55 protein-coding genes, 1 rRNA gene, 3 pseudogenes and 1 riboswitch (1 of these 60 only partly in view) are annotated in these 55,590 nt (G+C 72.9%); of the genes and pseudogenes, 33 read left to right on the top strand and 26 right to left on the bottom strand.

What is annotated here, in order from left to right; all coding sequences use genetic code 11:
• The 11 genes from rrf to AB0M97_RS15230 form a co-directional block, all read left to right on the top strand.
• Nucleotides 1–105 (top strand): 5S ribosomal RNA (gene rrf / locus AB0M97_RS15180); the annotation flags it as partial.
• 109 nt (nt 106–214) lie between these two features.
• Entirely contained in the window at nt 215–823 is a 609-nt protein-coding gene (locus AB0M97_RS15185; RefSeq protein WP_365961311.1) for a CDP-alcohol phosphatidyltransferase family protein, read from the top strand.
• 115 nt (nt 824–938) lie between these two features.
• Nucleotides 939–3,434: a mannose-1-phosphate guanyltransferase gene (locus AB0M97_RS15190; protein WP_365961312.1), complete on the top strand. Its 2,496-nt coding sequence runs from the start codon at nt 939–941 to the stop codon at nt 3,432–3,434.
• Between the two features lie 98 nt (nt 3,435–3,532).
• A complete protein-coding gene (locus tag AB0M97_RS15195) occupies nt 3,533–4,435 on the top strand; it encodes a DUF881 domain-containing protein (protein WP_365961313.1) in 903 nt (300 codons plus the stop codon).
• Nucleotides 4,432–4,764, top strand: coding sequence for a small basic family protein (locus tag AB0M97_RS15200; RefSeq protein WP_009343209.1), 333 nt, complete (start codon nt 4,432–4,434; stop codon nt 4,762–4,764). Before AB0M97_RS15195 ends, AB0M97_RS15200 begins: the two co-directional genes overlap by 4 nt.
• A 5-nt stretch (nt 4,765–4,769) precedes the next feature.
• Nucleotides 4,770–5,603, top strand: coding sequence for a DUF881 domain-containing protein (locus AB0M97_RS15205; protein ID WP_365961314.1), 834 nt, complete (start codon nt 4,770–4,772; stop codon nt 5,601–5,603).
• A gap of 190 nt (nt 5,604–5,793) precedes the next feature.
• The gene (locus AB0M97_RS15210; protein WP_365961315.1) at nt 5,794–6,624 is read left to right on the top strand and encodes an FHA domain-containing protein; all 831 of its coding nucleotides are present in this window, start codon (nt 5,794–5,796) and stop codon (nt 6,622–6,624) included.
• Between the two features lie 42 nt (nt 6,625–6,666).
• Nucleotides 6,667–7,410, top strand: a complete 744-nt coding sequence (locus AB0M97_RS15215; RefSeq protein ID WP_365961316.1) for a MerR family transcriptional regulator — start codon at nt 6,667–6,669, stop codon at nt 7,408–7,410.
• A 79-nt stretch (nt 7,411–7,489) separates the two neighbouring features.
• Entirely contained in the window at nt 7,490–7,963 is a 474-nt protein-coding gene (locus AB0M97_RS15220) for a bifunctional nuclease family protein (RefSeq protein ID WP_004934251.1), read from the top strand.
• Between the two features lie 199 nt (nt 7,964–8,162).
• Entirely contained in the window at nt 8,163–8,846 is a 684-nt protein-coding gene (locus tag AB0M97_RS15225; protein WP_365961317.1) for a MerR family transcriptional regulator, read from the top strand.
• Between the two features lie 54 nt (nt 8,847–8,900).
• Nucleotides 8,901–10,292, top strand: coding sequence for a DNA polymerase IV (locus AB0M97_RS15230; protein WP_365961318.1), 1,392 nt, complete (start codon nt 8,901–8,903; stop codon nt 10,290–10,292).
• A 30-nt stretch (nt 10,293–10,322) separates the two neighbouring features.
• Here the strand turns inward: AB0M97_RS15230 and AB0M97_RS15235 are convergent, their stop codons facing one another.
• Entirely contained in the window at nt 10,323–10,691 is a 369-nt protein-coding gene (locus AB0M97_RS15235) for a PRC-barrel domain-containing protein (RefSeq protein WP_365961319.1), read from the bottom strand.
• 113 nt (nt 10,692–10,804) lie between these two features.
• Nucleotides 10,805–10,900, top strand: a riboswitch (glycine riboswitch).
• A gap of 176 nt (nt 10,901–11,076) precedes the next feature.
• Here AB0M97_RS15235 and gcvP point away from each other — a divergent pair.
• Nucleotides 11,077–13,962 carry an aminomethyl-transferring glycine dehydrogenase gene (gcvP, locus tag AB0M97_RS15240; RefSeq protein WP_365961320.1) on the top strand — a complete coding sequence of 962 codons (2,886 nt, stop codon included), beginning with the start codon at nt 11,077–11,079 and terminating at the stop codon, nt 13,960–13,962.
• A 55-nt stretch (nt 13,963–14,017) separates the two neighbouring features.
• On the opposite strand, the gene AB0M97_RS15245 is transcribed toward gcvP, so the two are convergent.
• From AB0M97_RS15245 to AB0M97_RS15275, 7 genes are all read right to left on the bottom strand, one after another.
• Complete coding sequence (locus AB0M97_RS15245; protein ID WP_365961321.1) at nt 14,018–15,082, bottom strand: ABC transporter ATP-binding protein; 1,065 nt, start codon at nt 15,080–15,082, stop codon at nt 14,018–14,020.
• A complete protein-coding gene (locus AB0M97_RS15250) occupies nt 15,079–15,861 on the bottom strand; it encodes an ABC transporter permease (protein ID WP_365961464.1) in 783 nt (260 codons plus the stop codon). Before AB0M97_RS15250 ends, AB0M97_RS15245 begins: the two co-directional genes overlap by 4 nt.
• 71 nt (nt 15,862–15,932) lie before the next feature.
• Nucleotides 15,933–16,697 carry a molybdate ABC transporter substrate-binding protein gene (gene modA / locus AB0M97_RS15255; protein WP_365961465.1) on the bottom strand — a complete coding sequence of 255 codons (765 nt, stop codon included), beginning with the start codon at nt 16,695–16,697 and terminating at the stop codon, nt 15,933–15,935.
• A gap of 275 nt (nt 16,698–16,972) precedes the next feature.
• The gene (locus AB0M97_RS15260) at nt 16,973–17,368 is read right to left on the bottom strand and encodes a helix-turn-helix transcriptional regulator (RefSeq protein WP_365961322.1); all 396 of its coding nucleotides are present in this window, start codon (nt 17,366–17,368) and stop codon (nt 16,973–16,975) included.
• A 4-nt stretch (nt 17,369–17,372) separates the two neighbouring features.
• Nucleotides 17,373–18,449 carry a substrate-binding domain-containing protein gene (locus tag AB0M97_RS15265; RefSeq protein WP_365961323.1) on the bottom strand — a complete coding sequence of 359 codons (1,077 nt, stop codon included), beginning with the start codon at nt 18,447–18,449 and terminating at the stop codon, nt 17,373–17,375.
• Nucleotides 18,450–18,759: 310 nt separating this feature from the next.
• Nucleotides 18,760–18,963 carry a DUF5999 family protein gene (locus AB0M97_RS15270; RefSeq protein ID WP_365961324.1) on the bottom strand — a complete coding sequence of 68 codons (204 nt, stop codon included), beginning with the start codon at nt 18,961–18,963 and terminating at the stop codon, nt 18,760–18,762.
• A gap of 483 nt (nt 18,964–19,446) precedes the next feature.
• Nucleotides 19,447–20,031, bottom strand: a complete 585-nt coding sequence (locus AB0M97_RS15275) for a hypothetical protein (protein WP_365961325.1) — start codon at nt 20,029–20,031, stop codon at nt 19,447–19,449.
• A 548-nt stretch (nt 20,032–20,579) separates the two neighbouring features.
• On the opposite strand from AB0M97_RS15275, the gene AB0M97_RS15280 reads away from it, so the two are divergent.
• Together AB0M97_RS15280 and AB0M97_RS15285 are read left to right on the top strand one after the other, a co-directional pair.
• Entirely contained in the window at nt 20,580–22,097 is a 1,518-nt protein-coding gene (locus AB0M97_RS15280; RefSeq protein WP_365961326.1) for a glutamate--cysteine ligase, read from the top strand.
• Between the two features lie 153 nt (nt 22,098–22,250).
• The gene (locus tag AB0M97_RS15285) at nt 22,251–23,051 is read left to right on the top strand and encodes a type II CAAX endopeptidase family protein (protein WP_365961327.1); all 801 of its coding nucleotides are present in this window, start codon (nt 22,251–22,253) and stop codon (nt 23,049–23,051) included.
• 50 nt (nt 23,052–23,101) lie between these two features.
• On the opposite strand, the gene AB0M97_RS15290 is transcribed toward AB0M97_RS15285, so the two are convergent.
• The gene (locus AB0M97_RS15290) at nt 23,102–23,911 is read right to left on the bottom strand and encodes a PhzF family phenazine biosynthesis protein (protein ID WP_365961328.1); all 810 of its coding nucleotides are present in this window, start codon (nt 23,909–23,911) and stop codon (nt 23,102–23,104) included.
• Nucleotides 23,912–24,159: 248 nt separating this feature from the next.
• Here AB0M97_RS15290 and AB0M97_RS15295 point away from each other — a divergent pair, with 248 nt between their 5' ends.
• The 3 genes from AB0M97_RS15295 to AB0M97_RS15305 all read left to right on the top strand — a co-directional run bounded on the left by AB0M97_RS15295 (nt 24,160) and on the right by AB0M97_RS15305 (nt 27,098).
• Nucleotides 24,160–24,804: a Clp protease N-terminal domain-containing protein gene (locus AB0M97_RS15295; RefSeq protein WP_365961329.1), complete on the top strand. Its 645-nt coding sequence runs from the start codon at nt 24,160–24,162 to the stop codon at nt 24,802–24,804.
• Nucleotides 24,805–24,937: 133 nt separating this feature from the next.
• Complete coding sequence (locus AB0M97_RS15300; RefSeq protein WP_365961330.1) at nt 24,938–25,942, top strand: EamA family transporter; 1,005 nt, start codon at nt 24,938–24,940, stop codon at nt 25,940–25,942.
• Between the two features lie 205 nt (nt 25,943–26,147).
• Nucleotides 26,148–27,098 carry an EamA family transporter gene (locus AB0M97_RS15305; RefSeq protein ID WP_365961331.1) on the top strand — a complete coding sequence of 317 codons (951 nt, stop codon included), beginning with the start codon at nt 26,148–26,150 and terminating at the stop codon, nt 27,096–27,098.
• Between the two features lie 51 nt (nt 27,099–27,149).
• On the opposite strand, the gene AB0M97_RS15310 is transcribed toward AB0M97_RS15305, so the two are convergent.
• Nucleotides 27,150–27,833 carry a pyridoxamine 5'-phosphate oxidase family protein gene (locus tag AB0M97_RS15310; protein ID WP_365961332.1) on the bottom strand — a complete coding sequence of 228 codons (684 nt, stop codon included), beginning with the start codon at nt 27,831–27,833 and terminating at the stop codon, nt 27,150–27,152.
• A 36-nt stretch (nt 27,834–27,869) separates the two neighbouring features.
• On the opposite strand from AB0M97_RS15310, the gene AB0M97_RS15315 reads away from it, so the two are divergent.
• Nucleotides 27,870–29,201 (top strand): aminotransferase class I/II-fold pyridoxal phosphate-dependent enzyme, encoded by a 1,332-nt coding sequence (locus AB0M97_RS15315; RefSeq protein ID WP_365961333.1) that lies wholly within the window; start codon nt 27,870–27,872, stop codon nt 29,199–29,201.
• Nucleotides 29,202–29,327: 126 nt separating this feature from the next.
• Here the strand turns inward: AB0M97_RS15315 and AB0M97_RS15320 are convergent, their stop codons facing one another.
• Nucleotides 29,328–30,395, bottom strand: a complete 1,068-nt coding sequence (locus AB0M97_RS15320; RefSeq protein ID WP_365961334.1) for a DMT family transporter — start codon at nt 30,393–30,395, stop codon at nt 29,328–29,330.
• A 75-nt stretch (nt 30,396–30,470) separates the two neighbouring features.
• On the opposite strand from AB0M97_RS15320, the gene AB0M97_RS15325 reads away from it, so the two are divergent.
• Nucleotides 30,471–31,373: a LysR family transcriptional regulator gene (locus AB0M97_RS15325; protein ID WP_365961335.1), complete on the top strand. Its 903-nt coding sequence runs from the start codon at nt 30,471–30,473 to the stop codon at nt 31,371–31,373.
• A gap of 99 nt (nt 31,374–31,472) precedes the next feature.
• Here AB0M97_RS15325 and AB0M97_RS15330 read toward each other — a convergent pair whose 3' ends face one another.
• The 4 genes from AB0M97_RS15330 to AB0M97_RS15345 form a co-directional block, all read right to left on the bottom strand.
• Nucleotides 31,473–31,964, bottom strand: a complete 492-nt coding sequence (locus AB0M97_RS15330) for a Rieske (2Fe-2S) protein (RefSeq protein WP_365961336.1) — start codon at nt 31,962–31,964, stop codon at nt 31,473–31,475.
• A gap of 154 nt (nt 31,965–32,118) precedes the next feature.
• Nucleotides 32,119–32,820 (bottom strand): GAF and ANTAR domain-containing protein, encoded by a 702-nt coding sequence (locus tag AB0M97_RS15335; RefSeq protein WP_365961337.1) that lies wholly within the window; start codon nt 32,818–32,820, stop codon nt 32,119–32,121.
• Between the two features lie 411 nt (nt 32,821–33,231).
• Complete coding sequence (locus AB0M97_RS15340; protein WP_365961338.1) at nt 33,232–33,492, bottom strand: GlsB/YeaQ/YmgE family stress response membrane protein; 261 nt, start codon at nt 33,490–33,492, stop codon at nt 33,232–33,234.
• Between the two features lie 140 nt (nt 33,493–33,632).
• On the bottom strand, nt 33,633–34,808 hold the full coding sequence (locus AB0M97_RS15345; protein ID WP_365961339.1) for a PP2C family protein-serine/threonine phosphatase: 1,176 nt from the start codon (nt 34,806–34,808) through the stop codon (nt 33,633–33,635).
• A 226-nt stretch (nt 34,809–35,034) separates the two neighbouring features.
• On the opposite strand from AB0M97_RS15345, the gene AB0M97_RS15350 reads away from it, so the two are divergent.
• Both AB0M97_RS15350 and AB0M97_RS15355 read left to right on the top strand, forming a co-directional pair.
• A complete protein-coding gene (locus AB0M97_RS15350) occupies nt 35,035–35,790 on the top strand; it encodes a HipA family kinase (RefSeq protein WP_365961340.1) in 756 nt (251 codons plus the stop codon).
• Entirely contained in the window at nt 35,787–36,203 is a 417-nt protein-coding gene (locus AB0M97_RS15355) for a DUF3037 domain-containing protein (RefSeq protein ID WP_365961341.1), read from the top strand. The genes AB0M97_RS15350 and AB0M97_RS15355 overlap by 4 nt, the downstream gene beginning before the upstream one ends.
• A gap of 25 nt (nt 36,204–36,228) precedes the next feature.
• Here the strand turns inward: AB0M97_RS15355 and AB0M97_RS15360 are convergent, their stop codons facing one another.
• Nucleotides 36,229–36,795, bottom strand: coding sequence for an excalibur calcium-binding protein (locus AB0M97_RS15360; RefSeq protein WP_365961342.1), 567 nt, complete (start codon nt 36,793–36,795; stop codon nt 36,229–36,231).
• 302 nt (nt 36,796–37,097) lie between these two features.
• On the opposite strand from AB0M97_RS15360, the gene fabG reads away from it, so the two are divergent.
• The 5 genes from fabG to AB0M97_RS15385 all read left to right on the top strand — a co-directional run bounded on the left by fabG (nt 37,098) and on the right by AB0M97_RS15385 (nt 41,830).
• Nucleotides 37,098–37,859, top strand: coding sequence for a 3-oxoacyl-ACP reductase FabG (fabG, locus tag AB0M97_RS15365; RefSeq protein WP_365961343.1), 762 nt, complete (start codon nt 37,098–37,100; stop codon nt 37,857–37,859).
• A gap of 12 nt (nt 37,860–37,871) precedes the next feature.
• A complete protein-coding gene (locus AB0M97_RS15370; protein WP_365961344.1) occupies nt 37,872–38,630 on the top strand; it encodes an SDR family oxidoreductase in 759 nt (252 codons plus the stop codon).
• Nucleotides 38,631–38,826: 196 nt separating this feature from the next.
• Nucleotides 38,827–40,410 carry an ABC transporter substrate-binding protein gene (locus AB0M97_RS15375; protein WP_365961345.1) on the top strand — a complete coding sequence of 528 codons (1,584 nt, stop codon included), beginning with the start codon at nt 38,827–38,829 and terminating at the stop codon, nt 40,408–40,410.
• A gap of 90 nt (nt 40,411–40,500) precedes the next feature.
• On the top strand, nt 40,501–41,184 hold the full coding sequence (ung, locus tag AB0M97_RS15380) for a uracil-DNA glycosylase (RefSeq protein WP_365961346.1): 684 nt from the start codon (nt 40,501–40,503) through the stop codon (nt 41,182–41,184).
• Nucleotides 41,185–41,308: 124 nt separating this feature from the next.
• A complete protein-coding gene (locus AB0M97_RS15385; protein ID WP_365961347.1) occupies nt 41,309–41,830 on the top strand; it encodes a hypothetical protein in 522 nt (173 codons plus the stop codon).
• Nucleotides 41,831–41,929: 99 nt separating this feature from the next.
• Here AB0M97_RS15385 and AB0M97_RS15390 read toward each other — a convergent pair whose 3' ends face one another.
• The 3 genes from AB0M97_RS15390 to AB0M97_RS15400 all read right to left on the bottom strand — a co-directional run bounded on the left by AB0M97_RS15390 (nt 41,930) and on the right by AB0M97_RS15400 (nt 43,679).
• Entirely contained in the window at nt 41,930–42,406 is a 477-nt protein-coding gene (locus tag AB0M97_RS15390) for a hypothetical protein (RefSeq protein ID WP_365961348.1), read from the bottom strand.
• A 125-nt stretch (nt 42,407–42,531) separates the two neighbouring features.
• The gene (locus AB0M97_RS15395; protein WP_365961349.1) at nt 42,532–43,044 is read right to left on the bottom strand and encodes a DinB family protein; all 513 of its coding nucleotides are present in this window, start codon (nt 43,042–43,044) and stop codon (nt 42,532–42,534) included.
• 14 nt (nt 43,045–43,058) lie between these two features.
• Nucleotides 43,059–43,679 carry a TetR/AcrR family transcriptional regulator gene (locus AB0M97_RS15400; protein WP_365961350.1) on the bottom strand — a complete coding sequence of 207 codons (621 nt, stop codon included), beginning with the start codon at nt 43,677–43,679 and terminating at the stop codon, nt 43,059–43,061.
• Nucleotides 43,680–43,781: 102 nt separating this feature from the next.
• Here AB0M97_RS15400 and AB0M97_RS15405 point away from each other — a divergent pair, with 102 nt between their 5' ends.
• Nucleotides 43,782–44,999, top strand: coding sequence for an FAD-dependent monooxygenase (locus AB0M97_RS15405; protein ID WP_365961351.1), 1,218 nt, complete (start codon nt 43,782–43,784; stop codon nt 44,997–44,999).
• Nucleotides 45,000–45,013: 14 nt separating this feature from the next.
• Nucleotides 45,014–45,919: a Gfo/Idh/MocA family oxidoreductase gene (locus AB0M97_RS15410; RefSeq protein ID WP_365961352.1), complete on the top strand. Its 906-nt coding sequence runs from the start codon at nt 45,014–45,016 to the stop codon at nt 45,917–45,919.
• Here AB0M97_RS15410 and lnt read toward each other — a convergent pair.
• Nucleotides 45,843–47,417 carry an apolipoprotein N-acyltransferase gene (lnt, locus tag AB0M97_RS15415; protein ID WP_365961353.1) on the bottom strand — a complete coding sequence of 525 codons (1,575 nt, stop codon included), beginning with the start codon at nt 47,415–47,417 and terminating at the stop codon, nt 45,843–45,845. The genes AB0M97_RS15410 and lnt overlap by 77 nt on opposite strands.
• 190 nt (nt 47,418–47,607) lie before the next feature.
• Here lnt and AB0M97_RS15420 point away from each other — a divergent pair.
• A pseudogene (locus tag AB0M97_RS15420) lies at nt 47,608–47,781 on the top strand (DUF4291 family protein); the annotation flags it as partial.
• Here the strand turns inward: AB0M97_RS15420 and AB0M97_RS15425 are convergent.
• Nucleotides 47,782–47,963, bottom strand: a pseudogene (locus AB0M97_RS15425) (DUF4291 family protein); the annotation flags it as partial.
• Nucleotides 47,964–48,098: 135 nt separating this feature from the next.
• On the opposite strand from AB0M97_RS15425, the gene AB0M97_RS15430 reads away from it, so the two are divergent.
• Nucleotides 48,099–48,839 carry a glucose 1-dehydrogenase gene (locus AB0M97_RS15430; protein WP_365961354.1) on the top strand — a complete coding sequence of 247 codons (741 nt, stop codon included), beginning with the start codon at nt 48,099–48,101 and terminating at the stop codon, nt 48,837–48,839.
• 49 nt (nt 48,840–48,888) lie between these two features.
• On the opposite strand, the gene AB0M97_RS15435 is transcribed toward AB0M97_RS15430, so the two are convergent.
• From AB0M97_RS15435 to AB0M97_RS15450, 4 genes are all read right to left on the bottom strand, one after another.
• On the bottom strand, nt 48,889–49,068 hold the full coding sequence (locus AB0M97_RS15435) for a hypothetical protein (protein ID WP_365961466.1): 180 nt from the start codon (nt 49,066–49,068) through the stop codon (nt 48,889–48,891).
• Nucleotides 49,069–49,146: 78 nt separating this feature from the next.
• Nucleotides 49,147–50,022: an undecaprenyl-diphosphate phosphatase gene (locus AB0M97_RS15440; protein ID WP_365961355.1), complete on the bottom strand. Its 876-nt coding sequence runs from the start codon at nt 50,020–50,022 to the stop codon at nt 49,147–49,149.
• 152 nt (nt 50,023–50,174) lie between these two features.
• Entirely contained in the window at nt 50,175–50,306 is a 132-nt protein-coding gene (locus AB0M97_RS15445; protein WP_365961356.1) for a hypothetical protein, read from the bottom strand.
• 63 nt (nt 50,307–50,369) lie between these two features.
• On the bottom strand, nt 50,370–51,164 hold the full coding sequence (locus tag AB0M97_RS15450; protein WP_365961357.1) for a TVP38/TMEM64 family protein: 795 nt from the start codon (nt 51,162–51,164) through the stop codon (nt 50,370–50,372).
• 49 nt (nt 51,165–51,213) lie between these two features.
• Here AB0M97_RS15450 and AB0M97_RS15455 point away from each other — a divergent pair, with 49 nt between their 5' ends.
• The 3 genes from AB0M97_RS15455 (at nt 51,214) to AB0M97_RS15465 (ending at nt 54,529) form a co-directional block, all read left to right on the top strand.
• Nucleotides 51,214–51,966 carry a DNA alkylation repair protein gene (locus AB0M97_RS15455; protein ID WP_365961358.1) on the top strand — a complete coding sequence of 251 codons (753 nt, stop codon included), beginning with the start codon at nt 51,214–51,216 and terminating at the stop codon, nt 51,964–51,966.
• A 295-nt stretch (nt 51,967–52,261) separates the two neighbouring features.
• Nucleotides 52,262–53,440: an elongation factor Tu gene (gene tuf / locus AB0M97_RS15460; protein WP_365961359.1), complete on the top strand. Its 1,179-nt coding sequence runs from the start codon at nt 52,262–52,264 to the stop codon at nt 53,438–53,440.
• 243 nt (nt 53,441–53,683) lie between these two features.
• Nucleotides 53,684–54,529, top strand: a complete 846-nt coding sequence (locus tag AB0M97_RS15465) for a fused MFS/spermidine synthase (protein ID WP_365961360.1) — start codon at nt 53,684–53,686, stop codon at nt 54,527–54,529.
• Here the strand turns inward: AB0M97_RS15465 and AB0M97_RS15470 are convergent.
• A pseudogene (locus AB0M97_RS15470) lies at nt 54,437–55,590 on the bottom strand (MFS transporter); it runs 198 nt beyond the window's last position. The gene AB0M97_RS15465 and the pseudogene AB0M97_RS15470 sit on opposite strands and share 93 nt — an antisense overlap.

The following is a 55,590-nucleotide window of genomic DNA, read 5'->3' on the forward strand; positions in this document are numbered from 1 at the left end:
AGCGTAGGGGAAACGCCCGGTTACATTCCGAACCCGGAAGCTAAGCCTTACAGCGCCGATGGTACTGCAGGGGGGACCCTGTGGGAGAGTAGGACACCGCCGAACAATCATTGGAGCTCTGGCTCTTGGGCATCTGGCCCGAGAGCCAGAGCTTTTTTGCGTTGAGGTAGGGTCAGGGAGCATCGTTGGCACGTTTCCCACAGGAGGCCCCCGGGTGGAGGTCCAGGAGACCCGCGTCCAGACAGACCGGGTGCTCACCATCCCGAACATCCTCAGCATGGCGAGGCTTGTCGGCGTACCGCTCTTCCTGTGGCTGATCCTCAGGCCCGAGTTCGGTGGGCCGAAGAGCGACGGCTGGGCACTCCTGGTGCTCATGCTGAGCGGGATCACCGACTACCTGGACGGCAAACTCGCACGGCGCTGGAACCAGATCAGCAGCCTCGGCCGGCTCCTGGATCCGGCCGCCGACCGCCTGTACATTCTCTCGACTCTGGTCGGTCTCACCTGGCGCGAGATTCTGCCGCTGTGGGTGACCGCCGTACTACTGGCGCGGGAGCTGGTTCTGCTGGTGATGGTGGGCATCCTCCGGCGGCACGGCTATCCGCCGCCGCAGGTGAACTTCCTGGGCAAGGCCGCCACCTTCAACCTGATGTACGCCTTCCCGCTGCTGCTGCTCAGTGACGGAAGTGGATGGATCGCGTCACTCGCTGCTATTTTCGGATGGGCGTTCGCCGGATGGGGTACAACACTGTACTGGTGGGCAGGAGTTCTCTACGTGGTACAAGTCCGCCGGCTGGTCCGGGCGGACGCCGTGGCCGATTGACCCCGTTCATTGGTGAGGCCGTTACGGCCGGATGGACCGTGCTGGAAAAGTGCGGGACAATTTGGGTGGGTGAAATCGGCTAGACCGTCGTCTCTTCTAGGAGGACGCTTCCGACATGAAGGCCGTCGTGATGGCCGGAGGCGAAGGCACGCGCCTTCGCCCCATGACCTCAAGCATGCCCAAGCCGCTCCTGCCGGTGGCAAACCGGCCGATCATGGAGCACGTGCTGAGGCTGCTAAAAAGGCATGGTCTCAATGAAACCGTCGTCACCGTCCAGTTCCTGGCCTCACTGGTCAAGAACTACTTCGGTGACGGTGAAGAGCTCGGTATGGAGCTCAGCTATGCCAACGAGGAGAAGCCACTCGGTACCGCAGGAAGCGTCAAGAACGCCGAAGAGGCGCTGAAGGACGATGCTTTCCTTGTCATCTCCGGTGATGCCCTGACCGACTTCGACCTCACCGACCTCATCAATTTCCACAAGGAAAAGGGCGCGCTCGTCACGGTCTGCCTGACGCGTGTGCCCAATCCGCTGGAATTCGGCATCACCATCGTGGACGAGGAAGGAAAGGTCGAGCGCTTCCTCGAGAAGCCGACCTGGGGCCAGGTCTTCTCCGACACGGTGAACACCGGCATCTACGTCATGGAGCCCGAGGTCTTCGACTACGTCGACCCCGATGTGCCCGTCGACTGGTCCGGTGACGTCTTCCCGCAGCTGATGAAGGAAGGCAAGCCGATCTACGGCTATGTCGCCGAGGGCTACTGGGAGGACGTCGGCACCCACGAGAGCTACGTCAAGGCGCAGGCCGACGTCCTCGAGGGCAAGGTCGACGTCGACATCGACGGCTTCGAGATCTCCCCCGGCGTCTGGGTGGCGGAGGGGGCCGAGGTGCATCCCGATGCCGTGCTCCGCGGCCCGCTCTACATCGGCGACTACGCCAAGGTGGAAGCCGGCGCCGAGATCCGCGAGCACACCGTCGTCGGCTCCAACGTCGTCGTCAAGAGCGGCGCCTTCCTGCACAAGGCCGTCGTGCACGACAACGTCTACGTCGGGCCGCACAGCAACCTGCGGGGCTGCGTCGTCGGCAAGAACACCGACATCATGCGCGCGGCCCGGATCGAGGACGGCGCGGTCATCGGTGACGAGTGCCTGATCGGTGAAGAATCGATCGTGCAGGGCAATGTGCGGGTCTACCCGTTCAAGACCATCGAGGCCGGTGCGTTCGTCAACACGTCCGTGATCTGGGAGTCCAGAGGCCAGGCGCACCTCTTCGGCGCCCGGGGCGTCTCCGGCATCCTGAACGTGGAGATCACGCCGGAGCTGGCCGTCCGCCTGGCCGGTGCCTACGCGACCACGCTGAAGAAGGGCTCCACGGTCACCACCGCGCGGGACCACTCCCGTGGTGCCCGTGCGCTGAAGCGGGCGGTGATCTCCGCGCTGCAGGCCAGCGCCATCGACGTACGCGACCTGGAGAACGTACCGCTGCCCGTGGCGCGGCAGCAGACCGCGCGGGGCAGCGCCGGCGGGATCATGATCCGGACCACGCCCGGGGTGCCGGACTCCGTGGACATCATGTTCTTCGACGGGCAGGGCGCGGATCTGTCGCAGGGCAGTCAGCGCAAGCTGGACCGGGTGTTCGCGCGTCAGGAGTACCGGCGTGCGTTCCCGGGTGAGATCGGTGACCTGCACTTCCCGGCGAGCGTCTTCGACTCGTACACCGGGTCGCTGCTGCGGAATGTCGACATCACCGGGATCGCGGAGTCCGGGCTGAAGGTCGTCGTGGACGCGTCCAACGGCAGTGCCGGGCTCGTGCTGCCCAGCCTGCTGGGCAAGCTGGGCGTCGACTCGCTGACGATCAACCCGGGTCTCGACGAGGCCAGGCCCACCGAGTCGGCCGACATGCGCCGGTCGGGGCTCATGCGGCTCGGTGAGATCGTGGCGTCGTCCCGGGCGGCCTTCGGCGTGCGGTTCGACCCGGTCGGTGAGCGGCTGTCCCTCGTGGACGAGAAGGGCCGGATCATCGAGGACGACCGGGCCCTGCTGGTGATGCTGGACCTCGTGGCCGCCGAGCGGCGCAGCGGCCGGGTGGCCCTGCCCGTGACCACGACCCGGATCGCCGAGCAGGTGGCCGCGTACCACGGCACCCAGGTGGAGTGGACCACGACCTCGCCCGACGACCTGACGCGCGTCGGACGCGAGGAAGGGACCATCTTCGGCGGTGACGGCAAGGGCGGCTTCATCGTCCCCGAGTTCAGTGGCGTCTACGACGGCACGGCGGCCTTCGTGCGGCTCATCGGGCTGGTGGCCAGGACGCAGCTCACGCTCAGCCAGATCGACGCGCGCATCCCGCGGGCGCACGTGCTGAAGCGGGACCTGGCGACTCCGTGGGCCGTGAAGGGCCTGGTGATGCGCCGGGTCGTGGAGGCGGCCGGGGAGCGGTTCGTGGACACCACGGACGGCGTGCGCGTCGTGGAGACCGACGGGCGCTGGATCATGGTGCTGCCGGACCCGGCGGAGGCGGTCACGCACCTGTGGGCCGAGGGGCCCGACGACGCCTCGGCGCAGGCGCTCCTGGACGAGTGGTCGGCCATCGTGGACAGCGCGGGCCGGTAGAGCGACCTGCACGTGTGCGTGCCGGACAAGCGTCCCCAAGGGGGCCTGTCCGGCACGCCGGTGGGGTCGTTCGGAGGTAGTGGCCGCCACGTGCGACGATGTGCGGCATGCCGCAGCAACCGCCCGTTCGGAGCACCCCCACGCGGCCCCCGCGCCCGGACGCGTCCATGTCGTTGCTCACCAACGTCATGGACCACAGCCTCGACGACGGATACGCCGAGGCCGCGGAGCGGAAGAAGGCCGCCGGCGACGCAGGCATGCCGAAGACCCTCAGGGCGAAGCTCGGTCTCGCGGCCGGTCTGGTGCTCGCGGCGCTCGTCGTGACCGTGGGAGCCGCCCAGGCGCGCGTGGCGGCGCCGGTGGTGGCCAAGGAGCGCGAGGAGCTGATCGACCGCATCGACCGGGAGACCGAGACGGCCGACGAGCTCGAGGACGCCATCGACGAGCTTCGTGACGAGGTCGGTGCCCGCCAGCGCGAGGCGCTGCGGCACAGCGGCGGTGACCAGTCCGAGCTGGTGGGCATCCTGTCGGGCGCGGTGGCGGTGCACGGCCCCGGCGTGAAGCTCGTCGTGAACGACGCGAAGGACACCTCGGCGGGCGGTGACGGCGACCCGCGCGGCACGTCCGGTTTCTCCGACACCGGCCGGGTGCGCGACCGGGACATGCAGCGCGTGGTCAACGGGCTGTGGGAGTCGGGCGCGGAGGCCGTCTCCATCAACGGGCAGCGGCTGACGGCACTGTCGGCGATCAGGGCGGCGGGCGACGCCATACTGGTCGACAACCGGCCGCTGGTGCCGCCGTACACGGTGCTCGCGGTGGGGGACGGCAAGCGGCTCAGCACAAGGTTCCAGGACAGCGCCGACGGGCTGTACCTGCACGCCCTGCAGGAGAACTACGGCATCAGGACCGCCATCTCCGTGGAGGACGACCTGCGGCTGCCCGCCGCGCCGAGAGTGATCGTACGAACAGCACAGCCGATAACCGAGAAGGGCACATCGTGATCGCCGTACTGGGCCTCGTCCTGGGAGTCGTGGCCGGCCTGTTGGTCCGGCCCGAGGTTCCGGCGGTCGTCGAGCCTTATCTGCCGATCGCTGTCGTCGCGGCGCTGGACGCCGTCTTCGGCGGTCTGCGGGCCATGCTCGACGGCATCTTCGACGACAAGGTCTTCGTGGTGTCGTTCCTGTCGAACGTGGTCGTGGCCGCGCTGATCGTGTTCCTGGGCGACAAGCTCGGCGTGGGCGCCCAGCTGTCCACCGGTGTCGTGGTCGTCCTCGGCATCCGGATCTTCTCCAACGCCGCGGCGATCCGACGGCACGTGTTCCGGGCGTGAGAGCGATGACCGACAAGGACGGGACGAACGAGAACAGGCTCCGCAAGGAGCTGCCGCAGGAGGTGCCCGCGGACGCCGGGCCCGAGGCCGCCGACACGCCCGGGGAGCAGCCCGCGCTGACCGGTCGGCAGCGGCTGGTCGCAGGCCTGTGGCCGCCGCGCGTGTCGCGGGCGCAACTCATCGTCGCCCTGCTGCTCTTCGGCCTGGGCTTCGGCCTGGCGGTGCAGGTGGCCTCGAACAGCGAGGGCGACGGCGCGCTGCGCGGCGCGCGCCAGGCGGATCTCGTGCGCATCCTCGATGAACTCGACGACCGCACACAGCGTCTTGAGGACGAGAAGCAGGGGCTCGAGCAGCAGCGCGACGAGCTGGAGAACAGCTCCGACCAGGCCGAGGAGGCCCGTCGGCAGACGATCGAGAAGGAACGGCAACTCGGCGTGCTGGCGGGCACGGTGGCCGCGCAGGGTCCCGGCATCACCATGACCATCGAGGACACGAAGGGGACGGTCGAGGCGAACATGCTGCTCGACGCGGTCCAGGAGCTGCGCGCGGCCGGTGCCGAGGCGATCCAGGTGAACGGTGTGCGCGTGGTGGCCGGAACGTATCTGACGGATTCCGGGAACGGAGTGAGCGTCGACGGGAACAAGATCAACGCGCCCTATCGTTTCAAGGTCATCGGCAAGCCGCAGGACCTCGAACCGGCGCTCAACATCCCTGGAGGCGTGGTGCAGACACTGGAGAAGGAACAGGCCACCGTTACGGTTGAGCGATCGGCCAAGATCGTCGTGGATGCCTTGCGAGCGGCGAAGCGGCCTGACTACGCTCGGTCGTCCTCCCAGTGAACCGGGGGTGCATGGCGGCCGTCCGCCGGGGGCATGAGGTTGCGGGGGGTCGGCGCACCGAACGGGTGGTGCGTGGTGGAAACTGTCTGGTGGGCACGGACGTTGTCAAGATGTCCGGGTCGGCCGGTGTAGGCAATCAGGGTTCGTCCTGCCCCACGGGCGGGTCTGTTTCGGTCAAGGGGAATCGCCCGTGAAGTTGTTTGCGAAGTTGTTCGGCAAGAGCGCGCGAGAGGGTGGCGACAACTCCACCGCTCGTCATCGCGCACAGCCCGACGCGGAAGGACAGCGCCCGCTGTTCCGGGACCAGGTGGCTGGGCCGGGCGGTGACCCTTCCGGTGGTCAGGGCGCGGCGTCTGTTGACCCTGCACAGTCCGGCGGCATAGGTTTCGGGCAACCGTCGACCTCACGTACGGGTGGAGGGTTTTCCGGAGACCCGTACGCGTCCCATGCCCCCGAGGGGCAGCCGCGGCAGGAGGATCCGTCCATGTCGGCGCTGGTGTGTACGAGGTGCGGTAACCGCAACGCGGAGAACAGCCGCTTCTGCTCCAACTGCGGCGCTCCGCTGCGGCCCGGGGCGGTCCCGGAGCGTTCGTCGGAGACGACGTCCACGATCTCCATCTCCGGTCTCGAGGCCTACGACTCCGAGACCACCGGCCAGACGGCCATGCCGGCGCTCTCCCCCGAGGCGCAGGCGGCCGTCGACGCGCTGCCGCTGGGCTCCGCGCTGCTGGTGGTGCGCCGCGGTCCGAACTCGGGCAGCCGCTTCCTCCTGGACAGTGACCTGACCACGGCCGGCCGTCACCCGCACAGCGACATCTTCCTGGACGACGTCACGGTCTCCCGCCGCCACGTGGAGTTCCGGCGCGGTCCGGACGGCTCGTTCACGGTCGCGGACGTCGGCAGTCTGAACGGCACGTACGTCAACCGGGAGCGGATCGACCAGGTCGCTCTGTCGAACGGTGACGAGGTGCAGATCGGCAAGTACCGGCTGGTGTTCTACGCGAGCCAGCGGGGCTACTGACCTCCGGACGCCGGTCCGGGGGACCACCCCCAGGGAAGGTCCATGCGTCAAACACGGAGCGGTGGCGCCGGGCACGGCGCCACCGTCACGGACAGTGGGCTGATGAGCATCGGCACGGTGCTGAACGTGCTGCGTGACGAGTTCCCCGAAGTGACCATCTCCAAGATCCGCTTCCTGGAGTCGGAGGGGCTCGTCGAACCGCAGCGGACCCCTTCGGGGTACCGAAAGTTCAGCGTCGCCGACGTCGAGCGCCTCGGTCACGTCCTGAGGATGCAGCGGGACCACTATCTGCCGCTCAAGGTGATCCGCGAGCACCTGGACGCCATGGAGCGCGGCGAGGCCGTGGAGCTGCCGGCCCTGGGGCGTCAGCGGGAGGGCGAGAGCGAGCCGGAGTTCCTGGCGGGGCACGCGCCCACCACGGTCCGTATCGGGCGGGAGGAGCTGCTCGCCGCAGCCGGGATCGGCGAGGAGGAGCTGGCGGAGTGGGAGTCGTACGGGCTCGTGACGGCGCTGCCGGACGGGGCGTACGACGCGGAGTCGGTGACCGTCGCCTCGCTGGTCGTCGAGCTGGGGCGGTTCGGGATCGAGCCGCGTCATCTGCGGGCGATGAAGGCCGCCGCCGACCGCGAGGCCGGGCTCGTGGACCAGGTGGTCGCGCCGCTCAGACGGCACCGCAATCCGCAGACCAGAGCGCATGCCGAGGCCCGAGCGAAGGAGCTGGCGGGGCTGACGGTGCGGCTGCACGCCGCGCTGGTGCAGACGGCCCTCGGAGTGCGGCTTCCCTGAGCGGCCGACGGGCCCCGGATCGGCCAACCCTTCCCGACCCGACTATCCAAACGTCCCGGGCACGGCCTAGGGTTGCTGTGTGAACGAGCTCGATGTCGTAGGTGTCCGGGTCGAAATGCCCTCCAACCAACCGATCGTGCTGCTGCGTGAAGTGGGAGGCGACCGCTACCTCCCCATCTGGATCGGTCCGGGAGAGGCGACGGCGATCGCCTTCGCCCAGCAGGGTATGGCTCCCGCCCGGCCGCTGACCCACGACCTGTTCAAGGATGTGCTGGAAGCCGTCGGCCAGGAGCTCACCGAAGTACGCATCACCGATTTGCGGGAGGGCGTCTTCTACGCGGAGCTGGTGTTCGCCAGCGGAGTCGAGGTCAGCGCCCGTCCGTCCGACGCCATAGCGCTGGCGCTGCGCACCGGGACGCCGATCTACGGCAGTGACACGGTGCTCGACGACGCGGGCATCGCGATCCCGGACGAGCAGGAGGACGAGGTGGAGAAGTTCCGCGAGTTCCTCGACCAGATCTCCCCGGAGGACTTCGGCACCAGCAACCAGTGAGGCGGCGTGGCATGTGCCGGTGGCTCGTGAGAGCGTCCTGCGCCCCGTGCTGAGCGCATTCGGCTAGCCTTTCCCCGCGGTGGGACACGGGAAACCACTCTTAGGGTGATTATCACTCGGCGTGCCGAGTGTGGCGATCGTTGACGCACCCCTGGTGACTGCCTACCGTCGAGAAGGCAGGTCAAGGACGGAGGTCGGCGTGAGCAGCAGCGGCGACGGTACGGTTGGGGGTGCCCCCGGACGCAGTCTCGGGGCCGGCGGTCCGTGCCCTTCCCCGAGCTCTCGGCCTCTCTCGAGCAGGGGGTATCCCCATCACAGCAACGCCGCCGATCAGGCTCCGCAGCGACCGACGGCCGTGCCGAGCAGCGGGGGGGCGACGTCCATGACGTCCGAGCAGATCGGCTATCGCGGCCCGACGGCGTGCGCGGCCGCCGGCATCACGTACCGGCAGCTCGACTACTGGGCCCGTACCGGGCTGGTCGAGCCGAGTGTCCGGCCCGCGCACGGGTCGGGGACGCAGCGGCTGTACAGCTTCCGGGACGTGGTCGTCCTGAAGATCGTCAAGCGGTTCCTGGACACCGGGGTGTCCCTGCAGAACATCCGCACCACCGTCCACCACCTGCGGGAGCGCGGCTTTCGTGACCTGGAGCGCATGACGCTGATGAGCGACGGCGCCACCGTGTACGAGTGCACCTCGCCCGACGAGGTGCACGCCCTGCTCCAGAGCGGTCAGGGCGTCTTCGGCATCGCCGTCGGCGTGGTGTGGCGGGACGTCGAGAACGCGCTGTCGCAGCTGCACGGGGAGCGCGTCGACACCGGCGAGACCCTCGTCGGGCACAACCCGGCGGACGAGCTGGCCCGGCGGCGCAACCGGGCCGTGTGACAGCGCGCCCCGCGCGGGTGGGCGTTGTCAGTGGCGTAGGGCAGCATCGGAACGGTGAGAGCCGCGCCCACGATCCTGCATCTCGACATGGATGCCTTCTTCGCCTCGGTGGAGCAGGCGTCCAAGCCGAGCCTGCGCGGTAAGGCCGTGATCGTCGGCGGGCTGGGCCCACGCGGGGTGGTCGCCACCTGCTCCTACGAGGCGCGGATCTTCGGGGTCCACTCGGCGATGCCCATGGCGCAGGCCCGGCGGCTCGCGCCGAACGCCGCGTATCTGGTGCCGCGCTTCGAGTTCTACCGCAGGATCAGCGAGCAGGTCATGGGGCTGCTGCGGGCCCTGTCGCCGCTGGTGGAGCCGCTCAGCCTGGACGAGGCGTTCGTGGACCTGGAGGCCGGGGGAGCGGCCTGGGACGAGCAGTCGGCGCGCCTGGCGGGTACGCGGCTGCGGGCGGACATCCGGGCCGTCACCGGTCTCACCGGGTCGGTGGGGCTGGCCGCCTCCAAGATGCTGGCGAAGATCGCCTCCGAGCAGGCCAAACCCGACGGGCTGGTGCTGATCGAGCCGGGGACGGAGCGGGCCCTGCTCGCCCCGATGCCGGTGCGGACGCTGCCCGGCGTCGGACCGGCGACCGGCGACCATCTGCGGCGGGCCGGCATCCACACGGTCGACGAGCTCGCCGAGGCGGGCGAGGACGAGCTGGTACGGCTGCTGGGCAAGGCCCACGGGCACGCGCTGTACGCGATGGCGCTGGCGCGGGACGAGCGGCCGGTGGTGGCCGAGCGGGAGACCAAGTCGGTGTCGGTGGAGGACACCTACGACGTCGACATCCACGACCGGACGCGGGTCGGCCTGGAGGTGCAGCGGCTGGCCGACCGGTGTGTGCGGCGGCTGCGCGGGGCCGGTCTGTCGGGGCGGACGATCGTGCTGAAGGTGCGCCGGTACGACTTCTCCACGCTGACCCGGTCCGAGACGCTGCGCGGGCCCACCGACGATCCGGCGGTGGTGCGGGAGGCGGCGGCCCGGCTGCTGGACTCGGTGGACACCACGGGCGGCGTCAGGCTGCTCGGGGTCGGCGTCAGCGGCCTCGCCGACTACACGCAGGAGGACCTGTTCGCGCAGGCGGCCGGGGAGCATGCCGAGGAGGTGGAGGAGGAGCGCGAGGACGACGGGCCCGGCGAGGAGCGGCGGGCGCCCGCCGAGCGGCGCTGGCCTGCCGGGCACGACGTGCGGCATGCCGAGTACGGGCACGGCTGGGTGCAGGGCAGCGGTCTCGGGCGGGTCACCGTGCGGTTCGAGACACCGGACTCGGAGCCCGGGCGGGTGCGGACCTTCAGGACCGACGATCCCGACCTGGAGCCGGCCGAGCCGCTGCCGCTGGTGGCGCGAAGACCTGGGGGCGTGGGGGGTGCCGCCACGTCCGGTGGGTACGCCGGTGCGCCGGGCTGACGCGAGCGCCGGGCAAGGCGGTGGGCGGGTTCAGTCCTCGGTGCCGGCCAGGTTGCCGAAGTCGTGGTCGGGGACCGGTGGAGGGGCAGTCGCGTCGAGGCCGTAGTGGTGGTAGAGCTGGAGTTCCTGCTCGGGCGAGAGGTGGCGGCCGACGCCGAAGTCCGGGGCGTCCTTGATCAGGGCGCGGTCGAAGGGGACGCGCAGGGTGCCGTCGACCAGTTCGCTGGGCTCCAGGGGGACGAAGGCGTCCCTGCCGAACAGGCTGGTGCGTATGGCGGCCCACTCGGGCTCACCAGTGGCGTCGTCCAGATAGATCTCGTCGATGGTGCCGATCTTGGTGCCGTTGCGGTCGAACGCCTTGCGGCCGATCAGGTCGCGCGGATCGATGTCGGTCTGCACAGGCCCTCCACGTGGTCACAACTCCTCCGTAAGAACCACAAAAGAGCACAATCCGGGCAGCGGCCACTCGAAAGCCCGACCGTTGACCTCGCTGGTACGCTGACAACGGCTGCTGACCCCGTGCGGGAGAGTCCTCCGAGCTCCACCGGAGGCGCCGAAGGAGCAAATCCTCCCCGGAATCTCTCAGGCCCACGTACCGCACGGACGAGGTCACTCTGGAAAGCAGAGCGGGTGTCGACGGCTTCCGCTCTCACCGACGGTGAAAGCCGGGCGCCCCCGGGCGTCCCGGTGAAGCTCTCAGGTTGAGATGACAGAGGGGGAGGCCGTCCGGGTACCCGCGCCGTGGTGCCCCTCGAAGGTCGTGTCAGACCAGGAGGCCTCCGCAATGACCGCCCATCGCATTCCGCTCTCCGAGCTCGAACAGGCAATGCCCTTCGAGCAGCGTCACATCGGCCCCGACCAGGAGGCACGGGCCAAGATGCTCGCGCAGGTCGGCTACGGCTCGCTCGACGAGCTGACGGCCGCCGCGGTCCCGGACGTGATCAGGAACGCCGACGCGCTGGACCTGCCGGGCGCCCGCTCCGAGGCCGAGGTGCTGGCCGAGCTGCGCTCCCTCGCCGACCGCAACCAGGTCCTCGGCTCCATGATCGGGATCGGCTACTACGGCACGTTCACGCCGCCCGTCATCCTGCGGAACGTGATGGAGAACCCGGCCTGGTACACGGCCTACACGCCCTACCAGCCAGAGATCTCGCAGGGCCGCCTCGAAGCCCTGCTGAACTTCCAGACCATGGTCGCCGACCTCACCGGACTGCCGACCTCCGGCGCCTCGCTGCTGGACGAGGGCACCGCCGCCGCCGAGGCGATGGCGCTGTCCCGGCGCATGGGCAAGAACAAGAAGGGCCTGTTCCTGGTCGACGCGGACGCCCTGCCGCAGACCATCGCCGTCATCCGGACCCGCGCCGAGCCGACCGGCCTCGAGGTCGTCGTCGCCGACCTGAGCGACGGCATCCCGGCCGAGGTCGCCGAGCGCGAGATCAACGGCGTACTGATCCAGTACCCGGGCGCGTCCGGCGCCGTACGCGACATCAAGCCCGTCATCGACCAGGCGCACGAGCTCGGCGCGCTCGTCACCGTCGCCGCCGACCTGCTGGCGCTGACCCTGCTGAAGTCGCCGGGCGAGCTCGGCGCGGACATCGCGGTCGGCACCACGCAGCGCTTCGGCGTGCCCATGGGCTTCGGCGGACCGCACGCCGGCTACATGGCGGTGCAGGAGAAGATGGCGCGCAGCCTGCCCGGCCGCCTCGTGGGCGTGTCCGTCGACGCCGACGGCAACAAGGCCTACCGCCTCGCGCTGCAGACCCGCGAGCAGCACATCCGCCGCGAGAAGGCCACCAGCAACATCTGCACCGCGCAGGTGCTGCTCGCCGTCATGGCCGGCATGTACGCCGTCTACCACGGCCCCGAGGGCCTGAAGGCCATCGCCCGGCGCACCCACCGGTACGCCACGATCCTCGCCGCGGGGCTCGCGGCGGGCGGCGCCGAGGTCGTGCACGGCGCCTACTTCGACACGGTGACCGTGCGCGTCCAGGGCCGGGCCGCCCAGGTCGTCGCCGCCGCGCGCGACAACGGCGTGAACCTGCGCCTCGTGGACGCCGACCACGTCTCCCTGGCCTGTGACGAGACCACCACGCGCGCGCAGGTCGCCGCCGTATGGGCCGCCTTCGGTGTCGACGGCGACATCGAGGCGCTGGACGCGACCGCCGAGGACACCCTGCCCGAGGCGCTGCTGCGCACCGACGACTACCTCACGCACCCGGTGTTCCACCAGCACCGCTCCGAGACCGCGATGCTGCGCTACCTGCGCCGGCTCGCCGACCGCGACTACGCGCTCGACCGCGGCATGATCCCGCTGGGCTCCTGCACCATGAAGCTCAACGCGACCACGGAGATGGAGCCGGTCACCTGGCCCGAGTTCGGTCAGCTGCACCCGTTCGCGCCCATCGAGCAGGCGCAGGGCTACCTCACGCTCATCCGGGACCTGGAGGAACGTCTCGCCGAGGTCACCGGCTACGACAAGGTCTCCCTCCAGCCGAACGCCGGCTCCCAGGGCGAGCTGGCCGGTCTCCTCGCCGTCCGCGGCTATCACCGCGCCAACGGCGACGAGCAGCGCACCGTCTGCCTCATCCCGTCCTCGGCGCACGGCACCAACGCCGCGAGCGCCGTCATGGCCGGCATGAAGGTCGTCGTCGTCAAGACCGCCGACGACGGCGAGATCGACGCCGAGGACCTGCGCGCCAAGATCGAGCAGTACCGCGACGAGCTCGCCGTGCTGATGATCACGTATCCCTCGACGCACGGCGTGTTCGAGGAGCACGTCGCCGACATCTGCGCGCAGGTGCACGAGGCGGGCGGCCAGGTGTACGTGGACGGCGCCAACCTCAACGCCCTGGTGGGTGTGGCCAAGCCCGGCCACTTCGGCGGCGATGTCTCGCACCTGAACCTGCACAAGACGTTCTGCATCCCGCACGGCGGCGGCGGTCCCGGCGTCGGCCCGGTCGCCGTACGCTCGCACCTCGCGCCGTACCTGCCGAACCACCCGCTGCAGCCCGAGGCGGGTCCCGGGACGGGCGTCGGCCCGATCTCGGCGGCGCCGTGGGGTTCGGCGGGCATCCTGCCGATCTCGTGGGCGTACGTCCGTCTCATGGGCGGCGAGGGCCTCAAGCGGGCCACGCAGGTGGCCGTGCTGTCCGCCAACTACATCGCCAAGCGCCTGGAGCCGCACTACCCGGTGCTCTACACGGGCCCGGCCGGGCTGGTCGCGCACGAGTGCATCATCGACCTGCGCCCGCTGACCAAGGCGACCGGCGTGACGGTGGACGACGTGGCCAAGCGGCTCATCGACTACGGCTTCCACGCGCCGACGATGTCCTTCCCGGTCGCCGGGACGCTCATGATCGAGCCGACCGAGTCCGAGGACCTGACCGAACTCGACCGGTTCTGCGAGGCGATGATCGCCATCCGTGCGGAGATCGAGAAGGTCGGCTCCGGCGAGTGGCCCGCCGAGGACAACCCGCTGCGGGGCGCCCCGCACACCGCCGCCGCGCTCGGCGGGGAGTGGGACCACGCCTACAGCCGCGAGGAGGCCGTCTTCCCGGGCGACGTGACGGCCGCGGACAAGTACTGGCCGCCGGTGCGCCGCATCGACCAGGCCTTCGGCGACCGCAACCTGGTCTGCTCCTGCCCGCCGCTGGACGCGTACGAGGACTGACATCCCCAGCGACGAAGGGGCGCCGCCCGGCCGGGCGGCGCCCCTTCGCCGTGTCTCACGCCGGGTAGGCGTGCGTCTGCGTGGCCTTCACCGCGGCCCACACCGGTGCGCCGGGGCGCAGGTCCAGCTCGGCCGCCGCGACCGTCGTGAGGTCGGCGGCGAGGGACAGCTCACCGGTCAGGCCCGCCCGGATCTGGTCGCCGTGGGAGTCCAGGCCCGCGACCTCGCAGCGCCACAGGTTGCGGGCGCTGGACCCGGTCGGCCGCTCCCGGTACAGGGTCACGGCGCCCGGCGGGAACGCCACGAACACCGGGCCCGACAGGTCCTCCGTGGTGGTGATGGCCGGGCCCGCGTCGAGCCGGACGGTGTGGCCGTCCGCCTGCCCGCGGTACAGGTTCAGGCCGACCAGCCGGGCGATGTAGTCGGTACGGGGGTGCCGTGCGATGTCGGCCGGAGTGCCCTCCTGGACGACGCGGCCGTCCTCCACGACGACGAGCCGGTCGGCCAGCACCATGGCGTCCAGCGGGTCGTGCGTGACGAGGAGCGCGACCGCCTCGAACCCGGTCAGATGACGGCGCAACTGGGCCCGCACCTCCAGACGGGTCCGCGCGTCCAGCGCCGCCAGCGGTTCGTCGAGCAGCAGCAGCCGGGGCCGGGTGGCCAGGGCGCGGGCGAGTGCGACGCGCTGCGCCTGGCCGCCGGACAGCCGGCGGGGCCTGGTGCCCGCGTGCTCGGCGAGGCCCATGCGGTCCAGCCACCGGGCGGCCTGCGCGCGGGCCTCCGCCCTGGTCGCGCCCCGGCAGCGCGGGCCGAAGGCCACGTTGTCCAGGGCGGTGAGGTGTGGGAAGAGCAGGTAGTCCTGGAAGACGACGCCGACCGGGCGGGATTCCGGAGGCGTACGGCCCAGGTCGGTGCCGTCCAGGCGCAGGTGACCGCCGCTGAGCGGGGTGAGACCGGCGAGTGCGCGCAGGGCGGTGGTCTTGCCGGCGCCGTTCGGGCCGAGCAGGGCGACGACCTCACCGGGGGCCGCGGTCAGCGTCACGTCGAGCCGGAAGGCGCCGCGGTCCACGACGAGACGGGCGTCGAGCCCTCTTCCGGGGGCGGCTTCGGCAGTGGTCATGAGGGTGTCATCCATCGGTCGCGCAGGCCCGCCAGGACCGCGATCGACACCGCCAGCAGGACCAGGCTGAGAGCGATGGCCGCGGCCGGGTCGTTCTGCAGGGCCAGGTACACCGCGAGCGGCATGGTCTGGGTGCGGCCGGGGAAGTTGCCCGCGAAGGTGATCGTCGCCCCGAACTCGCCCAGCGCCCTCGCCCACGCCAGGACGGCGCCCGCGGCGACACCGGGGGCGATCAGCGGCAGCGTGACCCGGCGGAACGCGGTGAACCGGGACGCGCCGAGCGTGGTGGCCGCCTCCTCGTAGCGCGGGTCCGCCGCCCGCAGGCTGCCCTCCACGCTGATGACGAGGAACGGCAGCGCCACGAACGTCTCCGCGACGACGACACCGGCCGTGGTGAACGGCAGCGTGACGCCGAACCACGCGTCCAGCCACTGCCCGACGACACCGTTGCGGCCCAACGCGAGCAGCAGGGCCACGCCGCCCACCACCGGGGGCAGCACCAGGGGCAGCGTCACCAGGGCCCGCACGAGCCCCCGGCCGGGGAAGTCGGTGCGGGCCAGCAGCCACGCCAGCGGCACCCCGACGATCAGACTCAGCGCGGTCGCCGCCGTGGCGCACACCAGCGACAGCCGCAGCGCCTCCCAGACCTCCGCGCTGGTCAGCTGGTCCGGAAGACTGCGCCAGGGGGTGCGTACGAGGAGGGCGACCAGCGGCAGCAGCAGGAACGCCAGGCCCGCGAGCGCCGGTACCAGGAGGGGGAGCGGCACGCCGCGCCGCACCGGCCGGTGTCCGCCGCCGCGCCGCGTGCCGGTGCCCGGGGCGTGGTCCGGCGGGGACTTGGAGGCGCGGGTCACGGCCGGCGGAACCCGGCGCCGGTCAGCACCTTCTGTCCCTCGGCGGACCTGACGAGGGCGATGAAGGCCTTCGCCGCCTCGGGGTTGGGCGCGTTCTTCAGCCGGGCGATGGGGCAGTCGTTGACGGCCTTGGCGGATTCCGGGAATGCCACGCCGTCCACCTTGTCACCCGCGGCCCGCACGTCCGTCTTGTACACGACGGCGGCGTCCGCCTCTCTCAGCTCGACCTTCGTCAGGGCGCTCTTGACGTCCTGCTCGTACGACACCGGCGTGAGCTTCAGGCCGCCGGCGTCCAGGGCGGTCCGCGCGGCGGCGCCACACGGCACCGACGTGTCGCACAGGACGACCTTGAGGCCGGGCCGGGTGAGGTCTTTGAGGGAGGAGATCCGGTCGGGGTTGCCGGGCAGGGTGGCGATCTCCAGCTGGTTGCGGGCGAAGGTGACGGGGGTGCCCGCCACGTCGCCGTGGTCCGCGACGATCTCCATCGTCTTGGTGCCGGCGGCGGCGAAGACGTCCGCGGGTGCCCCGCCCGTGATGCTCGCGGCCAGGGAGTCGCTGCCGCCGAAGCTGAACGTGACCTCCGTGCCCGGGTGGTCCTTCTCGAACCGCTCGCCCAGCGTCGTGAAGCTCTCCCGCAGCGAGGCGGCGGCGAAGACGGTGACGGTACCGGACACCTTCCCGCCGGAGGAGGCCCGGTCCGGTGACCCGGCGGGGGAGCAGGCGCCGAGCGCCAGCAGCGCGGCGGCTCCCGCGCCGCCCATCCTCAGGGCGCGGCGGGTCCGGCGCGCGGTTCGCGTCGTCACGGGGGCACTCCCTCTCGTACCTGGCGTGTCTCTGGTCACGGAAGGCGCCGCAGGGCCGGGCGCCGACCGTGGGGCGCAGCGTCCTTCCGTCGTGAGGACGATACTCCCGCAGATGCCAGGCAGAAGTCACCTGTCGTATCGCATGAGCGGAGGACTCGTGCGATACAGGTGGCATGTGCGTTTCTATAGAAGCTGCTGGGGGTGGTCGCTGCCGACCGGGAGGGGGTGCCGGGTCACGTGCGGTCGATATGGACGTTTGTCGACTTCACGCGGGCCGTGGCCTCCATGCCGACCTCCAGGCCGAGTTCTTCGACGGCCTCCCGGGTGAGCAGGGAGACGAGCCGGTGCGGGCCGGCCTGGATCTCGACCTGGGCGGCGACGTCGCCGAGCTTGATCGCGGTGACGATGCCGGGGAAGGCGTTGCGGACGGAGGTGTACGGGGTGTCCTCCTCGGCGCCGCCCGCCTTGGCGAGTTCGACCGAGAACGCGGCCAGGTCCCGTCCGTCGATGAGGCGTCGCCCGCTGTCGTCGCGGTGGGTGGTCATCCGGCCGGCGTCCGCCCAGCGGCGCGCGGTGTCGGGGCTGACGCCGAGCAGCCGTGCCGCCTGGCCGATCGTGTAGGACTCCATGCGGTCACGATAGAGGGGCGGGCCGGCCGCGCTGTGCGTCCGCCGGGGGCGCGGTGCTGGCGCGGATCATCAGCTCGGTGCCCAGTTCGACGCGCGACGCGTCGGGCTGTTCGCCGCGGCCCAGCCCCAGCACCGTACGGACGGCGAGCCTGCCCATGTCGGCGAGGGGCTGGCGCACGGTGGTCAGCGGGGGAGCCGACCAGCGGACCTCGGGCAGGTCGTCGAAGCCGACCACGCTCATGTCCTGCGGCACCCTGAGCCCGCGTCTGCGCAGGGCCTCGATCGCGCCGAGCGCCATCTGGTCGCTGGCCGCGAACAGGGCGGTGGGCGGTGCGGGAAGGTCCAGCAGGGTCGTGCAGCCGGTGAAGCCGGACTCGGGCCGGAAGTCGCCGGGCACGATCAGGGACCCGTCCACGGCGATGCCGACGCCCTCCAGGGCGGCCCGGTAGCCGTCCAGCCGGGCGCGGGAGCACAGCAGCCGGGACGGCCCGGCGATCATGCCGATCCTGCGGTGGCCCAGGGAGAGCAGGTGGGTGGTGGCCGCGAGGCCGCCGGACCAGTTGGCGGCGCCGATGGCCGGTACGTCCAGGGCGGGGGAGCCGGCCGGGTCGATGACCACCACCGGGACGCCGAGCACCCCCAGTTCCTCGTACAGGCCCGGCTCCAGCGCGGAGGTGACGAGGACGACGCCGTCGGAGGCGCGGGCGCGCAGGTTGCGCAGCCATTCGCGGGCGGCGCCGGAGCGGCCGTGGATCGCCGACACGACGGTGCCGGCCCCGGACGCGTGGGCGGCCTCCTCGACGCCGCGCAGGATCTCCACGGCCCAGGGATTGCCGAGGTCGTGGAAGACCAGGTCGAGCAGGGCGGCGCGGGCGGGGGAGGCGGCGGGGCGCCTGCGGTAGCCGTGCCTGCGCAGCAGGTCCTCGACGCGGGCGCGGGTCTGCGGCGACACGTCGGACCGGCCGTTGACGACGCGGGAGACGGTCGGGACGGAGACCCCGGCCCGGCGGGCGATCTCCGTGATGGTGACCTTGCCGCGGTGCTGCGCGGTCCCCTCGGCGCCGGCCTCGCCTGCTGCCACTTCCCACCTCCGTCGACGGGTTCCGCGACGGCCGCTCACCATGCGGCGGGCCGCGGAACTTCCAGGAGTCTTCCGGAAGACGGGCGCCCGTGGGAAGGAGCACGTCCGGGAGGCCGTACCGCGGCGGGGCGGCGCGTGCCCGACCGCCGGGCGCGGGTCCGGCACGCGGCGCTACGGTCGGTGACCGGGCCCGGACATGCGTCAGGGCCGGTTCGCAGTGGTCTGCGGACCGGCCCGTCGTGTCTGCGGACGGCGTCGCGCCGCCCGTGGTGCCCTCCGTGGACAGCGGGACGCGCCGCCCGTGGTGCTCTCAGACGGCGGTCGCGATCCGGCGGACGTCCGGACGGTGCGGGGCGATGATCTGGCCGTCGGGCAGGAGCTCACCGGTGTCCTCGAAGAGCACGACGCCGTTGCACAGCAGGCTCCATCCCTGTTCCGGGTGGTGCGCCACGAGACGGGCGGACTCCCGGTCGGCGGAGTGGGCTGAGGGACACGGTGGCTGGTGCTGGCACATGGGTTGGTTCTCTCGTCGGGTGTCGGTGGAGTGTGCTGGCGATTCTGTCCTGCGGCGTGAAGAGTCGTTCATGGCCGCCCCCCGTTTTTTGACAAGTCGGTCGGATCCCAGTGTTGCCCCACGGACGCCATTCCGCAGGGATTTCGCGGCACCACTTCTCACAGGTTCATGACGCGTCACCCGCCCGGACGGTTCAGCCCAACTGGGCAGTCCCTTCGGGTGGTTCGCCGTGGTCGGTTGGGGCTAGTCCGGTCGGGCAACGGGCTTCGAGCCGCTCGTATGCGCAAGGCAATGCTCGCGCGAGCGGGGAAGTGCTCGCGTGAGTCACGGCCCGCCGAGGAGCACCGAACGCTGAGCGGGAAACGCTCGCGGCAGCCCGCCGAAAACAGAAACGTACCCCGCCGCCCGGAATGCGGCGACGGGGTACGCGGTGCCTGCTGCGTCACACGGTCCGGCGATCCGGCGCCCGGACCCCCGGGGCGGTCAGGCCGTCGGCCTCAGCAGCCGTGACGGAGTGGCGCGGCTGGTCAGCACCGGGAGCAGGTCGGCGACCCGGTACGGACTGTGAGCCGCGATGCCGGGCGGCGCGGGTGCGAGCGGCACGAGCAGATCGCCCGGGGCCGGGTGGCCGGTGCCCGCGTCGGCGGTGCAGTCGCCGTGCAGCCACAGCGTCAGCATGTACAGGCTCGGCAGCGACAGCAGGCGCGGCTGATACGGCTGCGGCACGGACTCGGCCTGTCGCAGCGCCCGCTCGGTGGAGCTGACGTAGGGGCCCTCGAAGAAGTGGGAGAAGGCCCAGCCGTCGGGGGTCAGCATGGTCTCCGCCGCGGCCACGGCGTGGTCGCCGCAGCGGATGAGGAAGCGCCACCCGGTCAGCCTGGTGGCGGAGGCGCCCTCGGCGGTGATCCGGTCGAGGACGTGCACCGGCAGGGGCAGTTCGGGGGTGGCCGGGCCCTGGGCGTTGCGCAGGGACGGGGTGCGGGCCTCGCGGAGAGCGCTGGGCGAGCCGAGTGCGGTGAGGACGGTGCGCAGGGCGGGGGCGGGAGCCGGGGGGACATGCAGCGGCATGATGGGTCGCCTCTCATGAGAAGGCACGGTGACGCGAGGGCGTGGGCGGACGACGCTGTCAGCACAAGGACGTCAGAGAGGCAGGGGCCGGGTCTGTGCGCGAGGTGGTGGCTGAGGCCTGCCGCACATCACCCTGGCGGCAGGATCTCGCGACCGTGGGCGCCAACCTTCTGCCTTGTGCGCGGAGTTTATACGACGCTTGTTCACGCGGTGTTTCGGCTAGCCGTTTTGAGGCCGCGGAACAAGGGTACATTCGGACGACGATACGCGAAAAGAATCCCGATTCCCGGGTGGTCGTGCGGCGATGACCTCGGGAAAGGACCGCCGAGCGGTCGGCCAATTGTCGTTGGCGTTTTTCACGAGTTCGCGGCGTGCCGTTCCGGCGGTCCGTCATGCCCCGTGAATGTGCCGGGGGCCACAGTCGACCAGAGTAGCGGTCACCGGGCCCGCGCGGGACGTTATCGATCGCGTCGTCTGGGCATCATCCCACGTGACCCTGGACGCCGGCGGCCGATCGTCGGCCCGCCCATCCGAGGAAGGACGGTTCGATGGGGGAGAAGGTCGCGGCAGGCCAGTTCGACCTGTCCGATCGGCAGCACTACCGCGACAAGCTCCGGCAGTGTCTGACGGGCCTCGAGCGACTGCTGGAGGAGAAGCGGTTCGACCGCCCCAAGAACCTCATGGGGCTGGAGATCGAGCTGAATCTCGTGGGTGCCGACGGTATGCCCAAAATGCTGAATGCGCAGGTCCTGGAGCGCATCGCCAGCCGTGATTTCCAAACCGAACTCGCCATGTTCAACCTGGAAGTCAACATCGCCCCGCACCGGCTCGGCGGCCGGGTTTTCGACCGGCTCGCCGAGGAACTCCGCACGTCGCTGGCCTATGCCCACCGAAAGGCCGGGGAGGTGGACGCGGGAATCGTGATGATCGGCATCCTGCCGACCCTCGACCGCGACGACCTGGTGTCCTCCAACCTCTCCGACGTGGATCGCTACGCCCTGCTCAACGACCAGATCGTGGCGGCCCGCGGCGAGGACTTCACACTGGACATTTCCGGGGTCGAGAGCCTCAGGTGCACCTCGCGGTCCATCGCGCCCGAGGCCGCCTGCACATCCGTACAGCTGCACCTGCAAGTCACGCCGAACCGTTTCTCCGATGTGTGGAACGCGGCCCAGGCCGTCGCCGCCGCCCAGATCGCCGTCGGCGCCAACTCGCCGTTCCTGTTCGGCCGCGAGCTGTGGCGGGAGTCCAGGCCGCCGCTGTTCCAGCAGTCCACCGACACCCGGCCGCCCGAGCTGCAGGCCCAGGGGGTCCGGCCGCGCACCTGGTTCGGGGAGCGCTGGATCTCCTCCGCGCACGACCTCTTCGAGGAGAACCTGCGCTACTTCCCGGCGCTGCTGCCGATCTGCGACGACGAGGACCCGCTCGAGGTCCTGGACGCGGGCGGCGTCCCCAAACTCGCCGAACTCGTCCTGCACAACGGCACCGTCTACCGCTGGAACCGCCCGGTCTACGGCATCGCCGACGGCGTCCCGCACCTGCGCGTCGAGAACCGCGTCCTGCCCGCGGGCCCGACCATCACCGACGTGATCGCCAACGCCGCGTTCTACTACGGCCTGGTGCGCGCCCTCGCCGAGGACGCCCGGCCGGTGTGGACGCGGATGCCGTTCGAGGCCGCCGCCGCCAACTTCGACGCCGCGTGCCGGCACGGCATCGACGCGCGCCTGACGTGGCCCCGGCGCGGCCGGTACGCCGGTACGCACGAGGTCGACGCCGTCACCCTGGTCCGCGACGAACTGCTGCCGCTCGCCGAGGCCGGCCTCGCCGCGTGGGGCATCGAGCCCGCCGACCGCGACCGGTACCTGGGCGTGATCGAGGAGCGCTGCCGGCGCCGGGTCAACGGCGCGACGTGGCAGACGGCCACCTTCCACAAGGCCCTCGCCTCCGGCCTGTCCAGGGAGGCCGCGCTGGCCGCGACGACGCGGCGCTACTACGAGCTGATGCACCAGGGCGACCCTGTGCACACCTGGCCCGTGGGGCTGCCGGAGCCGGTGACGACGGCCTGACCTCCGGCCGCCGGGCGGATCCTCCGGACCCGCCGGTGCTCGCCTCATACTGATCCGGCAAGCTGTGACGTCCCAGGACGGCGCCGTGCTACGCAGCGGTGTCCCTCGCTGCCGAGGCGGTCCCGGGGCCGGAGGAGTCGAGTGGAGGCTGGCGTGCAGGCGCAGGACGGCCCGGTGGCCGCATCACATCCCGGGGAGCGGCTGCCCCGGCGGACGCTCCGCTCGGAGACGCTGCTGGTGCTGGCCCTGTCGCTCGGCGCGAGCGGTGTGTCCGCGCTGATCAGCTTCGTCGGCTCGGTGACGAAGCCGGGCGGCCTCAAGGACCAGGCGGCGACGCTCAACGCCTCGGCCGCGCCGGGCCGTCCCTGGCTGGACCTCGCCTGGCAGCTGTTCGGCATCACCACCGCGCTGGTGCCCGTCGCGCTCGTCGCGCACTTCCTGCTGCGCGAGGGCCGGGGCCTGCGCGTCATCGGCTTCGACCGCACCCGCCCCTGGCCCGACCTGGGCCGCGGCGCCGCCATCGCGGCGGTCATCGGCAGCACGGGCATCGCCTTCTACCTCCTCGCGCGCGGCGCCGGCTTCAACCTCACCGTGGTGCCCGAGGCGCTGCCCGACGTGTGGTGGAAGTACCCCGTCCTGATCCTCTCCGCGATGCAGAACTCGGTCCTGGAGGAAGTGATCGTCGTCGGCTATCTGCTGCGCAGGCTCGGGCAGCTGGGCTGGACGCCGGGAGCCGCGCTGGCGGCCAGCTCCGTGCTGCGCGGCTCCTACCACCTCTACCAGGGCATCGGCGGCTTCATCGGCAACCTGGTCATGGGCGTGGTCTTCGTGTACCTGTACCGCCGCTGGGGCCGCGTCGGCCCCCTGGTGGTGGCGCACGCGCTGCTCGACATCGGGGCCTTCGTCGGCTACGCGCTGCTGGCGGGCAGGGTGGACTGGCTCCCCACGGCGTGAAGTCGCCGTCCGGGGGCGTACGGCGTGGCCGTACGCCCCTCTGGGGGTGGCTAGGCGCGCAGCTCGCCGTCGATGACCGTGACCGCGTGCCCGGTCAGCAGCGTGCGGTCGCCGCGCAGCTCGGTGCGGACGTGGCCGGGGCGGGACGAGGCCTGGAGGCCGGTGAGGACGGACCGGCCCAGGCGGGGCGACCAGAACGGGGCCAGGGCCGTGTGGGCGCTGCCGGTGACCGGGTCCTCGTCGATGCCGATGTTCGGGAAGAAGCAGCGGGAGACGAAGTCGTGGCCCCGGGCCGGGTCCTCCGCGCGGGCGGTGGCGATGAGGCCGCGCTCGGAGAAGGCACCGAGGGCCCGGTGGTCCGGGGTCAGGCCGTGGACCGTCTTCTCGTCGGCGAGTTCGACGAGCAGGTCGCCGACGTTCGGGCCGGTGTCGAAAGCGGCGCGCGGCTCGGCGCCCAGGGCCTCGGCGACCCCGGCCGGGAGGTCGACCGGGGTGAGCGGGGCGGTCGGGAAGTCCAGGGTGATCGAGCCGTCCTCGCCGGGGGTGGCGACGAGGACGCCGCTGAGGGTGGCGAACCGCACCGGGCCCTCGTGGGCGCCCGTGGCACGCAGGACGTGGGCGGTGGCGAGCGTGGCGTGCCCGCACATCGCGACCTCGGCGGCGGGCGTGAACCAGCGCAGCGCCCAGTCGGCCTCGCCGCCCGCGGGCAGGCGGTGGGCGAACGCCGTCTCGGCGTGGTTGACCTCGCGGGCCACCTTCTGCAGCCAGTCGTCGGCGGGGAAGGCGTCGAGCAGCAGGACGCCGGCGGGGTTCCCGGCGAAGGGACGGTCGGTGAAGGCGTCGACGATGTGAATGCGCATGCCAGGACGCTAAGGGCTCCGGGAAGCCGCGGGCCAAGGCCAATACCGGAGTGCTGGCCCCCTTTCGAGAGCAGGGGGAAGCAATGCCCGCAACGGCTGCGCAAGGCGGCGCGCGGTCTTGCTGGAAATATGGCGTGATCTCCTCCGCAAGGAGGAGATTCGGCCACGGGACGTCCACTTCCCGTGGGACGCGAAGATGCTTCCCGCCGGGGATGCCCCCGACCCGGCGCGGTTGATGGGGTGGGCGAGTGCACCCTCCTTTCCCCCGGCAGCCCGCTTCCGAGCAGGGCGTACCGCGTTCCGGCAACGATGCCGGGCTGAGCGACGAGCTGGCCGCGGTGGTCGGTGGCGCGCGCCGCAGGGCACTCCGGGACGGTGACCGCCAGATCGACACGGCCCACCTGCTGCACTCGCTCCTGGAGCTCGACGTCGGCGTGCGGGCCGTCTTCGGTGAAGGGCCGCGCACAGCGCGGCTGCTCGGCTACCTCGTGCAGCGCAGCATCGGCTACGGGCTGCGCTGGCAGAGCGGGGTGGAGGATTCCGGTGCCGTACCCGCCGCCACGGACACCGAGGGGTTCTCGCCGCTCGCGGCCGGTGCCATGGAGTACGCCCGGGACCGTGCCGTGCAGCGGGGCGCCCGGCGCGCCCGGGGTGTGGACCTGCTCGCCGCGATCGTCATGGACCCGCGGTCGCGGGCCGTCGAGGTGCTGGCACGCGCCGGGATCGACCCGGTGCAGGTTTTCGCGCGGATCGACAAGTACGCGGGCGGGCCGGTCGTGGGCGCGGAAGGTGCCGGCCCATACGCGGAGGAGCCCGTCACGGAGGCGGAAAGGGGCGGCAGGCCCGCCGAGGAGCCCGTCACGGGTGGCGACACCGCCCTGGAGCCCTCGTAGCCCGCAGACCGGTTCCGGTGGCCGGTGAGGAAGCTGCGACCGTTCCCGGCGTCCAGCCGGCCGGCCGTTCGACCGTCCAGCCATTGAGACAGGTGTCTACAGGGGTGACGCTCCTGTCGTCGCCTGTCATCATGTGCCGGTGCATACGTCTGAGAGCAGTCGGGGCAGCCGTGGAAAGGGCATGGGCCTCGGCCTCGCGCTCGCGTCCGCCGTCGCCTTCGGGGGATCGGGAGTCGCGGCCAAGCCGCTGATCGAGGCGGGCCTCGACCCGCTGCACGTGGTGTGGCTGCGGGTCGCGGGCGCGGCCCTCGTGATGCTGCCGCTCGCCGTGCGCCACCGCGCGCTGCTGCGCCGCCGCCCCGGACTGCTCGCCGGGTTCGGGCTGCTGGCCGTGGCCGGGGTCCAGGCCTGCTACTTCGCCGCGATATCCCGCATCCCCGTGGGTGTCGCCCTGCTGGTCGAGTACCTGGCGCCCGCGCTCGTGCTCGGCTGGGTGAGGTTCGTGCAGCGTCGGCCGGTGACGCGTGCCGCCGCCCTCGGCGTGGTCCTCGCGGTCGGCGGACTCGCCTGCGTCGTGGAGGTCTGGGCGGGCCTCAGCTTCGACGCCCTCGGGCTGCTGCTCGCGCTCGGCGCGGCCTGCTGCCAGGTCGGCTACTTCGTCCTGTCCGACCAGGGCAGCGACGCCGGCGACGAGGCACCCGACCCGCTCGGCGTCATCGCGTACGGCCTGCTGGTCGGGGCCGCCGTCCTGACCGCGGTCGCCCGCCCCTGGAGCATGGACTGGGAGCTGCTCGCGGACTCGGCCGACATGGACGGCACGCCGGTCGCCGTCGCGCTGCTGCTGTCCTGGATCGTCCTCGTCGCCACGGTCCTCGCGTACGTCACCGGCGTCGTCTCGGTGCGCCGGCTCTCGCCGCAGATCGCGGGCGTCGTCGCCTGCCTGGAGGCGGTCATCGCCACCATCCTCGCCTGGGTGCTGCTCGGCGAGCACCTGTCGGCGCCGCAGCTCGTGGGCGGGGCGGTCGTGCTGGCCGGCGCGTTCATCGCGCAGTCCTCGACGCCCGGCAAAGGCTCCGGGGGACCGGTCGCGGGCGGCGGCGCCGAAAGGGAGTTGTCCGCCCGGGGAACGGCCGCCTAGGGTGCTGATCATGCATGCGAACACGCTCGTCCTCCCGCCTCCGGCCGCCTGAGGCGGGCCCTCCGGAAACCGAGCCCGGCGTCTCGCCGGGCCGGACGGTGCTGCCCGCAGACGAAGTCCGCGGACCCCGCCCAGCGGCGGTCCCTTCCGAACTTCCGCGCGTCCCGTGACGTCCGCGTGGCTCGCGCATCTGCGGAGAGAAAACGTGTCGAATGCCGTTTCCGGCCTGCCCGTCGGGCGAGGCCTGCTGTATCTGATCGTCGCCGGAGCCGCCTGGGGCACCGCGGGCGCCGCCGCCTCGCTGGTCTACCGCACCAGCGACATGGGCCCCGTCGCCCTGTCGTTCTGGCGCTGCGCCACCGGGCTCGTCCTGCTGTTCGCCGCCCGGCTGCCGCGCCGCCGCCCTCGTACCGCCGCGGCCGGACCGCTCGGCCGCAGGGTGCGGCGCGCCTGCGTCACGGGTGTCGGGCTCGCCGTGTTCCAGACGTCCTACTTCTCGGCCGTGGAGGCGACCGGCCTCGCCGTCGCCACCGTCGTCACGCTCGGCGCGGGCCCCGTGCTCATCGCGCTCGGGGCGCGGCTGACGCTGGGGGAGCGGCTCGGCCGCGGCGGGCTCGCCGCCGTCGCCGGGGCGCTCGCCGGGCTCGCCGTGCTCGTCCTCGGCGGCGAGGGCACCACCGTCGGCCCGTGGGGCGTGCTGCTCGCGCTGCTGTCGGCGGCCGGGTACAGCGCGATGACGCTGGTCACGCGCCGGTGGGGGCGCGACGGCGGGGCGGACGCCGCCGCCACCTCCGTCGGGGCGTTCGCGGTGACGAGCCTGTGTCTGCTGCCGTTCGCCCTCGCCGAGGGGATCCTCCCGCACACGGCCGAACCGGCCCGCCTGGTGGGGCTGCTGGCCTACATCGCCGCCGTGCCCACGGCGCTGGCCTACGGCCTGTACTTCGCGGGCGCGGCCGTCGTACGGTCGGCCACCGTGTCCGTGATCATGCTGCTGGAGCCGGTGAGCGCGGCCGTGCTGGCCGTGGTCCTGCTCGGAGAACACCTCACGGCGGCCACCCTGGCCGGGACGCTGCTGCTGCTCGCCTCGGTCACCGGGCTCGCCGCGACGGAGGCGAGGGACGCCCGCACCCGTGGCGAACAGCCCGCGCCGGCATGACGGCCGGGGCCGCGGGGCCTTCCCGGTGAGGGCCTCGCGGCCCCGGTGTCGTCACCGGGTCGCCAGGTAGTCGGGCAGTTCGGTGCCGGGTGCCAGGCCGGGGTCGGGGACCGGGGCGTCGTAGCCCTTGCGGAGCGGGACGACGCCCGCCCAGTGCGGGAGGGAGAGGTCCTCGGGCTCGTCGTTCACGCCGCCCGTGCGGAGCTTGGCGGAGACCTCGCGGAGGTCGAGGCGGATCACGGCGGTGGCGGCCAGTTCCTTCTTGTTGGCCGGGCGCGAGTCGGCGGCGCGGCCCGGTACGACGTGGTCGACCAGCGCGTCCAGGGCCTGCCGCTTCTCCTCCGGGTCCGTCACGTCGTACGCGACGCCGTGCACCACCACGGAGCGGTAGTTGATCGAGTGGTGGAAGGCCGAGCGGGCGAGGACCAGCCCGTCGACGTGCGTCACCGTCAGGCAGACCGGCAGCCCCGGGTCGGCCTGGCCGGCCGCCCGCAGCGGGCGCGAGCCCGTCGAGCCGTGCACGTACAGCCGCTCGCCGACCCGGGCGTACAGCGTGGGCAGCACGACCGGCGCGCCGTCGCGGACGAAGCCCAGATGGCAGACGTACCCCTCGTCGAGTATCGCGTGCACCAGGTCCTTGTCGTAGCGGGCCCGGTCCGCGGAGCGGGTGGGGACCGTGCGGTCGGTCGGCGAGTAGGCGGCGGGCCGCGACGGCGGCTGCGTGGTCCCCTGCATGACGGCTCTCCATTGCACTAGTGCATACTTGAGTTTGTGCTAGGAGACTATCGGATCACTGGGCGGCGTGCGGCCGACATTTCCGCGAGCATCGAGCGCGCGGTGGGAGCGGGCGAGCTGCGGCCCGGCCAACTGCTGCCGCCGATGCGGGAGTTGGCGGCCGACCTGGGCGTGAACCCCAACACGGTCGCGGCGGCGTACCGCACGCTGCGCGAGCGCGGGGTCATCGAGACGGCCGGACGGCGGGGGAGCAGGGTGCGTCCCGCGCCGGCCACGACCGGGCGTGACCACATCCGGGTGGACGTGCCCGAGGGCGTGCGCGACCTGTCGAGCGGCAACCCGGACCCCGCGCTGCTGCCGCCCCTGGAACGGGCGCTGGCGGCAGCGGCGGCCGACGGCGACCGGGCGCCCGTCCTGTACGGCGCGGACGCCGTGGACCCGGAGCTGGCGCGGCTCGCGCGGGCCGCGCTCGCCGCCGACGGCGTGCCCGACGGACCGCTCGCCGTCGTCTCCGGTTCCCTCGACGCCGTGGAGCGGGTCCTCGCCGCGCACCTCAAGCCGGGCGACACCGTCGCCGTCGAGGACCCCGGCTGGGGCCGGACCCTCGACCTCGTCCCGGCCCTCGGGCTGCGGACCGTGCCGGTCGGCATCGACGACGACGGGCCGCGCGCCGAGGACGTACGGCGCGCCCTCGCGGCCGGGGCGCGCGCCCTGATCGTCACGGACCGGGCGCAGAACCCGACCGGCGCCGCGGTGAGCGCCCCACGCGCGCGTGCCCTGCGGGACGTGCTCGCCGAGCACCCCGACACGCTGCTGATCGAGGACGACCACGGCCACGGCATCGTCGACGTGCCGCTGCACCCCCTCGCGGGCGCCACCCGGCACTGGGCGTTCGTGCGCTCGGTGGCCAAGGCCTACGGCCCCGACCTGCGGCTCGCCGTCGTCACCGGCGACGCCGTCACGCTCGACCGGCTCCGGGGGCGGCAGCGGCTCGGGCCCGGCTGGGTGAGCGTGCTCCTGCAACGCGCCGTCGTGCGGCTGTGGGCCGACGGGGCGGTGGACGGGCCGGCGGTGGCGGCGGCGTACGGGCGGCGCCGGGACGCGCTGATCGGCGCGCTCGCCCGGCGCGGGATCGCGGCGCACGGGCGCAGCGGCATGAACGTGTGGGTTCCGGTGCCGGACGAGACCGGCGCCGTCGCCCGCCTCCTGCACGCCGGCTGGGCCGTGTCCCCCGGCGCCCGCTTCCGCATGAGCGCCCCGCCCGGCATCCGCGTCACCGTCTCGACGCTGGCAGAGGACGAGGTGGGAAAACTGGCGGATGCGGTTGCTTCGGCGGTGGGGGGTGCGGTGGGGCGGGGGTATGTGTAGGGGGAATGCGGTGCGGGGAGGGCCCTTTGAGGCCGACCCGCGGCGGCCGTCGCTCCGTGTCCTCGTCCCGGGGAGCCGCCAGCCGGCCGGCGTCCAGGCCGGGAGCCGTCTGCCGAGACGGCGCATCTAGACCTGGGGAGTCGCCTGCTGGTCCAGCGCCTCGGCCGGGGTAGTCGCCTGCCGGGTCGGCGTCTTGGCCGGGGTAGTCGCCTGCCGGGTCGGCATCTCCGCCCGGGGTTCCTCCCGGCGCCGACCCTGCGCCCTGGACCGGGCCCCGGGCCCCCGCCCCTGCGTCAGTGCCGCCCCCGCCAGGACGATCAGGGCGCCCACCGGGGTCGACCACGTCAGGGATTCGTCCAGGATGGCGACGCCCGCGGCGGTGGCGATCACCGGGATGAAGTAGGTGACCATCTGGGCGGTCGTCGGCCCGACCTCGGCGACCAGGCCGTACTGGAGGAGTACGGCGAAGCCCGTGCCCAGCGTGCCCAGGGCCGCGACCGCCAGCAGGGGCACCACCGGCAACCCGTCCGGCGCGTCCGTGAACAGCGGGGTGACCACGGCCAGCTGGACCGTCGCCAGCATCAGCTGCGCGCCCGTCAGGGACAGGTGGGAGTGGCTGGAGCCGGCGAGCGTGCGGCGGACGTAGATCCAGCCGATCGGGTAGCTGAGCGAGGCCAGCAGGGCCATCGCCGTGCCCGTGGCGTCCAGGCCCGCGAAGCCCTGCCAGGCCCCGAGCACCGTCAGGACGCCGAGGAAACCGATGCCGAGGCCGGCGACCCGCAGCCGCGTCGGCCGGTCCTCCGACAGCGCGACCAGGGACAGGGCCATGCCCCACAGCGGCGAGGTGGCGTTGCAGATGCCCGCCAGAGTGGACGGGATGGTCAGTTCCGCGTACGCGAACAGGGAGAACGGCAGTGCGTTGAGCAGGAACCCGGCGACCGCCAGATGGCCCCAGGTGCGCGCCCCGCGCGGCAGCCGGTCCCGTTTCACGGCCATCGCCGCGGCCAGCACCGCCGTACCGAACAGCAGGCGGCCGAGCGTCACCTGGAACGGGGCGTAGCCCTCCGTGCCCACCTTGATCAGGAGGAAGCTGAAGCCCCAGATCAGGGACAGGACGCCGAAGCGCAGGCGCCAGTCCAGTGCGCGGCGGGGCGGGGCGGTGACCGGAGGCGGGGAGGCGGTGGCGCTGCTCATGCGGACCACCATGCCCGCCGACAACCTCGTAGCACAATCGAGATTTCGCGCGGGACATCTCGTAGCATCGCTTACATGTTGAACCTGGAGCGCCTGCGCACCCTCGACGCCCTCGCCCGGCACGGCTCGGTCAGCGGCGCCGCCGAAGGGCTGCACATCACGACGTCGGCCGTCTCCCAGCAGTTGTCCAAGCTGGAGCGCGAGGTCGGACAGCGGCTCCTCGCCAAGAACGGGCGCGGTGTGCGCCTCACCGACGCGGGCCGGCTGCTCGCCGAGCACGCGGCCCGCATCCTGTCCCAGGTCGAGCTGGCGCAGTCCGACCTGGAGGCGCACCGCGGTCAGGTCGCGGGCGAGCTGCGGCTGTCGGCGTTCCCGACGGCCGCGCGCGGCCTGTTCCCGTCGGCGCTCGCCGCCCTGCGCGCCGACCACCCGGACCTGCGGGTGCGCTCCCGCGAGCTGGAACCGGAGCACGGCGTGCGCGGCGTCGTGCGCGGCGACCTCGACCTGGCGGTGGTGCTCGACTGGTACAACAAGCCGATGCCGGTGCCGGACGGCCTGGTCAAGGCGCAGCTCCTGGACGACCCGGCCGATGTGGCGGTGCCGGCCGGGCACCGGCTCGCGGACCGTGCCGAGGTGGACCTCGCCGAGTTCGCCGAGGACGAGTGGATCACCTGGGGCGAGGGCGAGTTCTGCCACGAGTGGCTGATGTTCACGCTCCGCTCCAAGGGCATCGAACCGATCGTCGGCCACCGCGCCGCCGAGGCCCACACCCAGCTCGGCCTGGTCGCCGCGGGCCTCGGCGTGTGCATCGCCCCGCTGCTGGGCCGCCGCCCCGTCCCGCCCGGCGTCGTCACCGTCCCGCTCAAGCAGCGGGTGCGACGGCACGTCTACGTCGTCTGGCGCGCGGACGCCGACCGCCGCCCGTCGATCCGGGCGGCGGTCGCGGCACTGCGGACGGCGGCGGAGCAGCTCGGCTGAGGCGGCAGACCCGGGCGGCCGGGTGCCGGCCGGGAAGATCTCACCGGGACAGCCGGCTCGCGGACGTCCCAGGGCACGGCCGACGGGCCGCGCCTGCCGTCAGGCCAGCGAGATGGAGTCGCCTTCGACGGTGATCCGCTCCGCGGGGAGCGGTTTCGTCGCGGGCCCCTTGCGCACACTGCCGTCGCTGACGGAGAACGTGCTGTTGTGGCACGGGCAGACGATCACGCCGTCCGCGACGCCCGACACCGCGCAGCCCTGGTGCGTGCACTTCGCCGAAAAGGCCTTGAACGTGCCCGCGGTCGGCTGCGTGACCACCACGCCCTGCTCCTTGAAGACCTTCCCGCCGCCCTCCGGGATGTCGGAGGTCTTCGCCAGTACGACGCCGGACCCGCCCGGGGACTCCGTGCCCGCGCCGCCCGACGACGACCCGTCCGGCGACGTCCCGGCGTCCGGCGACGACCCGTCGTCCGATCCGCACGCGGTCAGGGCGGCGGCGAACCCCGCCGCCCCCACCGCCGCCACGACGGTCCGACGGGCGGGCCCCGGCGCGGGACGGTGCGCCGCGGGCTGAGACGATGCGCTGGTCATGGTGGATTTCCTTCCGCCGGCCTGCTCGTGCTGCCTTCCTATGATCCATACCCTCTTACGGTCCGCGCGCCCGGACCGTTCAGCCGTCGCGGAACATCCGGCGCCGCCCTGGTCCCGAGCCGCCCCGGCCCGCACCGTCCCGACCGTCGTCCGGCTACGGGCCGCGCAGGATGTCCGTGGTGATGTCCGCCAGTGACTTGCCGGTGCGGAAGGCTTCGGCGCGCATGAGGGCAAGCGCGTCCTCGGGGGTGAGCCCCTGCCGGGCCGCCAGGGCGCCGACGGCACGCGCGGTGTCGAACCAGTGGGCGCGGACGATCTCTTGCGGCTCCCAGGCCGGTGCCCGGGCCCCGGTGATGATCATCTCGCGGGTCGGCAGGAGGGCGGCCGCCACGGCGTCGGCCACGTGCGACGCCTGTTCCAGGGCCTCCTTGCTCAGAGCCTGGGAACGGAGCGCCAGCAGGTCGACCGTTCCCAGGACGTAGTCGCCGAAGAAGACGGGGAGCGCGTACACCGACCCCACCTGCGGCAGCCTCTCGCGCATGGTCGCGCCGAAGAGGGGCCAGGGCGACAGCTCCTGGCGCAGGTCGTGCACCGCCACGGGTTCACCGGAGTGGGCGGCGCTGATGCAAGGGCCTTCCAGCACCGTGAACTGGATCTCCTCCAGCAGGAGCGCCGCGTCGTCGGAGGCTGCGAGCAACTGGCGGGAGGGGGTGTCGGTGAGCAGCGAAAGGGTGGCGCCGTCCATGCCCAGCCCTTCGCACAACGCCCCGCACACCGCCCGTGGGACCTCCTCGGCGGGTGCCTTCGCCGCGGCTTCCGCGACCAGCCGCGCCGCCTTGACGGCTTCGGCCGTCATCGGACCCACCGCCGGCCCGGTACGGACGGGAGTGTGCGATGCGCCGTCTGCGGATGAGAAGCCATGCCGGCGGAGTACCCCGGCTTGCCGTGACGACGCCGACCGCGGCTGCGTCGCCTGTGGTGGTGTGTCGCCTGTGGCCGCTTTCTGCCGGTCCGGCCGGGTGCCCGGCCGCGTCGGCGGAACGACGGCACAAGACCAAGGGCCGGGGCATGGGTCGCCGCCTGGCTGCGCGCCGCCCCCGTCAAGGAGAGATCACATGGAGAACGCCAAGTCGCGCAGGGGAGAGCAGGGCCCGTGCGAACGCCCCCGGACGCCGTCATGCTCGCGGCGTCCGGGGGCGTTCGCACCCGCAGCCCGTTGCCCCGTCGGCCCGGTCACTGACCGGGCCGACGGGGCAACGGGGCGGTCTCAGGCGCGCCGTCGGGCCCACAGCGGGGTGACGAACGCGATGAGGACGGCTGCGACACCGATCTGGAAGATGTGGCGGATCCAGTCGATACCGCCGGTGTCGCGCACACCGAAGGCGGTGGCGAGCGCGTTGCCGGCGACGGCGCCGATGATGCCCATGATGACTGTCAGCCACAGGGGGATGGGCTGACGTCCGGGGACGACGAGCTTGGCCAGCAGGCCGATGATGAGCCCGGCGATGATCGCCCAGAGGAACGACACGACAACTCCTTCCGTTCACTGCCCTTTCGAGCACCCCACGTGTGCCCACCGGAGGTCGACGTAAGCGGCGTCGGCACCAGGAAGTTCCACGCGGGGTCCTGGAACGCGACATCTGGTGCGGCCGCCGCGGCGCGGTTCGCCTAGCCGCGGCGGCGGAGGGGATGGCTGCCGTACCAGTCCAGGCACAGCACGGTGGCGTCGTCCTCGAGGTGGCCTCCGCAGGCGTCGCGGACGGCGGTGGCCAGGTGCCGGGTGGCCTCGCGCGGGTGGCGGGTGCGGGTGTCCCGGATGAGCGCGGGCAGGTCCACACCGGCGGCCCTGCGCTCCTGCATGCCGTCGGTGAGCATGAACAGCCGGTCCCCCGGGCGCAGGTGCAGTTCCTGGACGCGATAGGCGGTGGGCGAGGCGACGCCGAAGGGCAGGTTGGCGAAGAGGTCCAGTTCCTCGACGGTGTCGTCGCGCAGGAGCAACGGCCGCGGGTGGCCGGCGTTGACCAGGTGCACCCTGCCGCTGTCGAGGGAGATGCGCAGCAACTGGCCGGTGGCGATGCCGCGGTCGTGGTCCAGGAGTGCCTGGTGCGCTTGACGGGCCTGCTCCGCGATGTCGTGTCCGGCGCGCCGGGCGCCGCGCAGCGCGCCGAGCAGGAGGGTGGCCAGCAGGGCGGACTCGGTGTCGTGCCCCATGGCGTCGGTGATGGACAGGTGCAGCGTGTCCGTGTCCAGGGCGTAGTCGTAGGTGTCACCGCTGATGTCGTCGGCCGGTACCAGTCCGCCGGCGAGGGCGAACTGTTCGGCCTCGCAGCATGAGGCGGAAGGCAGCAGCTGATGCTGGATCTCCGCGGCAAGGCTGATGGGCGTGGTGCGTCGGCCCCAGTGGTAAAGGTCGGTGAAACGCCGGTCGGTGACGATGATGTACGCCAAGGCGTGCGCGGCTTCGCCGACTTGACGCAGCACCGTCTCGTCGACGTGCGGCAGCGTCATCTCCAGCACCCCGACGCAGTCGCCGCGGTTGGTCACCGGCGAAATGGCCAGGTGGCCGCCCTCCTCGTCCGGTTGGACGTGGAGACGCTGGGACATCAGAACCTTCTCGTGCACACTGCCGCGCAGGCCGATGCGCGTCGGTCTGCGTCCGTTGTGCGTCCTGTCGGCGGTCGTGAGCTGGACGAGTTCCTCGCCGACCAGGTCGACGAAGAGGAACGACACGCAGGTCGCCCCGAATCGCTTGAGCAGGTTCCGTGCCACCACGTCGACGGACTCCACCGGCGACGCTTCCTCCGCCTCCGCCAGTACGTCTTCCAGTCCCAATACTCCGTCCACAGCCGCCTCCCTCGGTTCCCGTTGCTTCTTCCCCGAGACGGCTGCCTTTCACGTCGCGGCCTGTGACGCACCGTGTTCACGGGTCGGGGTCGGCGGTGCGAGCTGCCGTAAGAGAGGGTGCCGACTGCCAAGTTTCCGACGACGGCGTTCGGCTCGGGACCGCCCACGATCACCCTGCGTTACTATGTTCCCCTCGTGCGGCGTTGAGGGGACAGGTGGCCAAGACATGCTGGAAGAGGTCACCGCGACCCGCTACATCACGCCCCTGCGGGAGGGCGGTTCACTGCCGGGACTCGTCGAGGCCGACGACCTCCGGACGTACGTGCTGAAGTTCACCGGCGCCGGGCAGGGCCGCAAGACGCTGGTCGCCGAGGTCCTGTGCGGCGAACTCGCCCGCCGGCTCGGCTTCCGGGTGCCGCGCCTGGTGACGGTCCACGTCGATCCGGTACTGGGCCTCGGCGAACCCGACCAGCAGGTGCAGGAACTGCTCAAGTCCAGCGGCGGCACCAACCTCGGCATGGACTTCCTGTCCGGCGCGCTCGGCTTCGACCCGCTCGCCTTTCGGGTGGGCCCCGAGGAGGCCGGGCGGATCGTCTGGTTCGACGCGCTCGTCAACAACGTCGACCGCTCCTGGCGCAACCCCAACCTCCTCGTCCACCGGGGCGAGCTCTGGCTGATCGACCACGGCGCCACCGTGATCTGGCACCACAACTGGCCCGGCGCCGAAACCTCCGCGGCCCGCCCCTACGACGCCTCCGAGCACGCCCTCGCCCTCTTCCGCCCGGACGTCGCCGCGGCCGCCGCCGACCTCGCGCCGCTCGTCACCGCCGACCTCCTCGCCGAGGTCACCGCCGAGATCCCGGACGCCTGGCTGACCGGTGAGCCCGGCTTCGACACCCCGGACGACCTGCGCCGGGCCTACGCGCGGCCCCTGCTCGCCCGCGCGGCCGTCGTCCACCAGCGCATCAAGGAGGCCCAGTGACCGGGCGCCACATCATCAGGGCGGGCCAGGGCGGCGGCCGGGACGTCTTCGAGTACGCCCTGCTGCGCGTCGTCCCGCGCGTCGAACGCGGCGAGTGCGTCAACGCCGGCGTGCTGCTGTACTGCCGCGCCAAGGCCTTCGTCGTCGCGCGCACCCACCTCGACGAGGCACGCCTGCTGGCCCTCGACCCGGACGCGGACGTGGCGGGCGTCCGGGCCGCGCTGCGCGCCGTCGAGGGTGTGTGCGCGGGCGGCGAGGCCGCCGGGCAGGCGGGGCAGGACGACGCCGGACGCCGCTTCCGCTGGCTCGTCGCGCCCCGCTCGACGGTGGTCCGGCCGGGCCCCGTGCACACCGGCCTCACCACCGACCCGGCCGCCGAGGCGGAACGCCTGCTGGACCTGCTCGTACGGTGAGCCGTCGGGGAGCAGTGCGCAGGCTTCAGCTCCGGCGCCGCTTCACCCAGTAGGCGGTCCCCAGCGCCGCACCGGCCACGAACACCGCGCCCGCCGCGAGGTCCCCGGCGCTCGGCCCGCCCGCCGACGAGCCGCCCACTCCGCCCCGCACGCCACGGCTCGCCGGGGCGGTCTCGGGAGCCGTGGGCCCGGCCGGAGTGGAGACGGGGACGGTGGGCACCGCGGTGGGGGTGGGCGCCACGGTCGGGGTCACCGGCACGGACGGAGTCACCGGCACGGACGGGGTCACGGGCACGGACGGAGTGGGCACGGACGGAGTCACCGGCACGGACGGCGAAGCCGGTCTGGGCGAACTCGTGGACGACGTGAGGCCGCCGCGCCGGGGCAGCGCCTCACAGGCGATCCCGTCGTCCGGACCGGGGTCCTCGTCGAGTCGGTGGGGATCGCTCGGATCCAGGTCGAACACGGCCTGCGCCTCCTCCTGGGAGGTGAAGTCGCGGCAGTCGAGGTCCTGGGCATGGGCGGGATGGGCCAGCGGAACGGCCGAGGCGAGCGCGATCAGCGTGCCGATGACACTGGTGCGACGGCGCATGGTGCGCCTCCTTTCCGGCCACGAATGGCTCGGACCTCGACGCTAGGAGCCGTCCGCTGCCGTCGCGCGCGGCCGAGGGCCGATCGGGTGCTTCCCGCCCGCGCGGGCGGGACCCGGCGCGGGCCGGGCGCGGAACGGTCCGGGGCCGGACGCGCGGGGAATGGATCACACGCGCGTGGTGTGCCGTTGACACCGGGTGCCAGGGCTTCTAGCGTCACGTCTGCCGAAGGTACTAAGCGGTCGCTCACCCATGGGTGGCGTGCCGCACGAGAGCCGCATCCCTAGGGCGAGGAGAAGCAGCAATGTCCACCACTGAGCAGCGGGTCGCAGTCGTCACCGGTGCCGCGCGCGGCATCGGCGCCGCCACCGCCGTACGACTGGCCGAAGAGGGCCGCGCGGTCGCCGTGCTCGACCTCGACGAGGCCGCCTGCAAGGACACCGTCGAGAAGATCACCGCCGCGGGCGGCAGGGCGATCGCCGTCGGCTGCGACGTCTCCGACGAGGCGCAGGTCGAGGCGGCCGTCGCGCGCGTCGCCGAGGAACTGGGCGCGCCGACGATCCTCGTCAACAACGCGGGTGTGCTGCGCGACAACCTGCTGTTCAAGATGAGCGCCACCGACTGGGACACGGTCATGAACGTGCACCTGCGGGGCGCCTTCCTGATGTCCCGGGCCTGCCAGAAGCACATGGTCGACGCCGGCTTCGGCCGCATCGTCAACCTCTCCTCGTCCTCCGCGCTCGGCAACCGCGGCCAGGCCAACTACGCCGCCGCCAAGGCCGGTCTCCAGGGCTTCACCAAGACCCTCGCCAAGGAGCTGGGCAAGTTCGGCATCACCGCGAACTCGGTCGCCCCCGGCTTCATCGTCACCGAGATGACCAAGTCCACCGCCGAGCGCGTCGGCATGGGCTTCGAGGAGTTCCAGGCCGCCGCCGCCTCGCAGATCCCGGTGCAGCGCGTCGGACGGCCGGACGACATCGCCAACGCCATCGCCTTCTTCACGGGCGACGCGGCGGGCTTCGTCTCCGGCCAGGTGCTGTACGTCGCCGGCGGACCGCTCAACTAAGGGAACACGCACATGACTTCCGTGGAACTCTCGGGCAAGGTCGCCCTCATCACCGGCGCCAGCCGCGGCATCGGCTACGGCGTCGCCGAGGCGCTGGTCGCGCGCGGCGACCGGGTCTGCATCACCGGCCGCAACGAGGACGCCCTGCAGGAGGCCGTCGAGAAGCTCGGCGCCGACCGGGCCGTCGGCGTCGCCGGCAAGGCGCACGACGAGGCCCACCAGGCGGTCGCCGTCGAGCGCACGATGGAGGCCTTCGGCCGCGTCGACTACCTGGTCAACAACGCCGGCACCAACCCCGTGTTCGGGCCGATCGCCGACCTGGACCTGAACGTCGCCCGCAAGGTCTTCGAGACCAACGTCGTCTCCGCGCTCGGCTTCGCCCAGCGCACCTGGCACGCCTGGCAGAAGGATAACGGCGGCGCAATCGTCAACATCGCCTCCGTCGCGGGCCTCGCGCCCTCGCCGTTCATCGGCGCGTACGGCGTCAGCAAGGCCGCGCTGATCAACCTGACCGTGCAGCTGGCGCACGAGTTCGCGCCCAAGGTGCGGGTCAACGCGATCGCCCCGGCCGTCGTCAAGACCAAGTTCGCGCAGGCCCTGTACGAGGGCCGGGAGGCGGAGGCCGCCGCGGCCTACCCGCTGGGCCGGCTCGGCGTACCCTCCGACATCGGCGGCGCCGCCGCGTTCCTCACGTCGGAGCAGTCGGACTGGGTCACCGGGCAGACGCTCGTCGTCGACGGCGGCATCTTCCTCAACGCCGGCGTGGCCTGACCCCCCCCCGCGGCAGCGGTGCGGGCGCCCGTACGGCGGACGGCGGGCGCCCATACCGGCACGGGGGGGGCGGCGAGGGCCGACAACGTGGTCAAAGACGCGTCGATCAAGGTCACAGCGTCCGGGGAGGTCCGGTCGGCCCGGTGCTGCGGTATCGTCTGCCGACCCTTGGTACGGCAGATCGAGGAGCGTGCGCGTGTTCAACCGGAACCGAGGCCTGCGGCGGATGGCGGCCATCGCGTCCATATCATCGCTGGTGGCCGGGTGCGGTGTCCTGTCTTCCGATACCCCGGACGACGAGGGGCCAATCGTACTGGGGACCACCAGTCCGCCGAGCACGCTGGATCCTGCCGCCTCGTGGGACAGCTCCTGGGAGCTCTTCCGCAACATCTACCAGACGCTGCTCGCCTACCCCGACGGTGCGACCACGCCCCAGCCGGACGCCGCCGAGGAGTGCGGCTTCACCGACAGCTCGAACCAGGTCTACCGCTGTGAGCTGCGCGAGGGCCTGACCTTCTCCAACGGGGACCCGCTCGACGCGGCGGCAGTGAAGCACTCCATCGACCGGATCCGGACCATCGAGGTCAACGGCGGTCCCGCCGGTCTGCTCAGCAGCCTCGACCGGGTGCAGGCGCCGAGCGACCGCGAGGTGGTGTTCCACCTCAACAAGGCCGACGCCACCTTCCCGTTCGTGCTCGCGACGCCCGCCATGTCGATCGTCAACCCCGCCGAGTACCCGCCCGACGCGCTGCGCAAGGACGGCAAGGTCTTCGGCTCCGGGCCGTACGTCCTCGAGTCCTACCAGGACGGCAAGAAGGCCGAACTGGTCAAGAACGACCGCTACAAGGGCTTCGCGGAGCACCAGAACGACGCGGTGACCGTGCACTACTTCGCGGACTCCGCCAGCATGGTCAAGGCCCTGCGCGCCAAGCGGATCGACATCACCTACCGCGGTCTCGCGGCCGGTGACATCGTCGCCCTCCAGAGCAAGAACTCCCAGGAGGAGATCCAGATCGTCGAGGGCTCGGGCACCGACATCAACTACCTGGTGTTCAACCCGAACGACCCGATGGCGAACAAGAAGCCCGTCCGGCAGGCCATCGCCCAGCTCGTGGACCGCGCCGCCATCGCGCACAAGGTCTACAAGGACACCGTCGTCCCGCTGTACTCGATGGTCCCCAAGGGCCTCACCGGCCACACCACCGCCTTCTTCGACGACTTCGGCGAGCCGGACGCCGCCAAGGCGCGCAAGATCCTCACCGAGGCCGGCATCACCACGCCCGTCCCGCTCACCTTCTGGTACACCACGGACCGGTACGGCTCCGAGACCGGCCTGCAGTTCAAGGAGATCAAGCGCCAGCTGGAGGAGTCCGGCCTCTTCGAGATCACCCTCAAGAGCCGCCCCTGGAAGACCTACGTGACGGGCTACCAGAAGGGCGAGTACCCGGTGTTCGGCCGCGGCTGGTCCCCGGACTTCCCGGACCCGGACAACTTCATCGCCCCCTTCGTCGGCGAGCAGAACGCCCTCGGCACGCCCTACCCGGCCACCAGGATCACCAGCGATCTGCTGCCCCGCTCGCGCCGGGAGAGCGACCGCGGCAACGTGGTGAAGGAGTTCGAGGAGGCCCAGGAGATCCTCGTGAAGGACGCGCGTCTGCTGCCGCTGTGGCAGGGCAGGCAGTACGTGGGGGCGAGCGAGGACATCTCGGGCGCCGAGCGGGCCATGGACCCGTCGACGATCATGATGATGTGGGAGCTGCACCGCAAGACCAGCTGGTAGCGCACGGATGTGCGGTCCGCCGGGCCGGTTGTCAGTGGCCGCCGGTAGGTTCTGAAGCCTGAAGTGACCGCACACCGTAAGGACGTTGACGTGACCGACATCGCCATGCTGCCCGAGTCCTGGCGCGGGGTTCTGGGCGACGAGCTGCAGCAGCCCTACTTCAAGGAGCTGACCGAGTTCGTCGAGGAGGAGCGGGCGAGAGGTCCCGTCTACCCGCCGCGCGAGGAGGTCTTCGCGGCCCTGGAGGCGACGCCGTACGACAAGGTGAAGGTGCTGATCCTGGGCCAGGACCCCTACCACGGCGAGGGCCAGGGCCACGGCCTGTGCTTCTCGGTCCGGCCCGGCGTGCGCGTCCCCCCGTCCCTGCGGAACATCTACAAGGAGATGCACGAGGAGCTGGGCATGCCGATCCCGGACAACGGCTATCTGATGCCGTGGGCCGAGCAGGGCGTCCTGCTGCTCAACGCGGTGCTCACGGTCCGCGCCGGTGAGGCCAACTCGCACAAGGGCCGCGGCTGGGAGAGGTTCACCGACGCGGTGATCCGCGCGGTGGCCGAGCGGCCGGACCCGGCCGTGTTCGTGCTGTGGGGCAACTACGCGCAGAAGAAGCTGCCGCTCATCGACGCCGAGCGGCACGCGGTGGTGAAGGGGGCGCACCCCTCGCCGCTGTCGGCGAAGAAGTTCTTCGGCTCCCGGCCCTTCACGCAGATCAACGAGGCGATCGCACGGCAGGGCCACGAGCCGGTCGACTGGCGCATCCCGAACCTCGGCTGACGCCCGCCGCGCCGGGCCGGTCCGTCACCGGGCCGGCCCAGTGCCGCCCGGAGCGGCCTGACCGGGATCGTCCGTGCCTGCCGTTAGCGTCGGATCCGACCAGTCGGTGAACGCGGAGGACACGGTGGCTGAGCGACAGGAGCAGGCGGCACCGGATGCCGTGATGACGCGGATCGGCCAGGTCGTGATGCTGCATCACGCCGGGGACCGCGAGGAGGCCCGGCAGCGCTTGCTGGGCCTGTGGGCCGAGATCGGCGAGGACGGCGACCCGCTGCACCGCTGCACGCTGGCCCACTACCTGGCCGACACGCAGGACGACCCCGCCGACGAACTGGCCTGGGACCTCAGAGCGCTGACCGCCGCCGAGGAACTCACCGACGACCGCCTCGCCGCCCACGAGCGCGCCCTCGCCGTCCGGGCCCTGTACCCCTCCCTGCATCTGAACCTCGCCGCCGACTACGTCAGGCTCGGCCACCGCGACGCCGCCCGCACCCATCTGCGCCGCGCCCGCGAAGCGTCCGGGTCCCTCGCCGACGACGGCTACGGCAACGGCGTACGGGCGGCGATCGGGCGGCTGGAGGCCCGGTTGCGCGAAAGCCCCGGGGACGGCGGCCCCGGACCACGGCCCCCGCGGCAGCGACCGTAGGGGGCGGTCCGCCGTCTTCTCAGCGCCCGTGGGTCCGTCGGCACATGGAGGCGAAGCCCCGGGGACGGCGGGAGCCGCAGGGGGAGAGGCCGCCGCCGGTCAACGCCCCTGGGTCCGTCGGCAGATGGCGGCCTCCGGGCTGTCCCGGCGCCAGCCGCCGTACACCTCGCCCAGCGCGCACACGTCGGTGGTGCCGGGGACCTGCTTGCGGATCAGCTCGGGCAGGGCCGGAAGGTCGACGCGCGGCCGGCGCGGCTCGGGGCGCGGCGACCGGGTGCGCGGGGCCTGCCGCGCCCGCTCGGGCTGCTGGGCCCGCTGCGGGACCGGTGCCGCCGGGCGGCGGGTGGCCGGCCCGGCCGGTGCGGCCTCGCGGCCGGGGGAGACGCGGGCCAGGGCCTCGCGGGCCGGGGCCTGCACGATCCGCGGCTCCGCCCGGCCGTCCGGCCGGGGCAGGGGCGGCCGGACGGGAGCCGTCGGCGGAGCCGGTGCGGGCGGGCGCGGAACCGTCACACAGCCGGTCAGGGCGGAGACAGCCACGGTCATCAGGAGCGTCGCTGTGGTCGTCGTTCGATGCACGGGCGCCACTCTGCTGGATCGGCGCGCGCCGGGGACACCGGACCGGCGCGCCATGCCCCGCACGGGTGATCTCCCGCCCCGTACGGAGGGCGCGGCGGCGCCAGGACGACACGGCCCGGACGGTGTCAGTCGCCGGTGACGCCGTCGATGCGCTCGCGGAGCAGGTCGGCGTGGCCGTTGTGGCGGGCGTACTCCTCGATCATGTGGGTGAGGATCCAGCGCAGGCTGATCGGGCCCTCGGTGAGGCGGCTGCGACCCCGGGAGGTGTCGTCCAGGCCGAAGCCTGCCGCGTTGCGCCGGGCGGTGGCGATCTCCGCCTGCCAGGTGGCGTGGGCCTCCTGCCAGGTGTCCGCCCCGGTGAGGTGGAACTCGCCGTCCGGGTCGGCCTCGCTGTAGTAGATCGGGCCCGGGTCGTCGTCCACGAGCACCTTGCGGAACCAGATCCGCTCCACCTCCGCCATGTGCCGCACCAGCCCCATCAGGGTCAGCTCGGAGGGCGCCGCGGAGGCGGTCCTGAGCTGGGCGTCGTTCAGTCCTTCGCACTTCAGGGCCAGGGTCCGGCGGTGGTAGTCGAGCCAGCCCTCCAGCATGGTGCGTTCGCCGGCGGTGGTCGCGGGCAGGCGGCGCTCGGTCGTCATGCCCGCATCCTCACTCACGGGCGTCCGCTGTCTCCACCGGGTTTTCCGTCGCCGAGCATTCCGGCCAGCAACTCCCGCAGGCCCGCCCGCACGTCCGCCGGGCTCGGCACCTCGCCGCTGAACGACCCCGCGACGCACGAGAACATCAGCCCGTCCGCCCAGGCGACCAGCGACAGCACGTGCCGCTCCGGGCAGGACGAGCCCGCCGCGGTCACCAGGGCGGCCAGCTGCGTGCGGAACCGGGCGCCCGTCGCGTCGTAGGAGGCGCGCAGTGCGGGGCGGCGCGTCGCCTCCAGGGCCAGTTCGTAGCGGGCCAGCGTCAGGTCCCGGTTGCGGGTGAGGGCGCGGTGCGCGACGAGCGCCAGCGCGTCCACCAGGGCGGGGACACCGTCCCGCGGGTCGGGCAGTTCCTCCAGCGCCAGCACGCGTGCCTCCCGCTCGGCGAGGCGCCGCACGGCCAGCTCCAGCAGCGCCTGGCGGGTGCGCGCCACGTTCGACGTGGCGCCCTGGGGGAGTCCCGCGGCCTCGTCCACGGCCCGGTGCGTGAGCCCGCGCATACCGCGCTCGGCGAGCAGGGCCAGGGCGGCGTCGGCGACGAGGTCGGCGCGCGAGGCGCCGGTGGTGCGTACGGACATGAGCCTCAACCTACCCGTCCGACTACAGCTGTAGTACCGTCGGAGCCGCGAGACGCACTACAGATGTAGTCGGGGGTTTTCGTCGCAGCACGAGGAGGAGCCATGGCACAGTCCGGGCAGGCCGTGGTGATCGGCGGCGGGATCGGCGGCCTGACCGCCGCGGTGGCACTGCACCTGAGCGGCCGGCAGGTCACCGTGCTGGAGCGGGCCCGCTCCCTGGAGCCGGTCGGCGCCGCCATCTCCCTGGCCCCCAACGCGCTGCGCGCACTGGACGTCATCGGCCTCGGTGACGAGATCCGGGACCTCGCCGCCTGGCAGGGCGACGGCGGACTGCGCACCCCGGCCGGGCACTGGCTCGCACGCACCGGCGCGGCCACCGCCGCGCGGCGCTTCGGCGGCCCGCTCGTCCTGCTGCACCGGGCCACGCTCATCGACCGGCTCGCCGCCCGGCTGCCCGCGGGGACCGTCCGCACCGGCACCGCCGCCACCGTCGCCGACCCGGGCGACGCCGGCCGTCCGGCCCGGGTGCGCCTGCCCGACGGCGAGCTGGAGGCCGGCCTCGTGGTGGCCGCCGACGGCGTCCACTCCGCCGTACGCCGCGCCCTGTTCCCGCACCACCCCGGCGCCGGCTACGCCGGATTCACCACCTGGCGGGTCGTGATCCCCCTGCCCGGCGTGGAGTTCGCCCCGCACGAGACGTGGGGCAGGGGCCGCATCTGGGGTACGCATCCGCTGAAGGACGGCCGTGTCTACGCGTACGCCGCCGCCGTCGGCCCGGCCGGGCAGCGCGCGCCCGACGACGAACGGGCCGAACTGCTGCGCCGCTTCGGCGACTGGCACGAACCGGTCCCCTCCGTGCTTGCCGCCGCCCGCCCGGGAGACGTGCTCCGGCACGACGTCCACCACATCGCCCGACCGCTGCCGGCCTTCCACCACGGCCGGGTCGTGCTCGTCGGCGACGCCGCGCACGCCATGCCGCCGACGCTCGGACAGGGCGGCAACCAGGCCATCGAGGACGCGATCGTGCTCGCTCACCACGGCGACGACCTCGCCGCGTACACGGCCGCCCGGCTGCCCCGCACCGCGGCCGTCGCCCGTCGGGCCGTGCGGATCGCCCGGCTCAACATGACGGCCGGCCGCGCCCGCACCGCCGTCCGCGACGCCTCGATGGCCGCCCTGTCGGCCGCCGCACCCGCGCTGTTCCTGCGCGGCTTCGACGGCATCGCCGACTGGCGGCCACCCGGGGACGGCGTCCGCCCGGCCGGAGCCGGGAGCGGGGGACGCCGTAAGCTTCGGCGGGACACCGCAGGCAACCACTAGAGGAGCACACCCCCGTGAAGGTCGGCTGCATCGGACTCGGCGACATCGCGCAGAAGGCCTACCTCCCCGTCCTCGCCTTCCTGCCCGGCGTCGAACTGCACCTGCACACACGCACGCCCGCGACGCTCGCCCGGGTCGCCGACGGACTCCACCTGCCGCCCGCGCAGCGGCACACGGACCTCGGCGCGCTGCTCGCCCAGGACCTCGACGCCGCCTTCGTACACGCGCCGACCGCCGTCCACCCCGAGATCGTCACCCGGCTGCTCGAGGCGGGCGTGCCGACCTACGTCGACAAGCCGCTCGCCTACGAACTCGCCGACTCCACGCGGCTCGTGACGCTCGCCGAGGAGCGGCAGGTGAGCCTCGCCGTCGGCTTCAACCGGCGCTTCGCCCCCGGGTACGCGCAGTGCGCCGACCACCCGCGCGAGCTGATCCTCCTGCAGAAGAACCGGATCGGGCTGCCCGAGGAGCCCCGCACGATGATCCTGGACGACTTCGTCCACGTCGTCGACACGCTCCGCTTCCTGGTCCCCGGCCCCGTCGACGACGTGACCGTGCGCGCCCGCACCGAGGGCGGCCTGCTGCACCACGTCGTGCTCCAGCTCGCCGGGGACGGGTTCACCGCGCTCGGCGTGATGAACCGGCTCAGCGGCTCCGCCGAGGAGATCCTGGAGGTCTCCGGGCAGGACACCAAGCGCCAGGTGGTCAACCTCGCCGAGGTGATCGACCACAAGGGCCAGCAGACCGTGCGGCGGCGCGGCGACTGGGTGCCGGTGGCCCGCCAGCGCGGCATCGAACAGGCGGTCCTCGCCTTCCTCGACGCGGTGCGCGCGGGCAAGCCGCTCAGCGCCCGGGACGCGCTCCAGACGCACGAACTGTGCGAGCGGGTGGTGCGGGCGGTTCAGCAGCGGGCCGCCTGAACCGGACCGCCCGCACACCCTGCGCCGCCCACCAGGCGGCGAGGACCAGCAGCGCGGCGTGCGCCGGCCAGTCGCCGAAGCGGACGTACGGCGTGGTGCCGTGCGCCAGCGGCACGTCGTACACCCGCGCCCCTTCGGTGTCCGTGCCGAGCCAGGGCCCGGCACGGGTCCCGGCCGGGCCGTACACCGCGGAGGTGCCCGTCAGCGTCGCGTGCACCATCGGGCGGCCGGTCTCGGCGGCCCGCAGCGCCGCGAGCGAGGCATGCTGCGCGGGAGCCCAGCTCTGCTGGAACGTCGACGTCGAGGACTGGGCGAGCAGCACGTCCGCGCCGTCCTCGGCGAGATGGCGGCTCATGTCGGGGAACGCCGACTCGAAGCACACCATCGGGCCGATCCGCAGGCCCTCCCCGGCGTCCATCACGACCTGCCCGGTGCCGCGCCTGCGGTCCTCGCCCGCCGCCTCGCCGACGGAGGTCGCCCAGCCGAGCAGGGAGCGCGCCGGGACGTACTCGCCGAACGGCACCAGGCGCATCTTGTCGTAGCGGTCGCCGGTCGGGCCGTCCGGGCCGACCAGCACCGAACTCTTGTAGATGCCGGGCTTGTCAGAGCGCCGCGCGTCCACGTTGACCAGGATCGCCGCACCCGTGGCGCGGGACATCGACGCGAGCCGGTCCGCGAGGTCCGGCCGGTCGCGCAGGTCGAAGCCGACGCTGCTCTCACCCCACACCACCAGGTCGACGTCCTGGCCGGCCAGCCGCCGGGTGAGCCGCTCCTCGCGGTCGAAGCGCCGCTCGCCGCTGTCCGGGCCGGCGACGACGCCCGGCTGCACGACGGCGATCCGCACCCGGTCGTCCACGTCGGGGCGCGGCGACCACACCCACACGGCGGAGGTGGCGGCGGCGGTGACGACGAGCCCCGCCACGGCGGGCACGCGGGCCCGGCGGACCGCGACGAGGACGGCCACCGCGACGTTGACGGCGACCACCAGGAAGCTCAGCAGCCACACTCCGCCGACCGACGCCAGCCGCAGCGCCTGCTCGACCTGCCACTGGCTCGCCCCGAGCATGCCCCAGGGTCCGCCGAGGCCCTCCCACGACCGGACCAGCTCGGCCAGCAGCCAGCCCGACGGCAGCATGACAAGGGCCGCGCCGACCCCGCGCCGGGACGGCGTGCCGCCCAGCAGGCGCCGCACCAGCAGGCCCCACGGCGCCCACAGCGCGCCGAGCAGCGCGGCGAGGACGAACGTGAACACGTGCAGGTTCGGCAGCAGCCAGTGATGCATCCCCAGCATGAAGCCGAACCCGCCCCACCAGCCGTCGTACGCCGCCCGCCGTGCCGTCGGCGCGCCGCGGACCAGCAGCAGCCACGGCACCAGGGCGACGTACGCCCACCACCACAGGGCCGGGCCGGGGAAGGCCAGCACGGGCAGGGCGCCCGCCAGTGCCGCGGCGGTCGAGCGCCGCACGGGGGAGGCGAGCCAGTGGCCGAGCGTCTTCATGCGCGCCTCCTACCCCGCGGTGCCGTCTCCAGTGTGCGCCCCGCGGAAGATCCGCGGCACAGGGCGCCGGATCAGTCGACCACAGGTGCCGCGGACGGCACGGAGGCGCGGCTGCGTGGCGCCACCCGGCGCCCGCCACGGCCGGAATATTCGGTGGCCGCCCGGGTGGCGCGGGGCCGAGGCTGTCGGCATGAACGATCAGCCCGCCCAGCAGGAGCCCAGGTTCCGCGTCCGCGCCCGCCACACGGACACCACGGTCACCGTCTACCAGGCCTACCGCCCGGAGATCGGCCGCCCGGCCGCCCGCACGGGCCGCTTCCCGGCGACCTGGAAGCGCGACCGCATGACGTGGATCAAGCCGTCGTGCGTGGATCCGCGTGGCCAGCGGGGTGACGTCCTCGATGCCGGTGATCCACTCGTCGGCGTAGCGGGCCGCGGCCTCTCCCCGAGGCCCAGTTGCAGGGACCGGTGGGGCAGCGGGGTGAGGCGCAGGTCGCGTTCCGGGTCCCACTGCACCCGCGCGGGTGCCTGCCTCAGCTGCCGCTCGCTGGTGCGGGCCGGTGAACTCGACCGCGCCGCCGCCCTGCTGCCGCACGAGCGGCCGTATCCCCTGGACGACGGCGTGCCGGCCCGTCTGAGAGGCTGAGGGCGCACGACCGGCCGCACCCGTGGAGGTACCTCATGTCCCGTCCCGTGACGGTGGTGACCGGCGGCAGCCGGGGCATCGGCGCCGCGACATGCCTCAGGCTCGCGGCGGACGGCCACGACGTCGTCGTGGGGTACGTCCGGGACACCGGGGCCGCCGAGGCGGTGGCGGACGGTGTGCGCGCGGCGGGGGCGCGCGCTGTGACCGTGCCGGTGGACACCTCGGCCGAGGCCGACGTGGAGCGCCTCTTCGACACCGCCGAGCGGCACCTCGGGCCGGTGACGGGGCTGGTGAACAACGCCGGCGTGACCAGCACGCTGGGGCGGCTCGTGGACGCGGACCCCGCCGACCTGCGCCGCGTCGTCGACGTCAATCTGCTGGGCACGCTGCTGTGTGCGCGGCGGGCCGCGCAGCTGATGGCGGTGCGCGGGCACGGCGTGATCGTCAACGTGTCGTCGGCCGCCGCGACGCTCGGCAGCCCGGACGAGTACGTCCACTACGCGGCGACGAAGGCCGCCGTGGACGCGCTCACCGTGGGCCTGGCCAAGGAACTCGGCCCGGACGGCGTCCGCGTCAACGCGGTCGCGCCCGGGGTGGTCGAGACGGAGATGCACGCGGCGATGGGCGACCCGGACCGCCCGCGGCGGCTGGCGTCCGGCATTCCACTGCGCCGGCCGGGCCGCGCCGAGGAGATCGCGGCGGCCGTGTCCTGGCTGATGTCGCCGGACGCGTCGTACACGACGGGGGCGGTGCTGCGGGTGGCGGGCGGACGCTGAGGGCCGGGCCTCGGCCGGGCGCGCACCGCGCCCGAGGCGGGGGCGGGAGTCAGGCGGCCTCGGTGACCGCGCCGCGCACCGCGGCAGCCCACGCGGCCACCAGCTGCTCGTACTCCGCGCGCTCCTCGGCCGACAGGGACCCTCCCGTGCGCAGCCACAGGGCGCGGATCTGCTCGTTCAGCTCGGCGGCCGACCGCACGGCATCCGGGGCCGGCGCGTCCGGGGACACGGAATCGGGGGACATGCGCCCAAGCCTAGGGGCAAGCACTGACTCTGCGCTACCGAGTGGCTACACAGGCCCCTTGGATCAGCCCGCCGACTCGGCCGCGTGCGGACTGAGCACACCCATGGTGACCAGCACGATGATGACGATGCCCAGGGCGATGCGGTACCAGACGAACGGCATGAAGGACTTGGTGCTGATGAACTTCATGAACCAGGCGATGACGGCGTAACCCACCGCGAAGGCGATGATCGTGGCGAAGGCGGTCGGACCCCAGGAGACGTGGTCGTTCTCCATCGCGTCCTTGAGTTCGAACAGGCCGGACGCGAGGACCGCCGGGATGGCCAGCAGGAACGAGTAGCGGGCCGCCGCCTCACGCGTGTAGCCCATGAACAGCCCGCCGCTGATCGTCGCGCCGGAGCGGGAGACGCCGGGGATCAGGGCCATCGCCTGGCAGGCGCCGTAGATCAGGCCGTCCCGCACGCCGAGGTCCTTCAGGCCCTTGCGCTGCATCGGGGCGCGGTGCCGGCCGCCGGACTCGTCGCGCGCCGCGAGGCGGTCCGCGAAGCCGAGGACGATACCCATCCCGATCAGCATGGTCGCCGTCAGCCGCAGATCGCGGAAGGGCCCCTCGATCTGGTCCTTCAGCGTCACGCCGAGCACGCCGATGGGGATCGAGCCGACGATCACCAGCCAGCCCATGCGCGCGTCCTGGTCCCCGCGCATCGCCTTGTCGCCCAGCGAACGGACCCACGCCGAGATGATCCGCCCGATGTCCTTGCGGAAGTAGATCAGGACCGCGGTCTCCGTGCCGATCTGGGTGATCGCCGTGAAGGCCGCGCCCGGGTCCTCCCAGCCGGAGAAGGCCGCCGTCAGCCGCAGATGCGCGCTGGAGGAGACGGGGAGGAACTCGGTCAGCCCCTGGACGAGTCCGAGGATGAGGGATTCAAACCAAGACATGAGGTTACGGAGTCCAAGTGCCGATCGTGGAACGGGCGACGGGCACACCGAGCCGCCCGGAGTGGTGATCAAGGATCAGGTGCGTGCCGAGGGGCAGCGTAGCGCCCTCCGACGACCGGCCCGACACAGGGGGTTTGGTCTCGGGCGCGCGGTCAGGGCCGCACCGGACGCCGTTCGTCCCGGAGCGCGGCCGGTCCCGTCACGGTCCAGCCGGGTGCCCGCGGGTGGCCGGTCAGGTCCGCGTGCCGTACGGCGTCGCCGCTCACCGGGGTCGTCCCGGCCACCGAGAAGGTGCCTCGCCGGGCCCGCCTCACCCGGGGAGGCGGTGTGACGGTCCCGCTCACGCGTCAGCGTGCGCGCAGGTGGTGGCGCTTGCGCCAGGCCACCACCACACCCACCAGCGCCGGTACGGCGATACAGGCCAGCGCGATCAGGAACGCGGGGGACGTCGGAGCCGACGCGCGGGCACCGGCGACGACGTACGCGGCGGTGTTCGGGACCGAGCCGAGCGCGGTCGCGAGCAGGAACGGCACGAGGCCCATGCGGGAGACGGCGGCGCAGTAGTTCGCCGCCCAGAACGGCACCCCCGGGAACAGCCGCGCCGCCAGCATCGAGCGGAAGCCGTGCCGGCTGAGCTGCCCGTCCGCCGCCTGGAGCACCCGGCCGCGCAGCAGCGGGCGCAGCGCCTCCTGCCCCAGCAGCCGGCCGAGGCAGAACGCGATCCCGGCACCCAGCACCGTGCCCGCGACGGCCGCGCCGATCCCCAGCTGGGAGCCGAACAGCGCCCCGGCCGCGAGGTTCAGCAGCGGACGCGGCACGAAGGCCACCGTGCACAGCCCGTACGCCGCCGCGAACACCAGGGCCGCGGCGGCACCGCCGAGCTGCGGCGGCCAGCCGTTCGTGAGCAGCTTGTGCGGCTCGAACACCAGCACCGCGCACGCCCCCGCCGCCAGCAGGACGACGAGCAGCGCCAGCCGCGCCCACGGCGACAGCAGGGCTCTCGTGCAGCGCGCGGCGAGGCCCGCGGCGGCGACGGGCGCGACGGACGTGACGGGTCCGGGGACGGCGGTGGCGAGCTCAGCGGTGGGGACCGGGGGAGGGGCCGTGGCGGTGCCCCCAGAGCGGGTGGTGGCATCGGGCATCCGGCGACACTAACCGACGAAGGTGTGTGATCGCCGTATGGTCTGTCTCATGAGCGTCACAGCCGGGGGAACGACCGGGGATGCAGCCGGGGCCGCACCACGCATCCCGGACAGCGCGCTCGCCGACAGCGTGCTGGAGCGGCTCACCGCCGTCTACGGCGCCGCGGCCGACCCCGGGCGCGCCCCGGCCATGCGCGCGTACATGAAGGACGTCGCCCCCTTCCTGGGGCTCACCACACCCGTCCGCCGCGCCCTGTCCCGCACCGTCCTCGCGGGCACGCCGCGGCCCGCCGAGAGCGACTGCGTCGCGGTCGCGCTGCGCTGCTGGCGGCTGCCGGAACGCGAATACCACTACTTCGCCGTCGACTACCTCCGCCGCCACGTCGGGCGCTGCTCCTCCGCGCTCCTGCCCGTCGTCCGCCACCTGCTCACCACCGTCCCCTGGTGGGACACCGTGGACCTGCTCGCCGCGCACGTGGCCGGCGGGCTCGTCGCCGCCGACCGGGACCTCGCCGCGCAGATGGACGCCTGGATCGAGGACGGCGACATGTGGCTGGCCCGCGCCGCGCTGCTCCATCAGCTGCGCCACCGCGAACGCGCCGACACCGAGCGCCTCTTCGGCCACTGCCTGCGGCAGGCCGGACACGAGGACTTCTTCGTCCGCAAGGCGATCGGCTGGGCCCTGCGCGAGTACGCCAAGACCGACCCGGACGCCGTACGGGCCTTCCTCGCGCGGGAAGGGCACCGGTTCGCGCCGCTGTCGGTGCGCGAGGCGCTGAAGAACATCGCCGGCCCCGCCTGAACTGCCCCGCGAGGGAAAACCGTTCGACGCGGCCCGGCCCGGCGGCGATGATGGACGGCATGTTCCGGTACGCCTTCCTCCTCGCAGCGTCCGCCGTCGCGGATGCCCCGAAGGCTGCCGTCCCCGTTCTGCCGGCCGCCGTCGACGGCGCCCGAAGCTGACCCTCCCCGGAACGACCGGCGGACCCCGCAGGGGGAGGGTCGGCGAGTTCCCCGGGGTCCCCGTCCCGGCCGCGCGCCCGTAGCGCCGCCGCCGGGGCCGTCACCTTCTCCACGAGAGACTCCCAGGTATCGCCATGCCCAAGACGGCGTACGTCCGCACGAAACCGCACCTGAACATCGGCACGATGGGTCACGTCGACCACGGCAAGACCACCCTGACCGCCGCCATCACCAAGGTCCTTGCCGACCGCGGCGCCGGCGGCGGCACCCGGTACGTCCCCTTCGACCGCATCGACCGGGCCCCGGAGGAGGCGGCGCGCGGCATCACCATCAACATCGCGCACGTCGAGTACGAGACCGGCACCCGGCACTACGCCCACGTCGACATGCCCGGCCACGCCGACTACGTCAAGAACATGGTCACCGGAGCCGCGCAGCTCGACGGGGCGATCCTCGTCGTCTCCGCGCTCGACGGGATCATGCCGCAGACCGCCGAACACGTCCTGCTCGCCCGGCAGGTGGGCGTCGACCACATCGTCGTCGCCCTCAATAAGGCCGACGCGGGCGACGAGGAACTCACCGACCTCGTCGAGCTGGAGGTCCGCGAACTGCTCACCGCGCACGGCTACGGCGGCGACGCCGTGCCCGTCGTACGGGTCTCCGGGCTCCGGGCGCTGGAGGGCGACCCGCGCTGGACGGCGTCGATCGAGGCGCTGCTCGACGCGGTGGACACGTACGTGCCGATGCCGGAGCGGTATCTGGACGCGCCGTTCCTGCTGCCGGTGGAGAACGTGCTCACCATCACCGGCCGCGGCACGGTCGTCACCGGCGCCGTCGAGCGCGGCACGCTCCGCGTGGGCGACCGGGTGGAGGTGCTCGGCGCGGACGTGGAGACCGTCGTCACCGGCCTGGAGACCTTCGGCAAGCCCATGGAGGAGGCACAGGCCGGGGACAACGTGGCGGTGCTGCTGCGCGGCGTGCCCCGGGACGCCGTGCGGCGCGGGCACGTGGTGGCCGCGCCGGGCAGCGTCGTGCCGCGACGGCGGTTCTCGGCGCGGGTGTACGTGCTGTCGGCGCGCGAGGGCGGGCGCACGACGCCCGTCGCCACCGGATACCGGCCGCAGTTCTACGTCCGCACCGCGGACGTGGTCGGCGACGTCGACCTCGGCGAGGTGGCCGTCGCGCGCCCCGGCGACACGGTGTCCATGACGGTCGAGCTGGGACGGGAGATCCCTCTCGAGCCAGGACTCGGCTTCGCCATTCGCGAGGGCGGCCGGACCGTGGGGGCGGGGACCGTGACTGCCGTGGAGTAGCCGGGTGAGGGTGCACGGGGGGCTGCGGGGGCGCGGCTTCGGGGAGCCGCGCCCTCGCGCGCCGGGGGCCGTCGTGGCCGGCCGCGCTTTGCGGGGGAGCTGTGCCCCCTCCGGGTCGCGGGGCCCGCCGCGCTTTCGGGGAGCTGTGCCCGCCGGTGCGCGGGGGCCGCGTGGGGGCCGTTCTGGCCGGTCGCGCGGTCACCGCGCCTCCGGGGGCCGCTGTGCCGCGGGCACAATGGGAAGGTGGACGAGCCCATACCCGTGACCCGCGTCACCGATCACGGCACCGTCAAGCTGATGCCCGACGTGGACCGGAAGCGGGCGTGGCTGCTGACCGTCGACGGGGCGCCGCAGTCGTACGTCGATCTCGACGCGCCCGTGCACCTGGAGTTCGAGTACGCCCGGCGGCTCGGGCACGTCCTGGACACCGTGGCCGAGCCGGGGCGCCCGCTGGACGTGCTGCACCTCGGCGGGGGCGCGCTCACCCTGCCCCGGTACGTGGCCGCGACCCGGCCCGGCTCACGGCAGGACGTCGTGGAGGCCGACCGGGGACTGCTGGAGCTGGTCGCCGAGCACCTGCCGCTCCCGGACGGCGCACGCGTCGCACTGCACGCGGCCGACGCGCGCGCCTGGCTGGCGTCCGCGCCCGCGGACTCGGCGGACGTCCTGCTCGCCGACGTCTTCGGCGGCTCCCGCGTGCCCGCGCACCTCACGTCCCTCGCCTACGCCGAGCAGGCCGCGCGGGTGCTGCGGGACGGCGGGGTCTACCTGGCGAACCTCGCCGACGCGGCGCCGTTCGCCTTCCTGCGCTCCCAGCTCGCCACCTTCGCCGCGGTGTTCGCGCACCTGGCGCTGATCGCCGAGCCGGCCGTGCTGCGCGGACGCCGCTTCGGCAACGCGGTGCTCGTCGCCGCCCACCACCGCGTCGACATCGCCGCCGTGGCCCGGCGGACCGCCGCCGACGCCTTCCCCGCGCGGGTCGCACACGGGCCCGCGCTACGGCAGTTCACCGGCGGCGCTCAGCCCGTCCGGGACGAGGACGCCGTGCCGTCGCCCGAGCCGCCCGACGGGTCGTTCGGCATCGGCTGACCGCCCTGGGCGCCCCCCGCGACCTTCCTGGTCGTCCGCCGCAGATTCCGCACGTCCGGCAGGCACAGCACCCCCGCCGTCATCACCACGACCAGCGCGGCGCAGCCCCACAGCGCCGCCGGCCGCCCGAACGCCGTCTCCGCGGGGCCCGCCAGCGCGGTCGCGAGCGGCACGAGCGCGACCGAGCCGAACCAGTCGTACGCCGAGACCCGGGACAGCTTGTCCTCGGGTATCTCCTGGTGCAGCGCGGTCATCCAGGAGACCCCGAAGATCTCCAGGGTCACGCCGGTCACGAACATCACCGCGCACAGCGCCCCGGCCGGCACGGGCACCGCGAGCGCCGCGGACGGCAGGGCCAGCGGGAAGACGCACAGGGTGCCGACGAACAGCAGGCGGCGCGGCTTCCAGCGGGTCATCAGCAGCGCGCCGACGACCGTGCCCGCGCCGAAGAAACCGAGCGCGAGACCCCAGGGCGCGGGACCGCCGAGGTGGTCCCGGGCGACGAGGGGGCCGTAGACGGCGTCGGCGGCGCCGACGACCGCGTTGGCGATCGAGAACTGGACGACGATGCCCCACAGCCAGGGCCGGCCCGCCACCTCCCGCCAGCCCTCGCGGAGATCGGCGAGCATCCCGCCGCCCGGGGCGCGCGCCGGGATGTGACTCACGTCGAGGAACCAGCGCAGCGCCCCGGCCACCGCGAAGGCGGCGGCGTCGGCGCCCAGGACCCAGCCGGGGCCGATCGCGGCGACCATCGCGCCGCCGAGCGCGGCGCCGCCGACCGCGGCGCCCTGCATCGCCATCCGGAACACCGCGAAGGCGCGGCCCGCCTGCTCGCCGCGCACCGAGGACAGCAGCATGCCCTCCGCGGCCGGGCTGAAGAAGGCCTGGCCGGTGCCGCCGAGGGCGCTCAGCAGCATCATCTGCCACAGCAGCGGCTCACCGGCCAGCACCAGCACCGCGAAGGCGCCCTGCGACAGGCAGTTGAGGGCATTGGCCGCCACCATCACGCGATGCCGCGGCAGGCGGTCCGCGACGGCGCCGCCGATCAGCAGGAACAGCAC

It is taken from the genome of Streptomyces sp. NPDC051207 (genome assembly GCF_040682395.1).
GTDB lineage: Bacteria > Actinomycetota > Actinomycetes > Streptomycetales > Streptomycetaceae > Streptomyces.

Excerpts from the sequence above, each read along its gene's own strand:
- AB0M97_RS15350 (WP_365961340.1), top strand. The coding sequence starts at position 35,035 with ATGCTGGAAGAGGTCACCGCGACCCGCTACATCACGCCCCTGCGGGAG.
- AB0M97_RS15450 (WP_365961357.1), bottom strand. The coding sequence starts at position 51,164 with ATGCCCGATGCCACCACCCGCTCTGGGGGCACCGCCACGGCCCCTCCC.
- AB0M97_RS15430 (WP_365961354.1), top strand. The coding sequence starts at position 48,099 with ATGTCCCGTCCCGTGACGGTGGTGACCGGCGGCAGCCGGGGCATCGGC.
- gcvP (WP_365961320.1), top strand. The coding sequence starts at position 11,077 with ATGACCGCCCATCGCATTCCGCTCTCCGAGCTCGAACAGGCAATGCCC.
- AB0M97_RS15275 (WP_365961325.1), bottom strand. The coding sequence starts at position 20,031 with ATGCCGCTGCATGTCCCCCCGGCTCCCGCCCCCGCCCTGCGCACCGTC.
- AB0M97_RS15280 (WP_365961326.1), top strand. The coding sequence starts at position 20,580 with ATGGGGGAGAAGGTCGCGGCAGGCCAGTTCGACCTGTCCGATCGGCAG.
- AB0M97_RS15320 (WP_365961334.1), bottom strand. The coding sequence starts at position 30,395 with ATGAGCAGCGCCACCGCCTCCCCGCCTCCGGTCACCGCCCCGCCCCGC.
- AB0M97_RS15215 (WP_365961316.1), top strand. The coding sequence starts at position 6,667 with ATGCGTCAAACACGGAGCGGTGGCGCCGGGCACGGCGCCACCGTCACG.
- AB0M97_RS15205 (WP_365961314.1), top strand. The coding sequence starts at position 4,770 with ATGACCGACAAGGACGGGACGAACGAGAACAGGCTCCGCAAGGAGCTG.
- AB0M97_RS15405 (WP_365961351.1), top strand. The coding sequence starts at position 43,782 with ATGGCACAGTCCGGGCAGGCCGTGGTGATCGGCGGCGGGATCGGCGGC.
- AB0M97_RS15310 (WP_365961332.1), bottom strand. The coding sequence starts at position 27,833 with ATGCAGGGGACCACGCAGCCGCCGTCGCGGCCCGCCGCCTACTCGCCG.
- fabG (WP_365961343.1), top strand. The coding sequence starts at position 37,098 with ATGTCCACCACTGAGCAGCGGGTCGCAGTCGTCACCGGTGCCGCGCGC.
- AB0M97_RS15195 (WP_365961313.1), top strand. The coding sequence starts at position 3,533 with ATGTGCGGCATGCCGCAGCAACCGCCCGTTCGGAGCACCCCCACGCGG.
- AB0M97_RS15245 (WP_365961321.1), bottom strand. The coding sequence starts at position 15,082 with ATGACCACTGCCGAAGCCGCCCCCGGAAGAGGGCTCGACGCCCGTCTC.
- tuf (WP_365961359.1), top strand. The coding sequence starts at position 52,262 with ATGCCCAAGACGGCGTACGTCCGCACGAAACCGCACCTGAACATCGGC.
- AB0M97_RS15455 (WP_365961358.1), top strand. The coding sequence starts at position 51,214 with ATGAGCGTCACAGCCGGGGGAACGACCGGGGATGCAGCCGGGGCCGCA.
- AB0M97_RS15395 (WP_365961349.1), bottom strand. The coding sequence starts at position 43,044 with ATGACGACCGAGCGCCGCCTGCCCGCGACCACCGCCGGCGAACGCACC.
- AB0M97_RS15290 (WP_365961328.1), bottom strand. The coding sequence starts at position 23,911 with ATGCGCATTCACATCGTCGACGCCTTCACCGACCGTCCCTTCGCCGGG.
- AB0M97_RS15360 (WP_365961342.1), bottom strand. The coding sequence starts at position 36,795 with ATGCGCCGTCGCACCAGTGTCATCGGCACGCTGATCGCGCTCGCCTCG.
- AB0M97_RS15400 (WP_365961350.1), bottom strand. The coding sequence starts at position 43,679 with ATGTCCGTACGCACCACCGGCGCCTCGCGCGCCGACCTCGTCGCCGAC.
- AB0M97_RS15190 (WP_365961312.1), top strand. The coding sequence starts at position 939 with ATGAAGGCCGTCGTGATGGCCGGAGGCGAAGGCACGCGCCTTCGCCCC.
- AB0M97_RS15440 (WP_365961355.1), bottom strand. The coding sequence starts at position 50,022 with ATGTCTTGGTTTGAATCCCTCATCCTCGGACTCGTCCAGGGGCTGACC.
- AB0M97_RS15335 (WP_365961337.1), bottom strand. The coding sequence starts at position 32,820 with ATGACGGCCGAAGCCGTCAAGGCGGCGCGGCTGGTCGCGGAAGCCGCG.
- AB0M97_RS15325 (WP_365961335.1), top strand. The coding sequence starts at position 30,471 with ATGTTGAACCTGGAGCGCCTGCGCACCCTCGACGCCCTCGCCCGGCAC.
- modA (WP_365961465.1), bottom strand. The coding sequence starts at position 16,697 with ATGGGCGGCGCGGGAGCCGCCGCGCTGCTGGCGCTCGGCGCCTGCTCC.
- AB0M97_RS15370 (WP_365961344.1), top strand. The coding sequence starts at position 37,872 with ATGACTTCCGTGGAACTCTCGGGCAAGGTCGCCCTCATCACCGGCGCC.
- AB0M97_RS15330 (WP_365961336.1), bottom strand. The coding sequence starts at position 31,964 with ATGACCAGCGCATCGTCTCAGCCCGCGGCGCACCGTCCCGCGCCGGGG.
- AB0M97_RS15260 (WP_365961322.1), bottom strand. The coding sequence starts at position 17,368 with ATGGAGTCCTACACGATCGGCCAGGCGGCACGGCTGCTCGGCGTCAGC.
- AB0M97_RS15270 (WP_365961324.1), bottom strand. The coding sequence starts at position 18,963 with ATGTGCCAGCACCAGCCACCGTGTCCCTCAGCCCACTCCGCCGACCGG.
- lnt (WP_365961353.1), bottom strand. The coding sequence starts at position 47,417 with ATGAAGACGCTCGGCCACTGGCTCGCCTCCCCCGTGCGGCGCTCGACC.